43 protein-coding genes (2 of these 43 cut by a window edge) are annotated in these 57671 nt (G+C 58.6%); 21 read left to right on the top strand and 22 right to left on the bottom strand.

Annotated elements, in window-relative coordinates; genetic code table 11:
• On the top strand, window positions 1–984 hold the 3' portion of the coding sequence (locus KP703_RS08030) for an acetate/propionate family kinase (protein WP_215754435.1). 207 nt of this gene lie to the left of the window's left edge; 984 of the gene's 1191 nt are visible here — the last part of the coding sequence; the start codon falls outside the window, past its left edge; it ends in the stop codon at window positions 982–984.
• 32 nt (window positions 985–1016) lie between these two features.
• Here KP703_RS08030 and KP703_RS08035 read toward each other — a convergent pair whose 3' ends face one another.
• From KP703_RS08035 to KP703_RS08050, 4 genes are all read right to left on the bottom strand, one after another.
• Entirely contained in the window at window positions 1017–3431 is a 2415-nt protein-coding gene (locus KP703_RS08035; RefSeq protein WP_215754436.1) for a TonB-dependent receptor domain-containing protein, read from the bottom strand.
• 266 nt (window positions 3432–3697) lie between these two features.
• Window positions 3698–4933: an MFS transporter gene (locus KP703_RS08040; RefSeq protein WP_215754437.1), complete on the bottom strand. Its 1236-nt coding sequence runs from the start codon at window positions 4931–4933 to the stop codon at window positions 3698–3700.
• A gap of 27 nt (window positions 4934–4960) precedes the next feature.
• The gene (locus tag KP703_RS08045; protein WP_215754438.1) at window positions 4961–5359 is read right to left on the bottom strand and encodes a heme-binding protein; all 399 of its coding nucleotides are present in this window, start codon (window positions 5357–5359) and stop codon (window positions 4961–4963) included.
• Between the two features lie 90 nt (window positions 5360–5449).
• Window positions 5450–6178: an IclR family transcriptional regulator gene (locus KP703_RS08050; RefSeq protein WP_215754439.1), complete on the bottom strand. Its 729-nt coding sequence runs from the start codon at window positions 6176–6178 to the stop codon at window positions 5450–5452.
• A 189-nt stretch (window positions 6179–6367) separates the two neighbouring features.
• Here KP703_RS08050 and KP703_RS08055 point away from each other — a divergent pair, with 189 nt between their 5' ends.
• Window positions 6368–7132 (top strand): SDR family NAD(P)-dependent oxidoreductase, encoded by a 765-nt coding sequence (locus KP703_RS08055; protein WP_215754440.1) that lies wholly within the window; start codon window positions 6368–6370, stop codon window positions 7130–7132.
• A 78-nt stretch (window positions 7133–7210) separates the two neighbouring features.
• Here KP703_RS08055 and KP703_RS08060 read toward each other — a convergent pair whose 3' ends face one another.
• Window positions 7211–8383: a S9 family peptidase gene (locus KP703_RS08060; protein ID WP_215754441.1), complete on the bottom strand. Its 1173-nt coding sequence runs from the start codon at window positions 8381–8383 to the stop codon at window positions 7211–7213.
• Window positions 8384–8503: 120 nt separating this feature from the next.
• On the opposite strand from KP703_RS08060, the gene KP703_RS08065 reads away from it, so the two are divergent.
• Window positions 8504–9484 carry an AraC family transcriptional regulator ligand-binding domain-containing protein gene (locus tag KP703_RS08065; RefSeq protein ID WP_215754442.1) on the top strand — a complete coding sequence of 327 codons (981 nt, stop codon included), beginning with the start codon at window positions 8504–8506 and terminating at the stop codon, window positions 9482–9484.
• Here the strand turns inward: KP703_RS08065 and KP703_RS08070 are convergent.
• Entirely contained in the window at window positions 9430–10941 is a 1512-nt protein-coding gene (locus tag KP703_RS08070; protein ID WP_215754443.1) for an oligopeptide:H+ symporter, read from the bottom strand. The genes KP703_RS08065 and KP703_RS08070 overlap by 55 nt on opposite strands.
• A 271-nt stretch (window positions 10942–11212) precedes the next feature.
• On the opposite strand from KP703_RS08070, the gene KP703_RS08075 reads away from it, so the two are divergent.
• The 3 genes from KP703_RS08075 (at window position 11213) to KP703_RS08085 (ending at window position 17279) form a co-directional block, all read left to right on the top strand.
• Complete coding sequence (locus tag KP703_RS08075; protein WP_373687455.1) at window positions 11213–14041, top strand: DUF5695 domain-containing protein; 2829 nt, start codon at window positions 11213–11215, stop codon at window positions 14039–14041.
• Between the two features lie 71 nt (window positions 14042–14112).
• Window positions 14113–16512, top strand: a complete 2400-nt coding sequence (locus tag KP703_RS08080; RefSeq protein WP_215754444.1) for a glycoside hydrolase family 127 protein — start codon at window positions 14113–14115, stop codon at window positions 16510–16512.
• Window positions 16513–16619: 107 nt separating this feature from the next.
• A complete protein-coding gene (locus KP703_RS08085) occupies window positions 16620–17279 on the top strand; it encodes a GntR family transcriptional regulator (RefSeq protein ID WP_006558919.1) in 660 nt (219 codons plus the stop codon).
• Window positions 17280–17308: 29 nt separating this feature from the next.
• On the opposite strand, the gene KP703_RS08090 is transcribed toward KP703_RS08085, so the two are convergent.
• The 5 genes from KP703_RS08090 to KP703_RS08110 are packed head-to-tail and all read right to left on the bottom strand — an operon-like array spanning window position 17309 to window position 24686.
• Complete coding sequence (locus KP703_RS08090) at window positions 17309–18868, bottom strand: APC family permease (protein ID WP_215754445.1); 1560 nt, start codon at window positions 18866–18868, stop codon at window positions 17309–17311.
• Window positions 18869–18912: 44 nt separating this feature from the next.
• Entirely contained in the window at window positions 18913–20472 is a 1560-nt protein-coding gene (locus KP703_RS08095) for an aldehyde dehydrogenase (NADP(+)) (RefSeq protein WP_215754446.1), read from the bottom strand.
• Window positions 20473–20481: 9 nt separating this feature from the next.
• Window positions 20482–21735, bottom strand: coding sequence for an NAD(P)/FAD-dependent oxidoreductase (locus tag KP703_RS08100; protein ID WP_373687456.1), 1254 nt, complete (start codon window positions 21733–21735; stop codon window positions 20482–20484).
• Entirely contained in the window at window positions 21732–23498 is a 1767-nt protein-coding gene (locus KP703_RS08105; RefSeq protein ID WP_215754447.1) for an aminopeptidase P family protein, read from the bottom strand. Before KP703_RS08105 ends, KP703_RS08100 begins: the two co-directional genes overlap by 4 nt.
• 30 nt (window positions 23499–23528) lie before the next feature.
• Window positions 23529–24686 (bottom strand): Xaa-Pro peptidase family protein, encoded by a 1158-nt coding sequence (locus tag KP703_RS08110; protein ID WP_252353930.1) that lies wholly within the window; start codon window positions 24684–24686, stop codon window positions 23529–23531.
• Window positions 24687–24932: 246 nt separating this feature from the next.
• Between KP703_RS08110 and KP703_RS08115 the strand changes: the two genes are divergently transcribed.
• Both KP703_RS08115 and KP703_RS08120 read left to right on the top strand, forming a co-directional pair.
• Entirely contained in the window at window positions 24933–25838 is a 906-nt protein-coding gene (locus tag KP703_RS08115) for a dihydrodipicolinate synthase family protein (protein WP_215754449.1), read from the top strand.
• 118 nt (window positions 25839–25956) lie between these two features.
• Window positions 25957–27744, top strand: coding sequence for a DUF885 family protein (locus KP703_RS08120; protein WP_215754450.1), 1788 nt, complete (start codon window positions 25957–25959; stop codon window positions 27742–27744).
• Between the two features lie 114 nt (window positions 27745–27858).
• On the opposite strand, the gene KP703_RS08125 is transcribed toward KP703_RS08120, so the two are convergent.
• Window positions 27859–29991: a beta-galactosidase gene (locus KP703_RS08125; RefSeq protein WP_252353931.1), complete on the bottom strand. Its 2133-nt coding sequence runs from the start codon at window positions 29989–29991 to the stop codon at window positions 27859–27861.
• 95 nt (window positions 29992–30086) lie between these two features.
• Between KP703_RS08125 and KP703_RS08130 the strand changes: the two genes are divergently transcribed.
• From KP703_RS08130 to KP703_RS08140, 3 genes are all read left to right on the top strand, one after another.
• On the top strand, window positions 30087–31082 hold the full coding sequence (locus tag KP703_RS08130; RefSeq protein WP_215754451.1) for a 4-hydroxyproline epimerase: 996 nt from the start codon (window positions 30087–30089) through the stop codon (window positions 31080–31082).
• Window positions 31083–31617: 535 nt separating this feature from the next.
• Window positions 31618–34368 (top strand): TonB-dependent receptor domain-containing protein, encoded by a 2751-nt coding sequence (locus KP703_RS08135; protein ID WP_373687457.1) that lies wholly within the window; start codon window positions 31618–31620, stop codon window positions 34366–34368.
• Window positions 34369–34448: 80 nt separating this feature from the next.
• Window positions 34449–36272, top strand: coding sequence for a DUF885 family protein (locus tag KP703_RS08140; RefSeq protein WP_252353932.1), 1824 nt, complete (start codon window positions 34449–34451; stop codon window positions 36270–36272).
• Between the two features lie 120 nt (window positions 36273–36392).
• Here KP703_RS08140 and KP703_RS08145 read toward each other — a convergent pair whose 3' ends face one another.
• On the bottom strand, window positions 36393–37700 hold the full coding sequence (locus KP703_RS08145; RefSeq protein ID WP_215754453.1) for an alpha/beta hydrolase: 1308 nt from the start codon (window positions 37698–37700) through the stop codon (window positions 36393–36395).
• Between the two features lie 17 nt (window positions 37701–37717).
• Window positions 37718–39463, bottom strand: a complete 1746-nt coding sequence (gene ggt / locus KP703_RS08150) for a gamma-glutamyltransferase (protein ID WP_215754454.1) — start codon at window positions 39461–39463, stop codon at window positions 37718–37720.
• A 117-nt stretch (window positions 39464–39580) separates the two neighbouring features.
• Here ggt and KP703_RS08155 point away from each other — a divergent pair, with 117 nt between their 5' ends.
• The 5 genes from KP703_RS08155 (at window position 39581) to KP703_RS08175 (ending at window position 46304) form a co-directional block, all read left to right on the top strand.
• Complete coding sequence (locus KP703_RS08155; protein WP_062142126.1) at window positions 39581–40504, top strand: LysR family transcriptional regulator; 924 nt, start codon at window positions 39581–39583, stop codon at window positions 40502–40504.
• On the top strand, window positions 40501–41769 hold the full coding sequence (locus KP703_RS08160) for an MFS transporter (protein WP_215754455.1): 1269 nt from the start codon (window positions 40501–40503) through the stop codon (window positions 41767–41769). The genes KP703_RS08155 and KP703_RS08160 overlap by 4 nt, the downstream gene beginning before the upstream one ends.
• Before the next feature lie 151 nt (window positions 41770–41920).
• The gene (locus tag KP703_RS08165; protein ID WP_252353933.1) at window positions 41921–44446 is read left to right on the top strand and encodes a TonB-dependent receptor; all 2526 of its coding nucleotides are present in this window, start codon (window positions 41921–41923) and stop codon (window positions 44444–44446) included.
• A gap of 87 nt (window positions 44447–44533) precedes the next feature.
• Entirely contained in the window at window positions 44534–45415 is an 882-nt protein-coding gene (locus KP703_RS08170) for a 3'-5' exonuclease (RefSeq protein ID WP_215754456.1), read from the top strand.
• A 46-nt stretch (window positions 45416–45461) separates the two neighbouring features.
• Window positions 45462–46304 (top strand): DNA/RNA non-specific endonuclease, encoded by an 843-nt coding sequence (locus tag KP703_RS08175; protein WP_252353934.1) that lies wholly within the window; start codon window positions 45462–45464, stop codon window positions 46302–46304.
• Between the two features lie 24 nt (window positions 46305–46328).
• On the opposite strand, the gene KP703_RS08180 is transcribed toward KP703_RS08175, so the two are convergent.
• The 3 genes from KP703_RS08180 to KP703_RS08190 form a co-directional block, all read right to left on the bottom strand.
• Complete coding sequence (locus KP703_RS08180; protein WP_215754457.1) at window positions 46329–47219, bottom strand: delta(1)-pyrroline-2-carboxylate reductase family protein; 891 nt, start codon at window positions 47217–47219, stop codon at window positions 46329–46331.
• Between the two features lie 50 nt (window positions 47220–47269).
• A complete protein-coding gene (locus tag KP703_RS08185) occupies window positions 47270–47551 on the bottom strand; it encodes a SelT/SelW/SelH family protein (protein ID WP_215754458.1) in 282 nt (93 codons plus the stop codon).
• A gap of 130 nt (window positions 47552–47681) precedes the next feature.
• Window positions 47682–48323, bottom strand: coding sequence for a PadR family transcriptional regulator (locus tag KP703_RS08190; RefSeq protein ID WP_252353935.1), 642 nt, complete (start codon window positions 48321–48323; stop codon window positions 47682–47684).
• 177 nt (window positions 48324–48500) lie between these two features.
• On the opposite strand from KP703_RS08190, the gene KP703_RS08195 reads away from it, so the two are divergent.
• The 5 genes from KP703_RS08195 to KP703_RS08215 all read left to right on the top strand — a co-directional run bounded on the left by KP703_RS08195 (window position 48501) and on the right by KP703_RS08215 (window position 53827).
• On the top strand, window positions 48501–49415 hold the full coding sequence (locus KP703_RS08195; RefSeq protein WP_215754459.1) for a DUF4232 domain-containing protein: 915 nt from the start codon (window positions 48501–48503) through the stop codon (window positions 49413–49415).
• A gap of 33 nt (window positions 49416–49448) precedes the next feature.
• Complete coding sequence (locus KP703_RS08200; protein ID WP_062142111.1) at window positions 49449–50351, top strand: LysR family transcriptional regulator; 903 nt, start codon at window positions 49449–49451, stop codon at window positions 50349–50351.
• A 90-nt stretch (window positions 50352–50441) separates the two neighbouring features.
• Window positions 50442–52376 carry an FUSC family protein gene (locus KP703_RS08205; protein WP_252353936.1) on the top strand — a complete coding sequence of 645 codons (1935 nt, stop codon included), beginning with the start codon at window positions 50442–50444 and terminating at the stop codon, window positions 52374–52376.
• A gap of 153 nt (window positions 52377–52529) precedes the next feature.
• On the top strand, window positions 52530–52997 hold the full coding sequence (locus KP703_RS08210; RefSeq protein ID WP_373687458.1) for an MliC family protein: 468 nt from the start codon (window positions 52530–52532) through the stop codon (window positions 52995–52997).
• Between the two features lie 65 nt (window positions 52998–53062).
• The gene (locus tag KP703_RS08215; RefSeq protein ID WP_062142108.1) at window positions 53063–53827 is read left to right on the top strand and encodes a YoaK family protein; all 765 of its coding nucleotides are present in this window, start codon (window positions 53063–53065) and stop codon (window positions 53825–53827) included.
• A 69-nt stretch (window positions 53828–53896) separates the two neighbouring features.
• On the opposite strand, the gene trpS is transcribed toward KP703_RS08215, so the two are convergent.
• The 5 genes from trpS to rlmN form a co-directional block, all read right to left on the bottom strand.
• On the bottom strand, window positions 53897–54892 hold the full coding sequence (gene trpS / locus KP703_RS08220) for a tryptophan--tRNA ligase (RefSeq protein WP_215754460.1): 996 nt from the start codon (window positions 54890–54892) through the stop codon (window positions 53897–53899).
• A gap of 35 nt (window positions 54893–54927) precedes the next feature.
• Window positions 54928–55398: a cytochrome c gene (locus KP703_RS08225; protein WP_062249023.1), complete on the bottom strand. Its 471-nt coding sequence runs from the start codon at window positions 55396–55398 to the stop codon at window positions 54928–54930.
• A gap of 60 nt (window positions 55399–55458) precedes the next feature.
• A complete protein-coding gene (locus tag KP703_RS08230) occupies window positions 55459–55950 on the bottom strand; it encodes an FKBP-type peptidyl-prolyl cis-trans isomerase (RefSeq protein ID WP_062142105.1) in 492 nt (163 codons plus the stop codon).
• A 43-nt stretch (window positions 55951–55993) separates the two neighbouring features.
• The gene (locus tag KP703_RS08235; protein ID WP_043550972.1) at window positions 55994–57235 is read right to left on the bottom strand and encodes an argininosuccinate synthase; all 1242 of its coding nucleotides are present in this window, start codon (window positions 57233–57235) and stop codon (window positions 55994–55996) included.
• Between the two features lie 114 nt (window positions 57236–57349).
• Window positions 57350–57671, bottom strand: partial view of a 23S rRNA (adenine(2503)-C(2))-methyltransferase RlmN gene (gene rlmN, locus KP703_RS08240; protein WP_061505831.1) — the final stretch only. It continues 893 nt past the right edge of the window; only the last 322 of its 1215 coding nucleotides appear in the window; the start codon falls outside the window, past its right edge; the stop codon is at window positions 57350–57352.

Here is a 57671-nt window from a genome sequence, read left to right on the forward strand (position 1 = left end):
CATCTGTTCCACTGGCTGGAGCAGTTTGCTCAGAAGGGCCGGGTGGTTGCGGCCGGGCACCGGGTTGTGCATGGTGGGGCCGATTTTCTGGAACCAGTGAAAATCACGCCGGAAATTCTGAACAAGCTGGACCAGCTCACCCCGTTTGACCCGCTGCATCAGCAGGCCACGCTGGCCCCGGCTAAAGCCATTGCGCAACGGCGGCCAGACCTTTTGCAGGTGGCCTGTTTTGATACGACCTTCCACAGCACCATTCCCAAAGTGGCGCGGCTTCTGCCGTTGCCGCGCCGGTATGAGGAACGGGGCGTGGTGCGCTATGGCTTCCACGGCATTTCCTACAGCTATATTGCCCAGCGCCTTGCGCAGATTGACCCTGAGCTTGCAACGGGGCGGACCATTATTGCCCATCTGGGGAGCGGGGCCAGCCTGTGTGCCTTGAAGGATGGCAAAAGCCTTGAAACCACCATGGGCTTTTCTGCGCTGGATGGCCTGATGATGGGCACGCGCTGCGGCGCGATTGATCCGGGCGTGTTGCTTTACATGGTGCAGGAAGAAAAGGCCGACTGGCGGACGCTGGTGCAGACGCTGTACCATGAGTCCGGTTTGCTCGGCGTCTCCGGTATTTCACCCGATATGCGGGTGCTGCGTGAGATGCTGGCGAAGGACGCGAGCTCTGCCCAAAGCGTGCAGATTGCCGAAGCGTTGAGCCTGTTTGTGTATCGTATCCGTCAGGAAATCGGTGCGCTGACGGCGGTGATGGGTGGTCTGGACGGACTGGTCTTTACCGCGGGCATTGGCGAGCATGATGCTGCATTGCGGCACGAGGTCTGTCAGGCGTTCAGCTGGGCTGGTGTGACGCTGGATGAGGCTGCCAACCAGCGTCATGATGCCATTATCAGCACGCCGGACAGTCGGGTGCGGGTGCGCGTGGAACCGACTGACGAGGAGCGCGAGATCTATATGAGCGTTCTTAAATTTCTCTAAGCGGCGGGGGAGGCGTGCTCCCCTTAGAGTGTTTAGAAAGACGTGCTGACGGTGCCGAAAAATTCGCGCACAGCGCCACGTTCCATGGACTGATAATCCCCCACGGCGGGGTTATCGTTCTGGCCCATCATGGAAATGTATTTGTTGTTAAACAGGTTATAGACATTGAAGCTGGCCGTGACGTTTTTCAGAACGCTCATGTCCCCAAAGCGGTATTCAAGACCCGCATTGGCCACCCAGTAGCCGGGCACGGAGGTGTCGTTCATAAAGCTGTAGTAACGGCGGCCAAAATAGTTGGCGTCAAAATGCGCGGTCGCGCCTTTCCATGTGTAGGCCAGGGACGTTTTATACATCCACGCCGGATAGTTGACGATGTTCTTGCCTGAAAGAGGGTAATACCCGCCGACGGTGTCCACGTTCCTATCATACGTGCCCTTGTTGTAGCTCAGGGTATTCGTAAAGCTCAGACCTCGGATGGGTGTAAGGGTAATCGCCCCGTTCGCACCCGTCATGGAAATGTGGCCGAAGTCGATCACCTGAGAGACCGGGTTGGTCAGAGAACCAACAGCTGCCGCCAGCAGCGGGTGGATCAGGCTGGCGTGATAGATGGTCGCATTCGCCTGCAGGTAGCGGGAGGTATAGCGATAGCCTCCCAGATAAACCCAGGCTTTGGACGGCTCTGCCGCCCTTTTCTGCGCCTGAAAGGTGGCCTGATCCTGCACGGAGTAAAGGGAGTTGCCCACGCCAAAGGCCGAGACTTCATAAGCCCGCATGTTCTCGGCGACGTCCACGTAGAACTCGTGGTGGTCGTTGAGGTGCCAGTCCAGATTGATGTGGGGCAGGAAGGCCTGAGAAGCCGTCAGGGAACCGTTGGGCAGCGTATCAGCACCCGTCCAGTCGGCATTGTTGTAGTTCGCACCGCCAGCAGTCGTCGCCACCATGGATTTAAACCCGGCATGCAGCGTAAGGCCCGGTGTCAGTTGCACACTGTCCTGCAAATGGAACTGCATGACATTGGTGGTCCACTGGAAGTTGTAACCCTGCATAAAGGCGCGGCCATACACATTATACGGTCCGACCGCCTTAAGTGGCGCGCCCTGCCCAAGCAGAGGCTCCTGATAATTGAACAGGCCCGCCAGCTGATTGTTGTTTTCATACCAGACGCCACCTTCAATGGTGTGGCGGCCCCATTTATAGCGCAGGCTGGTATCAATCCCGTAGCGTTCCTGCCGGTTCTGCCAGACTTCTTCCGAGAACGGCGCGCCGTTGGGGGAGGGATCTTCTGAATCCGTGTAGCTGTAATAGCCGGTCTGGCTGTGGCCGTAGAGAGTGGTGTTCCACGTCAGGCGGTCTGTCAGGGCGAGGTCAAAATGCAGGCCACCCATGAAGTTTGTTTCAGACTGGCCGCCGTCGTACATGGCGATGTCAGAGCCATCAATGCCCGGCACATTATTGTATCCCGGCGGCACAGGGCGGGTGCCATTGGCAATGCCGTAAGCCAGCCCATAATTGGGATACAGATGCGGCGTGCGCCAGCCGAGGTTTTTCAGGATGCCGATGGACGTATCCGGGTAGTTCCACTGCGCCAGAGTGGACCAGTTGAAGAAGGCTGACATGCGGCTGCGGTGGCCAATGGGCTGCACCAGCTTGGCATCGACCTGCTGCATGAACTGGTCACCCTTGCCCATCCACATGCCTTCATCCGTGCGGGCGTAGGAAGTGTAAAAGCGGGTACCGGTGTCATTCAGCTTGCCGGAATCCAGCCGCACGTAGGTGCGGTAGGAATTATAGCTGCCGAAAGACTGGCTGACCTTGCCGCCGCGTTTTTCGGACGGGTCGGACGAGCCGATCTGAATGGTGCCGCCCAGTGTGTTGGTGGAGGGCAGCTCAACCGATCCGGCCCCCTGCGACATGCGCATGGACTGGATATCATCCGGGATAATGGAGGAGGCAAGGCTCATGCCGCTGATGGACTGATAGGTCTGGTCGTTCAGGGGCACGCCATCCACCGTCACGCCAAGCTGGTTCATGAAGAACCCGCGCACGTAGAGGTTGGCGCCGAAGCTGTCGATGCCGAACGGGTCTGTGGAGGAGAAGCTTACACCCGGCATCCGGTCCAGCATCTTGTATGGGCTGGTGCCCGGCACGAACTGGCGCATGACGGCCTTTGTGACGGCCTGTTCTGCATCACGCCCGGTCAGCTGACGGCCTGTGACGGACACACTTTCCGTGCCGTGCGATTCCAGATCTGCAGGTTTGCTGTGGTGGCTGGCGGACGCTTTGGTTGCGGCCTTCGGAGCGGGCTGTGCGGCTGCGGGCTTGTGCGCGGAAACCGGCTGCGCATGGCGGGCTGCATGCTTGTGCTGCGCGGTGGTTTCAGCGGCCAGAGCAGGGCGTTCTATGGCAAACAGTGCAATAGAGGACAAAAGCAGATGTTTGGTGCGCACTTGCGGTCAGCACTCCGGAGGGTGATGCGGGTCAAAGAGAAGCGGTCTCTTAGCCGTTGAACCTCCAGATATGCAAAGGCTTCACAGAGGGGTGTGATGTTTTTGTGACATTTTTAGGCAGTTTTTGCTCATATCTGTTGCATAAACAACGCGGTTTATGAGGATGAGGCCTCCTAAGGCTTTGCGAGAACACCGGAAAAGTAAAAACCCCTTCCGCGGCGCAAAACCGGGGAAGGGGCTGTTTTCAGCGTATCAGGAAAGGGGCTTCAGGTAAGGGAGCCACGTTCTTCCGGGTGGCCGCCTTTCTTGAGCAGAAGAAGGGCAAACAGATACACCAGCAGGCCACCGATGGAGAGCAGTGCTCCGCCAATGCCAAGCGAGCCATACCCGAACTGGTGCGCCAGCAGCACACTGCCCAGAGAGGCCCCCAGTGCGTTGGCAATGTTGAAGGCTGAATGGTTGAGGGAGGCGGCAAGCGTCTGAGCATCGCCCGCAAAATCCATCAGTCGTGTCTGAAGCGCCGGGCCAAGTCCATTCACAAAGGTAGGGATCAGGAAGACAATCAGCATCAGGGCGAGATTGCTGTGCAGCACAGTGGAAAACGCGAACATGATGACCGCGCTGCCTGCAAGGGCGATGATGGCAGCCAGATTGATATTGCGGTCCACCAGCCAGGCTCCGGCGTTTGCGCCGACGAGCATGCCGGCACCCCAGATCACCATATAGATCATGGTCTGCCATTCCGGCACGTGGGTCACGTTTTGCAGAACACTGGTGAGGTAGGTGTAGACGCCAAACATCCCGCCAAAACCCACAGCAGCAGTCAGCAGGGTGAGCATAACCTGCATGTTGCCCAGCGCCGTGATTTCCTTAAGCGGGGAGTTCTTGCGGTTGGGTTTATCGGCCGGAATATAGCGCAGGACGCCCAGAAAGGTCAGAACGCCAAACAGGCCGATAATCAGATAGGCAATGCGCCAGCCAAAATGGTCTGCCGCAAAGGTGGAAAACGGCGCGCCGATCAGCGTGGAAATGGCGATGCCGGACAGCACGCGCCCGACCGCCCACCCGCGGCGGGAGCGTTCCACCATGGAAGCCGCCACAAGGGCGGAAATTCCGAAGAGCGCGCCATGCGGCAGCCCTGTCAGAAAGCGGGCGACCTCAACCAGCCCCGGTGTGGGCATGACAATGCTTAGGAAATTGCCAAGGCAGAACATGATCAGCAGAACAAGCAGAAGCTCGCGCCGGGACAGCCGCGCGCCTAGAATGGTAATCAGCGGTGCGCCAATCACCACCCCCAGCGCGTAAGCGGTAATGGCATACCCGGCATCGGCCAGAGACAGGTTGAGCGACTGCGCAAATTCCGGGAGCATGCCCATGATGGCAAACTCCCCGGTGCCGACAACAAACGTGCCGAATGTGAGAGTAAGGAGGGCTGCGGTTCTGCCATGAGGCGGCGGAACCACGGTAAGACCGCTCTCAGGCGGCACGGTTTCTGATGTCATGCAGGGTCTCGGCTTAAAAAAGTCGGCTCAGGCGATCAGAACGCGAGAGGCGACGGTGGCAATGGCAATATCATCCGCAGTGCTGGCGCCGGACACGCCAATAGCTCCCACAACCCTGCCTTCGGCATCTTTCAGCACAAGGCCGCCGCCAAAGCTGATGAGCCCGCCATTGGTATTTTCCAGCGTGTAGGCATGGGCGTTGGGGTGGGCAATTTCTGCAAAGTCGGCACTGTTCATCTGGAACAGCACAGCGGTGCGGGCTTTTTTGTTAGCGATATCAATGGCGCCCAGAATGGTGCCTTCCATACGCATAAAGGCAACCGGCCAGGCTGCGGCATCCACAATGGAAATGCAGACAGAAACATTCATGCGGTCTGCTTCGGCCAGAGCAGCAGTGATCATGGCGGTCGCGGTAGAAGACGTCATGGCAGAGAAAATCGCTTTCCTGAGAAAAAGGCGCAGAGTAGCTGCGCTGCTCAATAAGGGAATGAGGGACGCAAGGGAAAGACTATTTGTTCAGCAGCTCTGGATATCCGTGCGTTCGACATGCTTCATCATCATCCAGGCCAGACGGCTGAGCCGGTGCGGCGGGAGCTTGCTGGCGGGGCCGGTCAGGCAGACACTGGCGCGCACTTCACCATTGTCCCGCCAGGGAATGGCAACGCCGTTTATGCCCGGATGGTAGCCTTGCAGATCCAGCGCAAAGCCCTTGATGCGCACGGTTTCAATCTGGGCGAGGATGTCACTGTTCAGAGCATTGGCCCGGGTGGTCAGCACCCGTTTGCCAAGGCCGGGCACAAAGGCCAGAAAAACCAGCCCCACGGCGGACCCTTCCAGCTTTTCCCGGCTTGGGATGCTGCGCATCAGGTCCGGGTCGGGCAGGTTGACGATATCCAGATAGGCGGCTTCATCCCCGCTGGGAACGGCCAGCCAGACGGTCGCGCCACTTTCTTCCGCAATGGCATTCAGGGCAGGGCGCAGACGGGCGCGCAGGGCATTATCATCCCCCGTAATGCGGGCCAGATTGAGGATGCGCCCACCCAGATGATAGCGCATATCCCCCGTGCGACGCTGCACATAGCCCAGATGGTCGAGTGTCTGGAGAATATTGTGGACGGTCGTTTTTCCAATGCCGGAGATCCCGGCAATTTGTTGCAGGCGTGCGCTGCCACCCTCCTGAGCGATGATTTCCAGAATGGCGGCGGAACGTTCAATTGACTGAATAAGTTTCGGGGTTTTGCCCATGGGACAGGTCTCCTGATGATCAGGATTTATCGTGACGAACCCGTCTTTGGGAACTGGAGTAAGTTCATCATGGGTGAACTTTTGCAGATTTTGCGGGCAATGTCCCTGTCATGAAAGAACGACCTCTGCCGCATTCGGTTTGAGAGCCTGAGTGCAGAAAGACTGCACGGCAGACATAAGGAGATCTTCATGCAGCGTTTTTCAGGCAAGACCGTCATTGTGACAGGGGCTGCTTCCGGATTTGGGGAAGCGACTGCGCGGAGCTTTCATGCTGAAGGGGCTAATGTAGTTCTGCTGGATGCCGACGAAGACAATTTGAACAAGGTTGCGGAGCAGTTTTCCAAAGAGCGGAGTCTGGCGATTGCGTGCGATATTGCAGACTCAGCCGCAGTCAACCGGGCCATAAAAGACGCCGCAGAGCATTTCGGTCAGATTGATGTGCTGGTGAACAACGCAGGGATTGCGCGCCCCGGGCAACCGGAAGACATCAGTGATGAGACATGGGCGAGCGTGATCAATATTGATCTGAGCGGCACCTTTTATTGTGCACGCGCTGCTATCCCGCATCTGAAAAAGACCAAAGGCAACATTATCAATGTCGCTTCCATTTCCGGCATGGGTGGGGACTGGAATTTCCCGGCTTATAACGCAGCCAAGGGCGGGGTTGTAAACCTTACGCGCTCTCTGGCGCTGGACCTTGGTAAGCACGGTATTCGCGTCAATTCCGTCAATCCGGGCCTCAGCCGTACAGCAATGGGCAAGGGGCTGGTGGAAGATGAGGCAAAAGCGAAGAAGTTCATAGAGCGTACCGCCCTTGGTCGCCTTGGTGAGCCGGAAGATATTGCCAGTGTGATTGTCTTTCTGGCGAGCGATGCGGCTGGGTATGTCACGGGGGCGACCATCCCGGTGGATGGCGGAACGTCTGCCTCTAACGGCCAGCCGCCGATGGAATAAACCGCAGGGTGGGGCTGGAGCTTGAGGCACAATGACAGGAAAAAGGGGAGGGGCACTCTGCTCCCTCCGCCCTTCGTTTTAGGAAAATTTGCGAACCATCCAGCTGAAAACATCTGCGTGCCAAAGGGTTTGAGCTCCAAGCTGGCAATGTTCCGCCCCGCCTGACGGCACATCATAGACAACGGTTTCAACCGATTTGGCCCGGATGCAGGCTTTGCTGAAATCTTCCGCCTGCGTGGTCGGGATGAAGTGATCACGCTCACCCACCAGAGTCAGCACATCCGCCGTGATATTTCCGGCGACGCCCACCAGAGAATAGGCCGAGAGCGTTTTAACGGCCTCTTCCATGGAGGAGACGCCCAGCGTCCAAAGGGCATTGTTGATGGCCCATTTGATGTCCGGGTTGTTCAGAGCTTCAGGGTTTCCTGCATGGGTGGCGTAGCGTTGTGCAATGCTGCCGGCATCAAAGAAGACATCATACGCCACAACGCCGCTGATGCGCTTATCGAAGGCCGCAACACGCGGGGCAAAATAGCCACCGAGGCTCATGCCGATCAGCACGGTTTTTTCTGGTTTGAAGTAAGTTGTTTCAAAATAATCCAGAACGGCCCCGGTGGGTTTTTCCCATTCCGGTGTGAATTTCAAACCATACTGGCGCAGCACGCCGCCCTGACCGGGGCCTTCGTACGTCAGCACTGCATAACCGCGATCATACGCCGCTTTGGCGATGACGAAATACAGCTCTTCCAGTGTGGAATCATACCCGCCACACAGCACGATCAGCGGCTTTTTCTGCCAGCCTTCCGGGCCGGGGTAGAAAATGCCGCGGAGCTTCCCGCTTTCATACGGCACGGTAAAGCGCTCGTGCGCAATGCCGGCGCGTTCCAGCCCTTTATCAAAGGCGGCAATCTGCCGGTCCCATGCGAGAGTGCGGCGCGGGTCCTGCGGGGGCAGCAGGAATTCTGCCGTGCGCCAGTAATTATGCGCCCGCAGCCAGGACTGGCCGCAGCTTAGCGGGTCCGCGCAGGTGGGAATGCGGTCTTCCGTGCGCGTGGCAAGGGCGGAATAGGCCTCATACCAGCCATTGCTGTCTCCATCGGTAATCTGACTGATGGCCATCAGCACTTCATTCAGGTCAGCACCCCCGGCGGCAATGTCATTCAAGGCGCGGAGGGTCTGGAAATGGAAGGTCTGATTTTTGAAGAAATGGGACGTACCCGTATCGGTGAGAGGCTGTGCAGGCTGATCCATCGTAAAACACTTTTCCTGTGTGGCGTGTGTCAGGAAAGGTAGGGGGCTTGGAGGGTCTGGCTTGACAAAATACGCCAGTTTTTTGACATTTTACGCCAGACTGAAAGGACGGCCTGATCTATGGTGACACCGCTTGATGCCGTTCTGGGAGCTGCTGTGCAGGCCGGATGTCTGACGAGCACAGAGCAGGACCGGATGCTGGAGCAGGCTGAAGTGTCCCGGCACCAGCACAAATTCTCCATCTGGCAGACCATGGTTACGGTCTGGGGCGCTTTGCTGGCCCGGAACAATGCGGATCATGGTCTGGGTATTGCGCTGGCTTTGCACGCACGGCCGCAGGATTTTGGTCTGATGGGGGCGTTGGTCTGCCAGTGTGAGAGCCTGCTGGATGGATATGGCATGCTGGGGCGGTATAGCCTGCTGTTGCATCCGGATATTGCCATTCAGATCATCAAACATCCGCGTACTGTGGAAATCCGCTACACGCTGGCGCGGCCTGACCCGAGAGTGCCCAAGGCTATTCTTGCAGCAGGTCAGCTGTGGGCGTTAACCAATCTGGCGCGTCTTCCCAAAGAAGCTCTGGGGGCAGAGGTTACGCCCCTTTGTGTGGAGTTCGCCTGTACCATGCCGCGCCCCGGCCAATGGCAGGCGGCGGAAGCTGTGCTGGGGTGCCCGGTGCGGTTCGGGCAGAAGCATTTTCGTATTCTGTTTGACCGCACGGAAATGGAGCGTCAGCGTGAACTGAGTCCGCGTCCCGGCCGCGATTATCTGGAAGAACTGGCCCGGCGCATGGAAGCAGAAGTGTCTGTGTTCTCCAGCATGGCTGTGCAGGTTGCGCGCGTGGTGCGGGAGCGGCTCGGTACACCGTCCATGACCATGCCGCATATTGCCTCGGCCCTTGGGGTTTCCGTGCGGACTTTGCAGCGACGTCTGGCGGCAGAGGGAGAGAGTTTCCGTAGTCTTGTGGATGGTGTGCGTCGGACAGAAGCGGAGCGACTATTACAGGCCGGGCAACATACCAAAGGGCAGATTTCCTATCGGCTGGGTTATGCCGAGCAATCCGTGTTGGCCCGCACACTGAAGCGCTGGTCAGCGTCCTGATGGCGGTTTTCCATATGGCTGAGCATACGGGCCAGAAGCAGGGCGATGCTCACCAGCCCGAGGCCGCATAAGCCCAGAGTGCCAAACAGCGTTTCATAATGGTGGTTTTGCAGGGGGGCAGCATTGGCGGCAGGGGTGGCAAAACTTGCAATTTCACTACCCAGATACATGCCAGCACCCACAGTGAGGTAATAGGCTCCCACCATCAGGCCGTTCAGGCGGGCGGGGGCATAACGGGCAATAACCGCGAGCCCCAGACCACCAATCAGCAGTTCAGCTGTTGCAAGGGCAAAATAGCCCCCCAGCATAGGCCATGCGCTGGTCAGGCCGGAGCCAGCAAGGCGCGTGCCGCTCCACCAGATGAAAAACGCCAGGGCCACAAAGCCAAAGCCCACGGCGAATTTTGTGGGCAGGGAAAGGTCCCGGTTCCGGCTGGCGAGGGCATGGTAGAGCTTGGCCAGAAGGGGGCTGAGAAGAATGATGAAAATCGGGTCCAGCGCCTGAAACTGGGCTGCTGAGAGGGCAAATAGGGGGTGCCCCAGAATACGGAACGTGCCGTCTACATTGGTCAGGGCAAACAGGGTAAGAGAGGTCTGCATCTGCTGGTAGAAGCAATAGAACGCAATACTTTGCAGCAGCATGATCCCCATGGTGACCAGATTAAGCCGTTCCTGTGCGGCGGCTTTGCGGTACAGCGCGCCCCACAGAATAGCCACTAGTGCGAGGCACCCAAACACGGCCAGCCGGGCGAAGGACGCGCTGGATAACACGCCCATGACGGCAAGTGTGCAGAGGAAGATGGCGGCGGCTCCGGCGATTGCCGGGCGCGGCAGGAGCGGGGCTTTGTCCGGTGCTGAGCCGGTGTGGCGCAGGGCATGGGTACGTGCGAGCAGGATACCCAGCGCGCAGGCTGGTCCTGCCACGCAAAGACCAAAAGCCGTGAAGGAGCCGGCATAATCCCGCACCCATGGAATGCAGAGCATGGAGAGGGCTGACCCCACATTGGCGGCCATATAGTATAGGGTGAAGGCGGAATCCCGCTCCTGCGGATGCTCTTCATAAAGGCAGCGGATCAGCTGAGCTGCATTAGGTTTGAAGAGCCCGTTGCCTGTTGCGGCCAGTGCCAGAGCGGGTTCAAAAAGTGTGCGATACACCGTGGAGAGCGCAAGAAGTCCGTAACCTGCGCTCAGCAGGATGGCACCCAGCACAACGGTGCGGCGTGCGCCATAAACCCGGTCCCCCAGCCAGCCACCCAGAAGAGGCGTGGCGTAAATCATGGCGGCAAAGGCTCCCACCAGCAGGTCCGCCCCCATATCGGCCATGCCAAGCTGCTGCACCATGAACAACAGCAGAATGGCCTCCATGCCGTAAAATCCGGCGCGTTCTGCGGCTTCTGTAACCAGCAGGGTGAAAAAAGCGGAGCGTCGGGCGGCAAGGGGCGGTGTGTCAGGCTGCACAGAAAGGGTCCTTCACAATCACATGCCTGTTTGTGGCCGAGGATGGAGGCGGCATGTGGAAGAATGGGGCTGGTGTGCTATTTATTATTTCGTATACGATTATACAGACCAGATCAGTTCGGACAAGAAATTAGTCTGGAAAAATGACTGAAATTTTCGGCAACAGACTTTTTGCCTCTTTTCACGGTGGCCGCATAAAATCTATCCTTCAAATATGAAATAGTATACGATATATGCGTAGATCTTCCCTGTCATGAGAGGCTTCAGCACTGTGAGACGGCGTTTTTTTGGGAAAACTGACGGCACGGTGAAGAGTGCTGCGCAGTTTTCCTGCGTTTCGGCACTGACAGCGTTAGGCGCGGTTTTGTTGCCGCTGGAGGCTGTTGCGCAGAAAGGTGTGTCCGGGCCGGAGGTGCCGTCTATGGGGCGCTGCACTGCGGATGGAGGTATAAAGCTTTGTGCCGCAGGGTCGTTTATCCTGCGGTTTCAGGGCGTGGATGGCACGTTGCGGTCTCTCGCTGCCAGTTCGGATAAAGAGGCTGACTATCTGCCCTGGCGTCTGGAAGGACGACGGCAGGAGAATGGTTTTGCGCATCTTGGGGATATTGATTTCCGGCTGAAAACCGAAGGCGCTTCTCGCTGGAAAGACTTTTCCTCATGGCATGCAAAGCGGCCTGTGCAGGAACTGCCAGCTGGAGGAGATGTGCTGCGGCACGATGAGATCACGCCTTCTCTGGGGGCTGGGTTTCCCTTGCGTGTGCGCCGTGTATGGAAGCTTGCGGGGCAGGATCTGGTTTTAGAGTTTTCCGTAGCCAATCCCGGCAGGCAGTCCGTGCAAATCGGTGGTATGGGATTCCCGCTGGTTTTTGGGAACGATTTTACTGATGAAACACTGGATGACGCCCATAAGCGCGAGGTGTTTGTAGACCCGGCCATTGCGCGGGATGGCGGCTATATTCAGATCACCCGCATGAGTGGGGCTGGCCCGGTGCTGCTGGGTATGCCGGAAGGGCGCACGCCGCTGGAGGTTTATCGTCCTTTGGTGGAGCCGTCTGCCGGTGGCGCGGGTAAGGCCGATGTGCTGGCAGAGGCCACGCCCCGGAGCCAGACGTTTGAAGGGTTTTATGACTGGATGCCTGCCAGCGCTGCTTTTGTGCGGCAGGAATGGCAAAAAGCAGGCAGTCAATGGAATGCGCCGACGCAATTCACCCTAAAGCCTGGTGAAACGCGCACTTTTGGCTTGCGGTTTGCTTTTGCGCCGAACGTGCGCGGCATTGAGCAGACACTCGCTGCCCATGCGCGCCCGGTTGCTGTCAGCCTGCCGGGCTATGTGGTGCCGGAGGATTTGCCGGCAACGCTGTATCTCCAGTCAGCGCAGGCTGTGCGGTCGTTTTCCGTAGAGCCAAAAGGGGCGCTCAGTGTTAGCCCGGAGGGTGTGCACGGTATCTGGCAGCGGTACCGTGTGGACGGAAAAACATGGGGGCGAGCGCGACTTTCCATTACGTATGCGGATGGCAGCGTGCAAACGTTGAGCTATTTCGTCACAAAGCCAGCTCAGACGGCTGTGGCGGATATGGGCCGCTTTCTGTTTTCTGAGCAGTGGTACCAGAACCCGTCCGATCCGTTTCATCGTAGCCCGTCCATCATGACGTATGATCGCGAGGCCGGACACGTTCTCACGCAGGACCCGCGTGTCTGGATTGCTGGCCTGAGCGACGAGGGCGGTGCGGGCAGCTATGTGGCGGCGGCCATGAAGGAGCTGGATAATCCAGACCCGCAGGAAGTGGCAAAACTGGAGCAGTTTGCGAATGAAACTGTCGTCGGGCAGCTTCAGGTCGCTTCCGGCCCAACGGAAGGGGGCGTGCGGAAAAGCCTGTTTTATTATGATCCGGCACAGTTCCCGGCTTATTATAATGCGGCAGAAAACTGGAAGACATGGGCATCATGGTCTCGCCGGAAAGCGGCGGATATCGGCCGGGCGTACAACTATCCGCATGTCGCTATTGTACACTGGGTTTTGTATCGGCTGGCGCGGAACCATACGGGGCTGGTGCAGCAGCATGATGCAGAGTGGTATCTGCATAAAGTCGCCGTCACCATGACCGCCATGATGCGACAGGCCCCGTATTACACGCAGTATGGCCTGATGGAAGGCGATGTGTTTGTTGAAATCCTGAAGGATTTGAAGCGGGAAAACCTGACAGCAGAAGCACAGACGATCGAAAGCCTGATGAAAAAGCGTGAGGCCGTCTGGAAAGGTCAGCGTTACCCGTATGGCAGTGAAATGGCGTGGGATTCTACCGGCCAGCCCGAAGTCTATGCCTGGCTCCGCTATTTTGGCGATACGGCACAGGCGGAAGAAACACGAGATGCCATTCTGGCGTATGACCCTGCGTTGCCAAGCTGGGGCTATAATGGGAATGCCCGGCGCTACTGGGATTTTCTCTATGCCGGTAAAATTGCCAGAATAGAACGGCAAATCCACCATTATGGCTCTGCGTTGAATGCGGTTCCTTTGTTCTCGGCGTTTCAGGCCCAGCCCTCAGATTTTTATATGCTGCGCGTGGCGTATGGCGGGCTGATGGGGGCTATAACCAATATTGACCAGAAAGGCTTTGGGTCTGCTGCGTTCCATTCTGCGCCAGATGTTATGCGGTTTGATGCGTATTCCGGGGACTATGGGATGGGCTTCTACGGGCATGCGCTGGCCACGCAGGTTGATGTTGTCAAACATCCTGAATTTGGCTGGCAGGCTTTTGGCGGTCTGCTGCATGAAGAGGGCGATGGCAGCGTGACCATTACGCCAAAAGATAGTGCCAGAAGCCGGATTTTTGTGGCGGATGCAGGCGTGTTCCTTACGCTGGAAAGCGGGAAGTTTGAGAGTGTCCACTATAACCCGGCCTCTCAGGACATAGATGTCACACTGGCTCCGGCAGACAAATGGACGCCGACGGCGCGACTGCGTGCCGAGTATCCTGCTGGTGCACCAGCGCATAGCTATGACGTAATAAGCCCAGCGGCCCCAAAGGTGCGGGATGCGTGGGAAGTGTTTTTGCAGGCCACCACAACGCCTTTGCATCTGCGGGTGATAGCCCCCTGATCGGTATCGGGCTTGAAGACTATTATTCAGACAACAGGAAGCGTTTTTAAAACGGCGTAAGGGAAAAGACGATGGAGATCAGACTAAACAGGCGCTTCCTGCTGGCGAGTGTTGCTCTGGGTGGCGCTGCGTCCGTTTTGCCGGGGGCACGGCAGGCGCTTGCCGCACGCGGGCCGGGTGGTGTTGCGGCAGGGGAGGGTGTGACGCCTGTGCCGCTTCAGGATGTTCGCTTGTTGCCGTCTCACTGGCTGGATGCGATTGAAAGTAATCGGGTTTATCTGCTCAGCCTGAGCGCAGACCGTCTGCTCCACAACTTCCGCACGCAGGCTGGCCTCCCAGCCAAAGGGGAGGTGTATGGCGGGTGGGAGAATGACACGATTGCAGGGCATACTCTGGGTCATTACCTCTCCGCACTCGCCCTGATGTATGCGCAAACAGGAGATGCCGAATGCCGCAGCCGGGTGGCCTATATTGTGCAGGAACTGGCGACTGTTCAGGACAAATGGGGCGATGGGTATGTGGCAGGCTTCACCCGTAAGGAAAAAGACGGCACGATTACCGATGGGAAAAGAATTTTCGCCGAAATGGAAAAAGGCGATATCCGGTCAGGTGGGTTTGACCTGAACGGTGCCTGGTCTCCCCTCTATAACATCCACAAAACTTTTGCGGGTTTGTTTGATGCGCAAACTTATTGTCAGGATCCGCATGCACTTGGTGTTGCGGTAAAGCTGGGTGGCTTTTTTGAAGTTTTCTATAGCAAGCTGACAGACGCACAGCTGCAAAAAGTTCTGACCTGTGAATATGGCGGCCTGAACGAGAGCTTTGCCGAACTGGCAGCCCGCACAGGGGATGCAAAGTGGCTACGTCTGGCAAAACGTACGTATGACCGGCCTGTGCTGGACCCGTTGATGGGCCGGCATGATGATCTGGCCAACCGGCACGCCAATACGCAAATTCCCAAACTGATTGGTCTGGGGCGGATTGCGGAAGTCAGCAAGGATGCACACTGGCAGGTTGGCCCGCGCTTTTTCTGGCAGGCGGTCACGCAGCACCACAGCTATGTGATTGGCGGGAATGCGGACCGGGAATATTTCTCGGAACCGGATACCATTTCTCAGCATATTACAGAGCAGACCTGCGAGCATTGTAATACCTACAACATGCTCAAACTGACACGGCAGTTCTACACATGGCAGCCGGACAGCGCGCTTTTTGACTACTACGAGCGTGCCCATCTGAACCATGTTCTGGCTGCGCATGACCCTCAAACCGGCATGTTCACCTACATGACACCAACTATCACCGCCGGCGTGCGGGAATGGTCTACCCCGACGGACAGCTTCTGGTGCTGCGTGGGCACGGGAATGGAGAGCCATGCCAAACATGGAGAGTCCATCTGGTGGCAGGGGGCCGAGACGCTTTTTGTGAATCTCTACATTCCCTCCCGCATGCAGTGGGCGCATAAAAATGTGTCCTGGCGGATGGAGACCCGTTATCCGTATGACGGGCAGGTCACTCTGAAGGTTGAGGACGTAAAAGCGCCTGAGACGTTCGCACTGGCGCTCCGGGTGCCGGGCTGGGTCAAAGGGGATCTGAGCCTCACCGTGAATGGCCAGAGCGTCTCCGCGACCCCTTCTGGCGGTTATCTGGTGCTCAATCGAAGCTGGCATGCCGGGGATACGGTCGCCCTGACGCTCCCTCTGGCACTGCGCACAGAAGCTCCGGTCGAGGCTCCTCATCTTGTCTCCATCCTGCACGGCCCGATGGTGCTGGCGGCTGACCTTGCGAGCGCCGAAGCCCCTTATGATGCCATGGACCCGGCCCTTGTGACCTCCGATGTGGTGCGGGATCTGGCTCCCGTTGCGGGGCAGGAGGCTGTTTATCGCACTACGCAGGCAGGCAGGCCGGCACAGCTTGAGTTCAAGCCGTTTTATGCCCAATACAAACGCCGGAGTGCGCTGTATCTGCGGTGTTTTTCAGAAAGCGAATGGCATCAGGAAGAAGGTGTGTATCGTGAGGAACAGCGCCGCCAGAAAGATATTGCTGCTCGCACGATTGATGTCATCCATCTTGGGGAGATGCAGCAGGAGCATGACCACGGCCTGCGGGCGGATGGCTCCTGGCCGCTGGTGTATCGTGGTCGGAACGGGCGGGATCTGCGGTCCGGCGGGTTTATGGAATTTACCCTGAAGGCCAAACCGGGGCCGCTTGTTTTGCAAACGACCTTGTGGAGCAAGGATGTTCCCCGCACACGGGGGACGCGCATTCTGATCAACGGCAAGCCTCTTTCCGGCCTGAGCTGGCCTGCGGATATGCCTGCGCGGTTTGTGGACGTGGAGGCCGCTATTCCCGAAGGCTGGACACAGGGGAAAGAGACGCTGACCGTGCGGATCCTGCCCGGTGGGTCGCGCTCCAATGGTCCGTTTTTTGGGGTGCGTCTGCTGGCTGCGGGGCAGAAAAGCTCTCAGTAGTCGCGCCGTGATTTTCTGCCATCTTGTAGCCTATCGGTTGTTTCGGGCGGGGGAATGGCCTAGCTATATAAACAAGATCTGAGCGATAGAAGTGAAGTTTACATAGTATGATCACCCCCCAGAAGACGCGGCTTGTTTCGCGGTCCATTTCTGACCAGCTTTATGACGTTCTGCGGGAGCAAATCCTGAACGGAGAGGTGGGGGAAGGTGAGCCGATCCGGCAGGACGGCATTGCTGCCGCATTTGAGATCAGCAAAATTCCGGTGCGTGAAGCGCTGGTGCGCCTGCAACAGGATGGCCTCGTTTCCCTTCACCCCAAACGAGGGTTTTTCGTCACCCCGCTGACGCGGAAGGAAGCAGAAGATGTCTTCCACCTGCGTTTGCTGATTGAGCCTGAGGCCACAGCCCTTGGTGCCCAGAGTGCGACGGAAGAGGATGCAAAGAAGGCGCAGGCCTGTCTGGAAGAGCTGGAAAGTGCGGTGGCGCGGCAGGACCCGCAACGCGGGGTTTATAACCGGCTGTTCCATCTGGCTCTTGTAGAGCCTGCTGCCGGCCCCACGACCATCCACGTGCTAACCTTGCTGAATGTGACGGCGGATCGTTACGTGCGGTTCCACATGCATATGCAGGATATTGATACCCGCGCTAATCAGGAACATCGGGACCTGATGGCCTGCTGGCTGGCGGGGAACAAGCGTGAGATCGAAAAGCTGATGCGCAAACATATCCAGACCACGCTGGATGATCTGCGTGGCGCGTTGAAATAAGGCGCGCCCGGTAAGGATTTAAGCGAGGATCAGGCTGCGTGTTCTGCCTGATCCTGAAGGCCGCAGATTGCGGCCCAGTGGTGAATGACCAGCGCAAACGCAACCACGGCCACATCGTCCCACACGTGGTTCAGTAGTCCGGTGCCCTGAAACGGGCCACACCAGGACAGACCCAGAAGCCCCACAAAATAAGCTGGCATCCAGAGGCTGCTACGCAGTTCCCGCGTCCATTCTGCATTGGACAGGCCGCGCAGGGCGACGGCCATGAAAATGGCTGTCAGCACCAGCAGGGCGGGCATCAGCCAGCAGAGGGTGGTCCAGCCGGTCCAGATGACAATCAGGGATGCAATCGCAAAAGCCAGCGGTGAGAGCAGGTTGAAGTAGGGCAGCCGGAAGGGGCGGTGCAGGTCAGGCCGGGAGCGGCGCAGGGCTGCGGCAGAGGTGGGCGCCATGGCATAGCTCAGCATGAGGGCGGAGGAGACCACGCCGATCAGCGCCTGCCATGAGGGGAACGGGAGCGTCCAGAAAAGGGCCAGACCGAAGGTGAGCAGCAGTGCTTTGTCCGGCACACCGCGCTGGGTGTTCATGCGCTGGAAAACCGGGAAGAATGTGCCGCTTTTGGACCAGGCGTAGACCACGCGGGCCGTGGCCGACATGTAGATGTTGCCGGTGCCGGTGGGGGACAGAATGGCATCCGTCACCACCATGAGTGCCAGAAAGCTCAGGCCGAGCTGCACCGCAATGTCGTGGAACGGCAGGGCAAGGCGGGTTGCAATGCCATTCCAGCCATCCGTCAGCAGGTTAGCGGGCAGCGCGCCGATAAAAGCTGTTTGCAGCAGCAGGTAAACCAGCATGGCGAGCGTGATGGAGGCCACCAGCGCAATGGGGATGGTGCGCTGTGGGTTTCGGACTTCACTGGCGACGGACAGGATGGGCGTCAGGCCGAGATAGGCAAAAATGACGCCCCCGGCGGAAATGGCTGTCTCCACGCCCTGAAAGCCGTGCGGTGCAAAGCCATGCAGGCTGAAATTGCCGGGGTGCATATAGGCCAGCAGCAGCACGATAACCAGTGTCGGCACCAGAAACTTAAAGACGGTGACGATGTTATTGACGAGTGCAAAACTACCAATGCCACGGCGGTTGATGGCATACAGCACACCCATAATTGCAAACTGCACCAGCCATCCAGCCAGCGTGGGGTCACCACTGGCATTGCGGGACAGGCCGCCTATCCACGCATCGGCATATTGGCGGGCGGCGACAATCTCGATGGAAATCAGGCTGGAAAAAGCGATGGTGGTCATCGCTCCGGTCAGGAAGGCGGCGGTGGAGCCGTGGGCCTGTTCCGGGTAGCGCACCACGCTGCCTGCCAGCGGCAGGGCAGCGCCCAGTTCGCAATAGACCAGCCCGATCAGCAAAACGGCAACACCGCCGATGAGCCATGAGACGATGCTGGCCGGGCCAGCCATATCCGCCACATGGGCGGCGGCAAACAGCCAGCCTGAGCCGAAGATGGACCCAAAGCCGATCATGGTCAGGTCAAACAGACCCAGACGTTGCTTGAAGTGGCCTGACTCATCATGCGCCATGAACGGCTCCTGTCATCAGTCGAAGGGCTGGCTGTTAGAGGGCTTTATTGGTCGGTCTGGCGCGGCAGGCCGAGGGGGTTGGTGCTGCGCAGGCCGGCGGGGAGAAGGGCATCAGGCAGGTCCTGATAGCACACCGGGCGCAGGAAGCGCTCAATGGCCGCAGTGCCGACGGATGTGCTGCGCGGGTCCGTTGTGGCCGGGAAGGGACCGCCATGCACCATGGCGGCACAGACTTCCACACCGGTCGGCCAGGCGTTGGCCAGAATGCGGCCAACCTTGCGTTCCAGAACCGGCATCAGCGTCTGGGCGACGGCAATGTCGCCATCTTCCAGATGCAGGGTGCCAGTCAGCTGGCCTTCAAGGCTGCGGGTTAGGGCGAGCACGGTGTCCAGATCCGGGCAGGCAACAATCAAGGAGCAGGAGCCAAAAATCTCATGCTGCATGATCGGGTCCTGCATGAAGCTTTCGGCGTTCGTGGTGAACACGGCGGCCTGACAGCTGGAGGCATCGCCCTTCGGCCCACGGCCCAGCAGAGACACACCCGGACGCCCGGCCAGTTTTTCCACGCCTGCATCGTAAGACGCATGGATGGACTGGGTGAGCATTGTGGGGGCCGGAGCGGTTTTAAGAGCTTCCTGCGCGCTCTGGCAGAAACGCTCCAGATCCGGGCCGCTCAGGGCCAGAATGAGGCCCGGATTGGTGCAGAACTGCCCGGCACCCATGGTCAGAGAGGCGATGAAGGCCGCGCCAAGGCTCTCGGCGCTGCCCTTAAGCGCCTCCGGCAGCAGATAGACGGGGTTGATACTGCTCATTTCCGCATAAACCGGCACCGGCACCGGGCGGGCCGCTGCAATCTGGCTGAGAGCAAGGCCGCCAGCGCGGGAGCCAGTATAACCGACCGCCATAATGGCCGGGTGTTTAACCAGTTCGGCTCCCAACGCATAATCCGGGCCGCCGACGAGAGAGAACGTGCCTTCCGGCAGGCCACATTTTTTTACAGCGGACTGAATGGCACGGCCAACCAGTTCACTGGTGCCGGGGTGGGCCGGATGCGCCTTGACGACTACCGGGCAGCCAGCCGCAAACGCGGACGCGGTATCGCCCCCCGCGACGGAGAAGGCCAGCGGGAAGTTACTGGCTCCGAATACAGCAACCGGGCCAACACCAATACGGATCTGGCGCAGATCTGCGCGGGGCATGGGTTTGCGGTCAGGCAGGGCTTCGTCAATACGGGCATCAAGGCAACGCCCAGCCCGCAGTTCCCGTGCAAACATGCGGAGCTGGCCCATGGTGCGGCCCCGCTCACCTGTCAGGCGCGGCAGGGGCAGGCCTGTTTCCGCGTGGGCGCGGTCCAGAAGCGCCGGGCCGACGGCTTCAATTTCATCCGCAATGCAGTCCAGAAACTGCGCGCGGGCTTCCGGAGTGGTGGCGCGGAAGGTGTCAAAGGCTTCGTCAGCCAGAGTGCAGGCCGTGCGGACATCGTCGGCTGTTGCGCAGGAGAACGCTGTGTCCAGTGTCTCACCCGTGGTCGCATTGAGGGCCTGGAAGGTTTCGGGGCGAGTGACCGTGTTCTGTCCGATCAGAAGAGCGCCTGTCAAAGTCATGAAGTTTCCTTATTTCGAAAAGCCGGAGCGCAGGCCGAACCTGTCCGGGCTGAAAGCTGTGGGGAGGGGGGCACCACGCAGGATATGCGCGCTCAGCACGTCCGCGGTGACAGGCCCGAGGGTCAGGCCCAGATGGTTGTGCCCATAGGCCGCAATAACGCGCGGCGCATGGCGGAACGTGCCCAGAGCAGGCAGGTAATCCGGCAGGGTGGGGCGGGAGCCATGCCAACGGGCAAAGGGGGAAGCCACCGGTAAACCCAGCGCGCGCACATGGGCTTCCAGCCGTTCCCACTTGCGCGGGTCTGGCGCGGAGGCATCCCGCGTGAACTCAACAAAGGATGTGGCACGCAGGCGGCTGCCAAAGCGGGTAACGACCACGGCGCGGTCTTCAAAAACCGCATTCGGCAGCGTCCATTGGCCGCCGTGGTTCCACTCCACATGGTAGCCGCGTTCCGCCACCAGCGGCACGGGGACGTCTGGCAATAAAGTCCCGGAACGCACGCCACAGGCCACGACAACGCGGTCTGCGGTGAGGTCTCCTTGCGTGGTGCTCACCCGGACGGCCTCTGCCTCAGGGGAGATCTTCACCGCACGGGCAGCAAGATGCGTGCCACCGGCTGCGACAAACCGCGCCAGTAGCGTATCCAGAACGTCACGCGGGTTGGTGATGTGGGCGGTACCTGCAAAATGCACGCCGGCTTTGAACGGGGTGGCGAGGGCCTGATTGAACGCAGCAATCTGTGCGGCACCCATCGGCGTGGTGGTTGCAGGGCCATGGTCGGCTTGTAGCGTACCTGTGGCCTTCTGGTCCGCGTCTGCGCTTTCCCACAGTTTGACCACACCGCGCAGGTCCAGAAGGTCTGGTCTGTCTAGTGTCTTGGCGAGTTTTTCCCATGCAGGCAGCGCGTTGAGCATCAGGCCACGCAAGGCGGCATCGCCCCGGCGCACAGAGCCTGGCAGACAGGCGCGTAGAAAGCGGAAAGACCAGGGGAGCCACGTGGGAGCAGAGCCCCAGTCCAGCGCCACGGGGCCGCGCGGGAAGTGGTCGGACAGCACACGGGTGGCCGTGGCAAAGCGCGCCAGAACCTGTACCTGCTCCGTCGCAATATGTCCGGCGTTGCCCCATGATGGCGGGGCTGTGTCGGGCTCAGCGACCAGCGTGACGGCACACCCCTGTTCCTGAAGGCGCAGGGCGCAGGTGCGTGCAATAATGCCGCCACCCAGCACAAGGACGGACCGAGGAGGTGGGAGCGGGGCTGTCACAGCGGCGCACAGGCGCGTTGCAGCCAGTCGCGCTCCTCCGGGGCCAGATGGGGGCCAATCTGCTCCAGCACGCGGGCATGGTAGCTGTTCAGCCAGTCGCGCTCCGTCTCTGTCAGACGGTCCGGAATGATGCCGCGCGTATCAATGGGGGCCAGCGTGAGTGTTTTAAAGCGGAGGTAGTCGCCTGTTTCGGTTTTGTAGGCCAGACAGGTTTCCATCTGGTTTTCCAGACGCATGCCGTGAGAGCCGGGGGCGTAGAAGCCCGGTTCGTTCGTCATCACCATATGCTCATGGAGCGGGTCCAGCACGGGGCGGCGGGTGAAGCCAAGCGGCCATTCATGCACGGACAGGCAACTGCCGACGCCGTGCCCTGCGCCGTGGTCAAAATCCAGTCCTTCTTTCCACAAAGCCAGCCGGGCCAGAGGGTCCAGCCGGTAACCATGCGTGCCTGCGGGGAAGACGGCCTGATCCAGCGCGATCAGCCCCTGAAGCACGCAGGTATACTGCTTTTTCCAGTCATTGGGTGGAGAGCCTGCACCCAGCCAGACAGTCCGGGTTACGTCGGTTGTGGCGCAGGTATACTGCCCGCCGCTGTCAACCAGCAGAAAGGCATCGGGCTGCACTATGCTGCACTGCTCCGCCGTGGGGGCGTAGTGCATGATGGCTGCGTTCGGGCCAGAGCCTGCAATGGTGTGAAAACTTGGGCCGATACAGGTTTCCGCCTCGCGGCGCAGCGCCAGCAGATGGTCCGCGACGGCGGCCTCGGTTTTGCCGACGCCATGCGTTTCCACCCAGTAAAGGAAACGGGTCAGGGCAATGCCGTCCAGCAGGTGGGCGCGGCGCATGCCGTCCAGCTCCGCCGGGGTTTTACAGGCGCGGGGCATGAGGCACGGGTCTGTGCCTTCCGCCAGTATGGCTTTTACGTCTTTAAGGGTGTTTGCAAACCAGATCGGGCAGCGGGCCGGGTCCAGCCGCACGGTTTTTCCGTGCATGGTTTGCAAAATCTGCTCCATGTCCGCAGGCATATGGACACGGACGGAGGTGCCGAGGTGGCTGCGCACCGCATCATCAATGCGGTCGATATTAATAAACAGATCAACCGTGGCATCGGCATGCAGGATGGCAAAACAGAGGGCGACCGGCAAAAAGGGCAGGTCTCGCCCACGAATATTCAAAAGCCATGCAATGCTGGTCGGGTCAGGCAGAATGACGGCATCCTGTCCAGCTTGACGCAGGGTGTCCGCAATATCCTGAATTTTTGCGCTATTTTCACGTCCAGTGAGCGCCAGAGGCTGAATGCAGACCGGTGTGGCTGGCGCTTTGGGACGATCAGCCCAGATGCCATCGACGGGATTGCAAGGGAGGGCGACCATATGGCATCCGGCCTGTTCCAGCGCCTCAATATCCCGAACGCTCACGCTGCGCGGGTCATACCCAATGGCTTTCCCGCGCGCATGTTTGGCCAGCCACAGAGGCGGGGGCGTTTCATACATATGCTCAACAGACCAGAGGGACGTGTCCACCTGCTGGCGCATCTGCACCTGATAGCGCCCATCAGAAAATACGGCGGCTGTGTCCGGCAGAACCAGCGCGAGGCCGGCGCTGCCGGTAAAGCCGGTCAGCCAGGCCAGTCGTTCAGCGCAGGCAGGCACGTATTCGCCAAGATGTTCATCGCCTCGGGGCAGGAAGAACCCGTCTACACCAAGGCCGGACAGAGCAGATCGAAGGGCCGTCAGGCGCTCTGAGGGGGAGGGAGAGGGCATGAGAGATGTCCGTCTTTCTTGATCAGATGTTCAGTTGAACGGGGCGGTAAAGCTGTGGGCCGGTTCGGTAAACCAGCGCGGGCCGTCGTCCGTCATGTAGAAATGGTCTTCCAGACGGATGCCAAATGTATCGGGGATGACGATCATCGGCTCGTTGGACATGCAATGCCCGGCTTTGAGCGGTGTGGTGTTGCCGCGCACCAGATACGGGGCCTCGTGAATGGACAGGCCGATACCATGCCCTGTGCGGTGAGGCAGGCCGGGCAGCTTGTAATCCGGGCCAAGGTTGTGGCGTTCCAGCACGGCACGGGCGGCATCATCCACCACATGGCAGGGCGCGCCAATTTGGGCGGCATTGAAGGCCGCATACTGGGCTTCTTTTTCAATGGCCCAGATCCGCGCCTGCTCCGGGTCAGGCTGGCCGAAGGCATAGGTGCGCGTGATATCGGAATGATATCCATCCAGACGACAGCCGGTATCAATCAGAACGAGGTCGTTTTCCGTCAGAAGCTGATCCCCGGGAATGCCATGCGGGTAGGCGGTTGCATGCCCAAACTGCACGGCACAGAAATAGGAACCATTATCTGCACCCAGTGCACGGTGGCGCATATCAATAAAACGGCGAATCTCACTGGCCAGAAGGCCCGGTTTCAGGAACGCATAAGCCTCTTTATGAACCTGTAGCGTGATGGCCATGGCGTGCGTGATGAGTGCAATTTCTTCGGGAGATTTGCAGGCCCGCATGTTGGAAATCAGGCTGGCGTCATCTTCCAGAACAAGGTCAGGCCGCGCTTTGCGCATGGCCGTGACAAACCCAAAGCTGAAGTCCGGGTCCAGAGCAATGCGTGCTCCTGCGGCATAGGGTGCCAGAGCACAAAGGGCGGGGTTTTCATCTTCCTGCCAGGTTGCAATTTCCACGTCCGTGCGCAGGCAGGCTTTAAGGGAGCCTGTTTCAAAATGCGGGCAGACCACAACGGGTGTGCCAGTGCGCGGGATGACGAGTGTTACCAGCCGTTCCGTCGCATCCCATGGTACGCCGGTGAAATAGCGCAGGCTGTTGCCAGCATTCACGGCGAGCGCGTCCAGCCCGGCTTTTTCCAGCTGTGCCTGCACCGAGCGGATACGCTGTGTGAAGGCGGCGCTGCTGATGGGCGCAGGCGGTGCAGGCAGAGGGGCTACGGTGCTCATGGAAGGCGGCTCCAGACTCAAAAGGCAGGCATTACGTATACGATAAACGAATTGTGGATCGTGAGCAAGCAGCGCATTCTGCCTGCGTCGTAAGGCGTTTGTTGTAGTTTATAACAGCAAAAGAATGAAGCGTGAGGGGCGGGCGATGCTTTTTTGCAAAGAGCGTGCGGAGGATGCTTTACGGGTCACTACGATGGTGTTACGTATACGATAAACGAAACGAGAGCAGAGCAAGGAGGCTCACGCATGGCACTGGAAATGACGTGGAAAGGTGTTTTTCCCGCAGTTACTACTCAGTTTAACGAAGGCCTGTCCGTTGACCTGAAAGGCACGCAGAAGGTTATTGACGCGCTGATTAATGACGGTGTGCATGGTCTGGTGATGATGGGGACGTGTGGCGAAAACAATTCGCTCGAACCCGCAGAAAAAGTGCAGATTCTGGAAGCCGCGCGGGAAGTGGCCGGAACGCGCGCGCCGCTGTTTGTTGGTGTCTCTGAAATGACAACCCCGCGCGCTGTGGCGTTTGCCAAACAGGCTGCAAAAAGCGGCGCTGATGCGCTGATGGTTCTGCCGGCAATGGTCTATGTGCCCAAGCCGCATGAACTGGTTGCGCATTTCCGCGAAATTTCCAAAGCGACCGACCTGCCAATCATCATCTACAACAACCCGACTTCTTACCGCGTGAATGTGGAACTGGATGTTCTGGCTGAGCTGGAAGATTGCAAAACGATTGTTGGTCTGAAGGAAAGTTCTTCCGACACACGCCGTTATACGGATGTACCGAACCGCTTTGGCGACCGCTTCCTGATGATGGCGGGTCTGGATGACGTGGCGTTTGAAGGTCTGACACTGGGGGCAAAAGGCTGGATTTCTGGTCTGACCAGTGCCTTCCCGCAGGAATCTGTGGCTTTGGTTGAAGCCCTGCAGCGTGGCGACATTGAAACGGCTCTGCGCATTTACCGTTGGTTCATGCCGCTGCTGCATCTGGATGCCGCGCATGATCTGGTGCAGTCCATCAAACTGGCTGAGCAGGTGATGGGCCGTGGCAGTGAACTGGTTCGCTCTCCGCGTCTGCCGCTGGAAGGCGAGCGCCGCAAGCAGGTGATTGGCATGGTGGAAGCCGCTGCCGCCAGCCGCCCGAAACTCGGCTGATCCGGCTTCCCTCTTAAACGGCTCCCTGCAAAGGGGGCCGTTTTTTTTGCCCTGTCTGCTTTTCGGGGTGCTGATTGCGCGCTTAGATTACTACAATTGAAGAGAAGGGTTTTGCATCATGCAGGTTCATCCCACGCGCTGTGTTTCTGTTGTCAGACGTCTGGCTCTTATGGGGACGGCGGCCTTACTGAGTTGTGGCCCGCTTGCCCACGCGCAGGCGGCGGTCGATCCGTCTGCAACCAAAGCGTTTCAGGATCTTTATCAGCGTGAGTGGGCATGGCGCATGGACCTTCAGGGCAGTTTGCCTGATGGAAAGCCTTCAGCCCATCTCCCAAAAGTGGACCCGGCAACACAGCAGGCCCGGCAGGAAACATGGCGTAAAGCTCTGGTGGACCTGAATGCCATTCCCGTGCAGAGCCTTTCTACGCAGGATCAGGTGAATTACGCCGTTTACAAACAGCAGCTTACGGTTTTGCTGGATGACCAGAAGATGCAGGTCTGGCAAATTCCGTTTGATGCTGATTCCGGTTTCTGGAGTGATCTGCCTCCGTCCGATACGCCGTTCCTCAAGGAACAGGATTACCGCAATTACATTAGCCGCCTGAATGAGACGGGGCGATATTTTGCAGACGAAATTGCCGCCATGAAAGCCGGGATAGCGCGTGGCTTCGTGCAGCCGAAGCTGATTGTGGAGCAGCGGTTGCAGGATCTGGAAAAAATGGCGTCTGTTACGCCGGAAGACAGCGCATTTGCACCGCCGTTCAAGCATTTCCCTGATGATATCCCCACCAAAACACAGGCAAGCTTGCGGCAGGATGGCCTGAACGCCATTCGGGAGACGGTGATCCCGGCTTATAAAACACTTTATGCCTTCATGAAGGATGAGTATCTGCCGCACGCCCGTGCCTCACTGGCGGCGGAAGATCAGCCGGATGGAAAGGCGTATTATCGCTCTCAAATTCGGGAATACACCACGCTGGATATGAGCCCGGATGAAATCCACAAAATTGGGATCAAAGAAGTTGCGGGCCTGCACAAGCAGATGCTGGGTGTGATGGCTGAGACGCACTTCAAAGGGGATTTTCCCGCCTTTCTGAAGTTCCTGCGCACGGACCCGCAATTCTACCCCAAAACGGGCGATGAATTGTTGAAAGATGCCGCATGGCTGGCCAAGCGGGTTGATGGCAAGGTGGGGGATATCATTGGTCGCCTGCCGCGTGGGCGCTTTACCATTGAGCCTGTTCCTGCAGACGTGGCCCCGGTTTACACAGCAGGCCGCGGTGGCCCGCACATCTATCTGGTGAATACGTACGACCTGCCATCCCGCCCGCTCTATGCGTTGCCTGCTTTGACGCTGCATGAATCCTCGCCCGGACATTCCCTGCAGTTGTCTCTGGCGGAAGAGCAGCCAGCAGTGCCGCCTTATCGCCGGTTCAACTATATTTCAGCCTATGGGGAAGGCTGGGCGCTCTATTGTGAATATCTTGGCAATGAAATGGGGATTTACGAAACGGCGTATGACCGGTTCGGCTATCTCTCTTATCAGGCCTGGCGTGCGGCGCGTCTGGTGGTCGATACCGGGCTGCACCACCTCCACTGGAGCCGCGAGCAGGCACGGGCTTATCTGCGTGAAAATACGGCATTGTCCGAGCATGAGATTGATACCGAGGTTGATCGGTATATTGCATGGCCGGGTCAGGCGCTTTCTTATTACCTTGGTGAATCCGATATTCGCCGCAACCGTGCGCGGGCGGAAAAGGCGCTGGGGAAAGCGTTTGATCTGCGTGCGTTCCATGATGCCGTTCTGGCAACAGGCTCTGTCCCGCTGCCGGTGCTTGATGGTGCGATTGATCACTTTATTCAGACAGGAGGCCGTTCTCCGTATGCTGCTGAGGGTGCGCAGTAACGCATGACGTTTTCGGGCTGAGTTTTTTCCCTGAGCGTTCAGGCTGTAAGAGATCATAAAAAAGGCCTTCTTCCGTAAACTGGAAGAAGGCCTTTTTTGTGGATGAGCGCTATCTCAAGCTGCCTTAGGAAGCGTTAAAACGCGAACCCCATAGCCCGGCAGGGTGATCTGGCCGGAGGCTGGCTGCTTGGGGTCGAATAGGTCCGTGGCCGCCATAGCTTGCGGGAGCGTGAACATAACCGGCGTTCTGGCATGGTTGATGAGCACCAGAACGCTATGGTCCTTGCCAGTGCGCAGGCAGGCCTCAATGTCAGCAGGCAGATCCGCCAAAGGAGAGAGAGCGCCAGCGTCCCGCACCTGCGTTGTGATGTAGGCGTCCAGCGTTGCAGCATCGGGGATTGTGCTTAGATAGGTGATTTTCCCTTTGCCGACCTGGTGGCTGACAGCCACAGGCTGCCCGTCCAGCCAGCCATTGGAGGGACCATAGGAGCCTTCCGTCTGCGTGCCCGGGTCTGTTGGCACCAGTGTTTCTGCCCAGAGGGTGCCTGTACCCTGCGTCTGCCCCAGAGAAAGGGGAACAGGCTGCACCAGCCCGTAAAACTGTGAGACATGCGCTCCCAGAAAAGGGGCGAGTGGGCCGGGCTGGAGGTGTGGGTCAAGCGCGTTTTCAGCGTCTTTCATGCCGGAACGTGGTCCCAGTAGAAGGTGGCCGCCTTGCCGCACCCATGCGAGAAGATGCTCTGCCGTTTCGTGTGGCAGCACATTCAGGCCGGGGGCGACAATGAGTTTGTAGGACGCCAGATTTTGGCGTGGCGAGACAACGTCCACCGTGCCGGCCCGATGGCGTAAGGGGCCGTAAAAAGCTGTCAGCGCTTTGACTGGATTAAAATCTTCCACCTGTTTCTGAAAGCTGATGGCCCAGCGGGAGGGCATATCATGCAGCAGCGCGACCTGTGCGTGGGGAGAGGTGCCCTGCAAAGCTTGCGCGGCTTTTTCAAACTCAGCGCCAAGTGTCTGGATTTCGCTATAAATAGGGGCGGGGTTGCCATCCGCACCCGCAATAACGCCGTGATATTGTTCCTGCCCGTTCAGGGCGGCGCGCCATTGCCAGTATTCCACGGCATCGGCGCCGTGCCCCACAGCCTGCCATGCCAGCGCGCGTACCTCGCCTTTGTCATGCGCCAGATTATTGGGCCGCCAGTTAACAAAGCCGGGATCTGTTTCCGTCACCCAGAAGTTTTTGTTTTTATAGCCGCGGGCCAGATCATGCCGGGCGGCGTTGTCTGTCCAGTCTGTTTCATAATCGTCCCACCCGACCAGATCGAGAGACTGATGCAGGGTGTAGCCATCAAACCCGTCAAACCAGCCCATGGTGTTGGTGGTGATGAACTGGGAGGGCAGGGCGTGCTGGCGGATGGGGGCCGTCTGATTACGGACGTAGCTCACCCATGTGTCGGTCACAAACTGCTTCCAGTTTAAAAGCAGGGCCGGGTTTTCTTCCGCGTCATGCACCGGGATCTGGCCAAAATCGGAATAGGTTTGGGACCAGTAGCTGGTCCACCATTTCTGGTTCAGCTTTTCAATGGTACCGTATTTGTGCTGGAGCCATGCGTGGAAGGCTTTATGGGCTTCCGGGTCAAAGGACGGCTCGGCCAGTTCATTATCAATCTGCCAGCCGACAACATGCGGGTTGTGGCCGTAGCGCACGGCCATGCGTTCCGCCAGATCATGCGTCAGGGCACGGTAGCGCGCGCTGATAAAAGAAAACTGCTGCCGGTTTCCGTGCTCATCCCGCACGCCTGCGTTAGAGACGCGCAGGGTCTCAGGATATTTTTGCGTCAGCCATGCCGGTGGGGCGGCGCTGGGGGTGCCCAGCAGGACTTTCATATGGTGTTTGGCTGCCAGTGTAATGGCGTGGTCGAGCCAGTCCCACTGCCAGTTGCCTTCACGTGGTTCCATGCGGCTCCATGCAAATTCGCCGATGCGCACCAGATGGATGTGAGCCGCTTCCATCAAAGCGAGGTCATGCTCCCAGATGTCTTCCGGCCACTGTTCCGGATACCAGGCGGCGCCCAGCAGGAGGGCTGGCGGCTCTGAGGGAGCTGGAGCCGCCAGAGCGAGGGAGGATGCACCAGCGCACAGGCCAAAGCAGAGCCCCAATTGCCAGACGGACCGCCTGACACGGCGGAGAGTCTGGCCGAAAGAGGGGGCGGGTGAGCCGGGACGGGGGATGGCTTTACGGGTCATATCGGTCATGATACGTATACGATAGACGAAAATCGCACCAAAAAGAAAGCCGGATCGTGCCCTTGCGGCACCCCGAAGTACGGACTTTAAAAGCTATGCGTCACACATTTTTCTGTATTGATGGTCATACTGCTGGCAACCCTGTCCGCCTGATTAGTGGTGGGGCTCCTCTGCTGCGGGGGAATTCCATGGGGGAGCGCCGTCAGGATTTTCTGGAACGGTTTGACTGGATCCGCACAGGTCTGTGTTTTGAACCGCGCGGGCATGATATGATGTCCGGCGGTTTTCTGTATCCGCCCACGCGGCCTGACACTGATGCGGGTATTTTGTTTATTGAAACCAGCGGATGCCTGCCTATGTGCGGGCATGGCACAATCGGGCTGGTGACGTTCGGGCTGGAACATGGTCTGTTGAACCCGCGCACCCCCGGAAAACTGAAACTTGAGGTGCCTGCGGGGATTATTGATATCACCTACACGGAAGAGAATGGCCGTGTGCGGAGTGTCGCGATCCGGAATGTGCCGGCCTATGTCGCGGCGACAGATGTGCAGATTGACGTGCCCGGTCTGGGGCCGTTGACGGTGGATGTGGCTTATGGCGGGAATTTYTACGCTATTGTTGAGCCACAGGGCGCGTATGAAGGGCTGGATCAACTCGGAGCCCGTCGTATTCTTGAATTAAGCCCGCTTGTGCGGGAACGGATGCGGGAGGCTGTTTGTCCGGTTCATCCGCTGGATAGTCGTATTCAGGGTGTTAGTCACGTCCTGTGGGTAGATAAAGGGACAACCGCTGAGCGGAGCCGTAACGCGGTCTTTTATGGAGATCATGCGATTGATCGCAGCCCGTGTGGCACCGGTACGTCCGCCCGGCTGGCGCACCTGCATCACAAAGGCGCTTTGAAGGTGGGGGATACCTTTACCCATGAAAGTTACATCCGCAGCGTGTTCAAAGGGACGGTGGCGGAAGAAACGACTGTGGGAGACTACAAGGCAATTGTGCCTGTGATTGAGGGGAGTGCGGTCTCGACGGGGTTCAACACCATCTGGATTGATGAGGAGGATCGATTCTGCCGCGGATTCCAGGTTTCCTGATCACGAAAGTTTCTGTTGATTTCTAAAGGAATTTTAACCTTATAACGGTATCAAAATAAAAAGCGGGTTGTGGATTTTGGGTTACAGGTTTGGCCTGTTGCAACATAATCCGGTTGAAGCGTGCAGAGCCAAAAACTCTGCACGTTTTTTTTGTTTAAAGAGAAATTTATAGGAATTTCAAAAAGATATTGAAGGGTGGGGCGGAGGGGTAAGGCCTCAGGCGGGCCTGCGTTGGTCTCCCCGCCATAAGTGGCGCAAAACCGGGGTTGCAACAGAATGCATTCCAAAACTAATTCCGTTTTGACAATGGTATACGATATCTGATAGCGATTTTGATGTCCTCACCACACAAGAGTTAGCGGATCACCGCTCAGGAATTAAGGAACGCTGAAGGATGTCGTATTTACCCCATCGCCTCACGCTCCTCGCTTTTTCGTCGTCATTGTCCCTGGCAATTGGGTCAAGTGCCTATGCTCAGTCTGTGGCAGCCACCGCAGAGGCGTCACCGCGCCAGGATCAATCCACTGCTGCGTCTGTGAAGAAGAAAAACGAGTCAGCCCGCGTTGTGCGTCGCACAGCGAAGAGTGCCGCAGCACAGCCGGAAGTGCTTACCGTAACCGGTTCCGCACTGTCTTCTGGTAAGCATCAGGACCCCAATCCTGTTCAGATCATCAGCGCCAAAGATATTCAGCAAACATCTGCTGTCACACTGGGTGATTATCTGCAGCGTCTGCCCTCCATGGGCTCTCAGGGCGCAGGCAACACAACCACCAATGGTGGTTTGGGTATGTCCTGCCCTGACCTGCGCAACCTTGGCCCCAGCCGTGTGCTGGTGCTGGTGGACGGCAAGCGTCAGGTTGAAACCATGGGGCAGGGCAGCTCCTGCGTGGATCTGAACTCCATCCCGGTTGACCAGATTTCCTCTGTGGAAATTCTGAAAGACGGTGGGTCCGAACTCTATGGTGCGGATGCAGTCTCGGGCGTTATCAACATCAAGCTCAAGCATAACCTGACAACCGGCAGCATTCAGGTGCGCGGCGGGATCAGCAGCTATGGTGATGGGCAGTCTGGCAAAATTTCAGGCTTCAAAGGCTTCAATTTTGACCACGACCGCGGGAATATCAGCATCTTTGGTCAGTACATGACCACCAGCCCGATCTACCAGCGTGACCGCAAATGGTCCCGCCTGCCGTGGAATGCGGACGTGGCGCCGGGTGAAGCGGTCCCGTACGGCAGTTCGGTGTCCACCGCCACACGCGTGATGGTGCCCAATGCCGATGGCAGCACAACCAACCTTGTGGCCAACAGTTCAGGCGGTGGCTTCCATACGTTTGGTAATGCGGATCGCTACAACTTTGCGCGTGATGCCTCCATGACAAACTACCTGCAAAGCGGGAACCTGTCAGGGGATATGCATTATGACATCAACAAGCATTTCCAGCTGTATGCCAACGTTCGGTACACCCACAAGGATGCCATGAACGAAATGGCGCCGAACCCGCTGACCGGTTCGTCTTATCCTTCTACGCTCAGCACGTCCTGGATACTGCCGGCGGGCAACCCTTACAACACGTGGGGGGAAGATGTATCCCTGTATAAGCGGATGGCCGATATTGGGAACCGTGAATACAAGGAAGGTGTCGATACCTATCAGGTGATGGGCGGCATGAAGGGCGAGATTGCCGGAAACTGGCAGTATGATGCGTCCATGACGTATGGTTCGTCCGTTGCGACCATGACCACCAACAACATGACGAACTATCGCAATGCGATGAATGTTCTGGGCCAGCAGCAGGTTGATCCGTCTGATCCGAACAGTGCGGTGGTTTATAACCCCTCAGTCTGTACGTCGTCCCCCGGCTGTACGCTGATCAATCCGTTTGAGCCGCTGTCCCAGCAGGCAAAGAACTATATCGGCTACACCCAGAACGACCACAGCTACTACCAGATGCGTGACTTCAACTTCCGCGTCTTTAACAACAAGGTTGTCAAACTGCCGTATGAGCACGGCGGGAATATCGGGATTGCAGGCGGCATTGAGCACCGGAGTGAGCAGGCAAGCTACAGCCCGGATGCGCTGGCTGCGAACGGTGACCTTGGTGGGGGCGCGACCTATACCGGTGGTGGCTACAACGTGACGGAAGTGTATCTGGAAGGCAAAATTCCGCTGCTCCAGAATGCTTTCCTCGCCAAGGATCTGACCATTGATGGGCAGGGCCGGTATTCGCACTACAATACGTTTGGCAGCGCCGAAAACTGGAAGGTCGGCATCAACTGGGCTCCGGTGCAGGATATCCGCTTCCGCGCCACGCTGGGCACGTCCTTCCGTGCGCCGAATATGTCTGAAATGTTCGGTGGTCAGTCCATTTCCTACAACCCGGGCACGGACCCCTGTGCACAGGCTGGAAGCTATGGTGCGGCCAGCGCGGCGGTGACGTCCAAGTGTCTTACTCAGGGTGTGAACCCCGCAAACTTTGTGAACGTCAACAGCGGGCAGATCCCGACGCTGACGGGTGGCAACCCGAACCTCCAGCCGGAAATCGGCCGGACCTATACGGTTGGCACAGTTATTACGCCGCGCTGGGTGCCGGGGCTGATGGCGTCTGTTGAATACTGGCACTACACTGTGCAGCACATGATCAGCACGCTGCCTGTGCAGTATGTGGCGGACCAGTGCTATACCGGGGCGGACCCGTCCTACTGTTCTCAGGTGCAGCAGCGCTCCACCGCCGGGCAGCTGACGCAGGTGAGTGATCTGTATGCCAACGTTGGCGGCCTGCGCACGAACGGGATCGACTTTGACCTGAGCTACCATATTCAGGTGACGCCGCAGGATTCCTTCACGCTGGAAAACAACTTCCAGCAGCTGGTGGGGTACCTGCAGCAGAACGAACCGAATGGCGAGTGGAACAACTATGCAGGCCGTCTGTTCTATCAAAGCGGTTACGGCATGCCCCGCGTGCGTGATTATGCTACGGTGACCTGGCACCATAACGACTTCAGCCTGCGTTACATGATGCACTACACTGGCGGGATGAAGTTTACCGATGGTTCGAGCGATCTGTCCTGCAAGGCTTACGTTTACTGCAAAGTGCCGGGGATCTTCTCGCATGACATCACGGCCAGCTACCGTCTGGGCCGCTGGAACTTTGAAGGTGGCGTGAACAACATTCTGGATAAGAAGCCTCCGTTTGTGCCCGATGGCGGCACCAATACGGCTCTGGCGATGTATTCTGATGAGATTATCGGCCGCTATGTCTTCCTACAGGCCGGTGTTCAGTTCTGATTTGTAATGAAGACCGTAACGACTTAAAAACACAAGACGACGTGATTATGCCTGGCCCCGTGCCAGGCATAATTGTTTGTATGATTGGCAGGGAGAGTATCAGCGTGTTTGCACCCCATCGTCTGGCAGGATTAGGGCTGGCCTGTGTGCTGGCCAGCGGCACGGCACTGGCTGTGCCAGCCCCGGAAAAAACGACGCAGGCCGCCCCGGCAGCACCGTCTGCCAGCACGGCTTTTGCAGCCCTGCTGGATGAGGAATGGCAGTATCAGCTCCGGTCTTCCCCCGAGCTTGCGACCACCATTGGTGACTATCGCTACAACAAGCAGTGGACCGATTATTCTCTGGAGCAGATTGCAAGAGATAAAGTCACTACAGCATGGTTTCTCAAACGCTTTGAAGCCGTTGATCCTGCGACCCTGACGGGGCAGGAGCAGATCAGCCGTGCGATGATGATCCGCCAGCTTCAGGACAAGCTGGACGGCTTTGCGCTTAAAACCTACGAGCTGCCGATTGATCAGGTGCAGGGCGTGCAGCTGATTCTGCCGGGCTTTGTATCCTCCATTCCGTTTGAGACAGCGGGCCAGTATCAGGATTATCTGGACCGCCTGCATGCGCTGCCTGCTGTGCTGGCGCAGTTGAAGGTTCTGGCGGAGCAGGGGATGAAGGACGGTCTGGTACCCCCGCGTTATCTGCTTGAAAAAGTTGTGACGCAGCTGGAGCAGGTTGCAGAACCCGCAGGCGTTAAAAACGTCTTTGGTCAGCCGGTTGAAAATTTCCCCAAGGGAGTTTCCTCCGCGCAGCAGGCCCGGTTGAAGCAGGCTATTCTGAAAGCGGTGGATACGGAAGTTCGTCCAGCCTTCGCCAGTTTTGCTCAGTTTGTAAAAACAGACTACGCCCCGCATGGCCGCGCGCATGAAGGGATCTGGTCTTTGCCGAATGGTGATGCCCTGTATCGCTACGCAATCCGCGTGCAGACAACCAGCCCCATGGCTCCGGAAGAAATCCATCAGCTTGGCTTGCAGCAGGTGAGCAGGATTGAGGGGCAGATGACGGAGATTGCCCACAAGCTGGGGTTTGCTGATCTCGCTGCATTGCGGGCATCCGTGGATCATGACCCGAAGCTGTATGCGAAGTCTCGGGAAGAAATTCTGGAGAAATATCGCGGTTATATTGCGCAGATGTGGCCTGCGTTGCCGCGCATTTTCAACAAGATTCCCAAGACGAAGCTGGAAGTCCGGTCTGTTGAGGCCTACCGCGAGGCGGATGCTGCGGGGGCCGAGTATCATCAGGGCACACCGGATGGCTCTCGGCCGGGGATTGTCTTCGTCAATACAGGGGATTACGACAAGCGCGACCTCTATACGGTTGAAGACACGGCGTATCATGAAGGCGTGCCGGGGCATCACTTCCAGATTTCTCTTGCGCAGGACATGCCGCTGCCCGCTTTCCGCCAGCAGGGGGCTTATAATTCCTATGTGGAAGGCTGGGCGCTGTATGCGGAAGGTCTGGGGAAGGAACTGGGCTTTTATCAGGATCTCTACAGCGATTATGGCCGCCTGAACGGGGCGCTGCTGCGGGCTGATCGTCTGGTTCTGGATACCGGTGTGCATTACAAACACTGGACGCGCCAGCAGATGAGCGACTTCTTCCACGCGCATCCGCCCACCAGTGAGCCGGACATGCAGGCGGAAACAGACCGCTATGTTGCATGGCCGGGGCAGGCGCTGGGCTATATGCTGGGCCAGCAGACCATTCTGAAACTGCGTGAAAAAGCCAAAACCGAACTGGGTGACAAGTTCGATATCAAGGCGTTCCATGATGTCATTCTGGGGAACGGTGCGATGCCGCTGGATCTGATGTCTGATCTCGTTGATCAGTGGATTGCAAAAACCAAAGCCGGTTAACGCTTCAAACGCTTTGAGAAGACAGCAAAAACGGCACAGGATCGTCTCCTGTGCCGTTTTTTGTGGGACTTGCTATGGCCTCTGCGGGAAAGGTGTTTTCCCAAAAGAAAATTTCGCGCCTTAGTTATTCCACTTGATGCCCGGTGTCGGCTCTTCTTCATGCCCGAGGGGCTTGAGCGTGCTGCACGTGCTTTTCGGTGCTTTGCCTTTCAGGAGGCCCAGAGCGAACGGCACAGAGTCATTGGCAGACGGGTTAACCGCCCCGTTATGGGTCAGCCCGTGATACTGCACCCATGTCACATGCGTTCCGGCGTCACACATGGCGGCGACGGCATTATACTGCTGGCTGATACCGGCTTCTCCGTCGGCCAGACCGGTGCCGACCAGAACCGGCACAGAGAAATGGGCGTTTGGAATGGTGAAGGCCTGAATATAAGCGGGATCTTCCGGTGCTGCGCCCGCAGTAAACATGTTGGCTGTGGTGATGTCGTGGCTGTCTGTGTAGCGGAACAGATCCCCCAGGCAGGACTGGCGCGCCTGACGAGAAAGGTCATGGCCTTTTTCCGTCATGCCCGCATCCATGTCCTGACCGGGGTGCAGGCTTTGTTTGGAGCCTTCATCCGTCAGGATTTCAAACCCTGCGGCCATGTGCGGAGATTCCGTATTGCTGCGGGTCATGGGAGGATGCTTGGGGTGGGCCGTGGGTGCAAAGTCCGTCACAACGCCGGTGGCGACAACACCCAGAATATGCAGGTCAGGCGCATAGCGCGGGGCCATCCAGCCGGTGCCCAGAGCCGCACCGCCGCCCTGAGACTGCCCGACCAGAACAATGCGGTTGCGCAGTTCGTCCGGATAGTGTTTGAGCGCGGCACGCAGCGCATTCAGCACGCTATACGCTTCTGGCTTGTACATCAGGTAAGGGTGCGGTCCCGGTGTACCCAGTCCCTGATAATCACTGGCGACAATGGCAAAGCCGGCACTCAGCCAGTGGTCCAGAAAGGCGCGATCCCGCGAGAAATAGCCCCGCCATGAGGGCGCGCAGACATCCGCAATGCCCGTGGTGCCATGTTCCCACGCAATCACCGGCCAGCCGCCTTTAGGCGGGGTGCCTTTGGGGAAAATGATCTGACCGGACACGGAAACAGGTTCTTCGTTCCCCACACCGCTGATGGAGGTGTAGAGGATGCGCTCGGCATGATCCGCATTGTCAGGGAGCTTGAGACCCTGAATGGTTTCTGTGCGGATCATCTGGCCAGCTTCCGCGGGTACCGCGGCCGGCGGCTGGTAGAACGGGCTCACGCCACCATCACCCAAGGGGCGATCAGGCACTGGCGGTGGGGCAGGCGGCGTTGCGGGGGAAGGGGCCGCGCAGGCTGCCAGCGAGGCGAGAGTGGAGGCGCACAGGAAGGTACGGAATGAGCGGGTCATGACAGTCTCCGGTAAAATCAGTGGCCGACAGCAACGCCATCGCGGTGCGGATCGCCCCAGCCTTCAAGGCCGGACGGACCGCGCGTAATGCCCTGCACGGCAGCATTCATGACAGCGCTTTTGGGGTTATGCCCCATTTTGCGCAGGGCCGGGGCAAGGGCTGCGGCGGCGGTGCCGTGTTCCAGTTCTTCCGCACGGTTCTGTGCGCCAATGCGGGGCTGCTCAATGGCGGTCCGAATGTTCTGACCCCATGCCAGATAGCCCACCAGTGACTGCACGACGGAATCAATAATCCGGGCGCCCCCGCCTGCACCGATAATGACTTCCGGCGTGTTATCCGCACCAAACACAATGGTCGGGGCCATCGTGGTAATGGGCCGCTTGCCCGGCGCAATGGCGTTGGCGACGCGCTGACCATCGACAATCGGATGCGTGGCGAAGTTGGTAATGGCGTCGTTCAGCACCATGCCATCCACCACAATATCCGCACCGAAGTTCAGGTTGATGGTGGTGGTGAAGGACAGCGCATTGCCAAAGCTGTCATGGATGGACAGATGCGTGGTGGCCGGAACCGTCATGGCATCGGAGGCCGGAAGAGAGGCCTGATCAGCCGGGATGACGCCGGGGGAGACTTTGGGCGCGGCAGTGGTCTCATCAATCTGGCGGGCGCGGCTTTCCAGATAGTCCGGGCTCAGGAGATAAGACGTGGCGACCGGCACAAAATCGGGGTCCGCCGCATATTTCCGGCGGTCGGCTTCGGCCAGACGGGAGGCCTCAAGCAGCAGATGCGCGGCCTGAACACTGCCGGGCGCGTAACGGCCAATCTGCATCCGGTCGAGCAGGGCCAGCTGTTGCAGCACAGCGAGGCCGCCGGCCACTGGCGGTGCGGCTGTGCAGATGCGGCGGCCAAAGGCGTGAATGCAGAGCGGGGCGCGTTCCCGCACTTTATAGGCTGCGAAATCTGCTGGTGTGATGTGGCCCGGGTATGGGCCCTGCGCGACAGCCTGCCCAATGCGCTTGGCATTTTCTGGTGCGTAAAAGGTTTCTGCCCCGTTTTGGGCAATGCGGGTGAGGGTGTCTGCTAAAGCCGCATTATGCAGAAGGGTGCCCTGTGGCAGCGGGCTCTGGCTGGCATCAAAGTAGGAGGCAAAATCCGGCAGCTTTGCGAGGTCCGGGCGTTCCGTCAGCACCAGATGCAGGTAGCCCGGCATGGGGAAGCCGTTGCGGGCCGTAGCAATGGCCTGCGTAAACAGGTCGGCCCAGGGGAGTTTACCATAGCGTTTATGGAGCAGTGCCAGGGTGCGCAGCGTGCCCGGCACGGCCACAACGCGCCCGGTGCGTTCCAGCACAGTATGGGGGATCTGCTTGCCCTGCGCATCTTTGGTGTAATCATCCGGGACAGAGGCCGGGGCGCTGGCCAGACCGTCATAAAAGCTGAGCTGGCCGGTCTGCTTTTCCCAGAAGAGCACGGCGGAGCCGCCGCCCAGACCGGAGGCCTGTGGTTCCACCACCGCCAGCATCATCTGCCCGGCAATGGCGGCGTCCACGGCATTGCCGCCGCGTGCGAGAATGTCGGACGCAACAGTGGAGGCCATGGGGTTGGCCGTGGCGGCCATATAACTTTGAGCCATGACGGGTGCTTTTTGTGGTGGCTGGGTCGCGCAGGCGGAGAGCAGCAGGGCCGAAGCGCCAAGCATGGCCTTGAGGCCAGCGCGCTTGCGAGGAGACAGGGGAAGGGCTCGGTGATCTGTTTTAATGCTCATCCTGAAACAAGAACCTTTGCTGCACCGCACGAAAATATCTCTGGGGAAAAGGTTACGGTCTTTAATCAAAACAATAAACGTGCTGATTATGGGAAGATTAGAAACCCAGGGTGCGGAATGAACGTTTTTCAGGCAATGACGACCTTTGTGGCTGTCGTGGAAACCGGCAGCATGGCTGCGGCGGCTGAGCGATGCAGCATGTCTTCCACCATGGTGGGCAATTACATTCGTCTGCTGGAAGAACGGGTTGGGGCCAGCCTGCTGCGCCGCACAACGCGGCGGCAAAGCCTGACTCCGTTTGGCGCGGTCTATTTTGAGAAGTGTCGTGAAATTATTGCGATGCTGGAGGAAACCGACCGGATGGCGCAGGCCGCGCAGACGGTGCCAGGTGGCAAACTGCGCATTACAGCACCGGTGACGTATGGGACGGAAAGCCTCACGCCCCGGATGGTGGACTATCTGCAACAACACCCCACGGTGGATGTGGAAGTGGTGCTGACGGAACGCAGCGTGGACCTGACGGAAGAAAAATTTGATGCCGCTATCCGCCTCGGTCTGCCGGGGCCCTCCACGCTGATCTGTCGGCGTCTGGGCGATTACCAGATGACGCTGTGTGCTGCGCCGGATTATCTGGAGCGGCGGGGAGAACCTTTTACGCCCGCGCAACTTCAGGCGCATGACGCGTTGTCTTTCCCTTATCCGGCCAGTTCTCCCATGCACTGGGCAGGGCGGGAATGGCAGCTGGAAGGACCGAAAGGGAAGGTTGTGGTGGAAATTCTGCGCACACGGGCCGTCATGAACAACACGCAGGCGCTACGGAAAGCTGTGCTGGCCGGGATGGGCCTTGCCATGCTGCCGGCGGATCTTGTGCGGGAAGATTTGCGGGCCGGGCGGCTGAAGGCTGTTTTGCCGGAATACCGTTTGCCGTCGCGGCCGGTTTATCTTTTGTATCATAAGGACCGTTTCAGCTCGCCCACGCTGCGCTCGTTCATCAATTTTGTGGTCAGTGCTCTGGGCGGCATTGCGACGCAGGCCCGATGACAGCATCCCTGTCTGCCTCCCAGCGCAAGCGGTATATTCTGACGGCGATTATCGGCAATGTTGTCGAATATTATGATCTGGTCATTTATTCGTACTTTTCCGCCTTTATCGCCCGGACGTTTTTCCCGGCAGATTTGCGCTTTTCCCAGATCGCGCTGGCTCTTGCCACGTTTGGTCTTTCTCTGCTGGCGCGGCCCGTGGGGGCATATGTCCTGGGCGGCTATGCGGACAGAAAAGGTCGCCTGCCGGGGCTAACGGTCTGTATGGCATTGATGGCAACGGGCAGTGCGCTGATTGCCTTCTGCCCCGGTTATGCGGTGCTGGGTTCCTTCGCGCCGGGGCTGATCGTGCTCGGGCGCCTGATGCAGGGCTTTTCTCTGGGGGGTGAATTTGGGGTGGCGACGTCCTTCCTGATTGAACAATCCCCGCATCAGGAAGCAAAGCGGGCGAGCTGGCAGGCTATTGGCCAGATTCTGGCGTCACTATGCGCCTGTAGCGTGGTGCTGACGCTGGGTGGGCTGCTGAGTGAGCAGGCTTATGCCGCCTATGGGTTCCGCATTGCGGCTGTTCTGGGCTCATGCGGTGGACTGGTGGGGCTGGCGCTTCGGGCATCTCTTGGTCCGCGTGAAGTGGCACCGCAAGTGGTTGTGGCCCCAAAGCCTGTCAGCACGGAACGCTATACCGGTCTGCGCATCATGCTGGTGATGGGCATGGTCAGTCTTGGCAGCGGCATTACGTATCTGGGGTTTTACATGCCCCATTTTGCGCAGAGCGTTTTTCATGTCTCGCCACGCCAGACCTACTGGGCGGCATTTGCGACCTATGCCGGGCAACTTCTGCTGACCCCGGTGCGCTGGCGGCTGGCGGAGTATTTTGACAGAACAAAGCGCATTTATCCCATGCTCTGTTCCTGCGCCGGGCTGGTTCTGCTGCCAGCCCTCATGGCTGGATGGATGCCGTGGACGCCGGTTATGGTGATGCTGTGCCCGCTGCTGCTGAACGTGCTGGGGCTGTTCTATTTTGCGTCGCTGGACGGATATATGGGCCTGCTGTTTGGCAAGGCGCACCGGGGGCGTGGCCTTTCAGTCGGCTATTCTCTGGGCGTGGCGACGTTTGGGGGGCTGGCTCCCTTGGTCAATGGCGCGATTATCCAGTTTTCCGGCTATCAGAGCGCGCCACTTTATTACGTTATGTTCACAGCGTGCCTTGCCGCGCTAGCCGTCAGGCTGGGGGTCAGTTTCCTGAAAGAGCGAGAGTCTGCCTGACCCTCAGGGTGCTGAGGCGGCAGGCGAGGGTGCCTCAAAACTGTCATTATCAAGCTCAGATTTATAATGTCGCCACGATTAAGCGATTTATCTTTTGGAGAAGATTCGTAACGATTGTCAGGCGTCATGCTCTTTCAGGAAACTCCGCCTCATGTCTCGTCAGAAGATTTGCACTGTTGCCGGTCCCTCCAATGCTCTGCTGCGTTCCATGCGCCGCAAGCGGCACCTGATGGCGGCAACTGTTCTTGGCGCTTTTGTGCTGGGTGAGTCTGCCTCTGCGCAGACGGTCTCCAGCCCGTCTACAACAGGCCGGTCCAACGGTGCCGCAGCCCCAGCAAATGCCGGGAAAGGCAAGGCCGGTCCCGCGCGGAAACAGGCGCGCCCGGCCCGGTCTGCAGACCGTGAGTCCAGTGAGTCTGAAAGCCTCGATATTCGTGGCAGCAGGCGCAATGCGCCCGGCGGCGGGATGATGCGCGTGGAGCATGATGCGCGCGCCACGCAGTCCGTCACCAGCACCTATATCGGCATGCAAAGCCCGACCAGCGCGCCGCTGGATCTGATTGCCAATCTGCCGAGTGTGAATGTGTCTTCCTCAGACCCCAGTGGTATTGATGGCAGCTCCATCACCAGCCGCGGCCTGAATGACGTGGATATCGGCTTCCTGCTGAACGGCATGCCGATTGCCAATGGCTCCTCCACCTCCGGGGCCAGCTTTATTCAGAACTATATTGATTCCCAGAATATCTCGGTTGAATCCATGACGCCGGGTTCCATTTCGGTGGAAGATCCGCTGACGTCTGCCGCCGCAGGCTCGCTCTCCATTACAACCCGCAAGCCATCTGACAAATTCGGGGGTACGATTTCCGGCAGTTACGGCTCCTTCAATACGTCCAAGGAGTTTATCCGGCTGGATACGGGCCTGTTGGGGAATTCGGGCATCAAGAGCTATGCCTCGTTCTCGCACACCCGTGCGGATGCCTGGCGCGGGTCGGGCAATAGTGACCGGAAGCATATGGATTTCCGCGCCCAGAAAACATTCGGGCAGAACAGTTCGGTCGATCTGTTCGTCGGTTACAACCACTATGAGTCCTACCTGAACCGCTATCCGACGATGGCGAACTTCCTTAACGACAAACATGACCGGCCTGTTTCCCTGCCGCTGAGCTATTTGGCGACGTATAGCCAGACCTCACCCAGCACCTATTACGCGGAGCGTGGCACGAACAAGGACCAGTTCTACGCCTCTTTGCCGATCAAACTGGCGTTGAACCACGTTTTCAGTGTGAGTGTGGTGCCATATTACCAGCGGGCCGCCATTACGCTGGATAGTGCGACGCGCATGCGTGAAGGCTACACCTATGCCGGGACCACGCTTGAGCAGATTGATCTGGATGGGGACGGTAAGGTCAAGAAGGGCACGTATTATAACGCGGCCAGTGCTGCGCAATCCCTCAACCAGCAGGGGGGCGTTGTGGCGGCCCTGCACTGGAACCTGAAGGACAATTCAGGGCAGGTTGGTTACTGGCATGAAGAGAACAGCTATTCTTTGCTGACGCCCATGATGCGCATGAACCAGACCAACGGCGCGCGGCCTTCCGATACGGATAAATCGGCTTATCTGCGCACCACGGCGGGCAATATTTATTATTCCACCAACTATCTTGGGTCCTACAGCCTGAATTCCGGCTTTCTGGAAGACACGCAGTATTTCCTGAACCACAAGATGAGCCTGCGGGCTGGCATCAAGGTGACGGCCATGACCCTGCGCGGGCAGGATTATCTGCCGGGTGGGGCAGGCAAGACGTCTCAGACGTTCGTCTCGCCGACGCCGCGTGTTGCGTGGTCCTATGACATTGATAAGCGCAATCAGGTTTACATCAACGCGGAGGGGGATTTCCGTGCACCGTCTCCGGTGGGGCTGATCACGCGGTACAGCACCACAACCGGCAAAATGACGACCTCCGGGGCCGGGGCAAAGCCGCAATATTCCATCAAGGAAGAAATCGGCTATCGCTATTCCGGCAATCTGCTGGTGGCGGATATCAGCGCCTTTAACTTCAATGTGTCCAACCGTCTGCTGTCACTGAACACCTATAGTAACGATGTGCAGGTGAGCCAGACCATGAACGCGGGTGGTGAGACCATTCGGGGTGTGGATGTTATGCTGTCTACCCGGCCGTTGCTGCACCGTTTCCGCCCGTATGTGTCGTTTGAATATCTGCACGCGACCATGGACAACAACCTGCCGACAACTTCGAGCAGCGGTGTGGTGGATTACCTGCGGACCAAGGGTAAAACGCCTGTCATGACGCCAAAATACATGGCGAGCGTGGGGCTGACCTATAATGAAGGCCCGTTCTTCCTGAACGCCAGCCTGCATTTTACGGCCAAGCAGTATTCCACCTTCATGAACGATCAGGCGATGCCGTATTACTTCACCAATACGATCGCGCTGGGCTACCATTTCCCCAAGGTGTGGATTGCGCAGTCTCCCACGTTCCGCCTGAATTTCTCCAACGTGACGGGGCAGAACAAGCTGGGAAGTGTGTATTCCTTCTCCAACAACGCCAAACCCACGGTTGGGGTCTATGGGCATAAGATTGCGGCGGACTCTTCCCCCACTTATGCGCCGCTGCCGTCCTTTTCCATGATCGGGACGGTCTCCACCTCGTTCTGAGCCCTGAAGTTCTGAGGGGGAGGGGAAAAAATCTTCTGGCCTCTGCGCGCAACGCTGCATAAGTTGCGCGCAGGTTCAGGAGCTGACATGTCTTTGGAAAATCTTGCCCGAACGCTGGAGCGCTCAGGCGATTATCGTGTGTTGCGCCGCCTGCGGCCGCATTGGCTGGAGGCCATGCCGCAGGGGCGCAGAGTGCGCAAAGGTCTGTTTCTGGACCTTGAGACCACAGGGCTGGATGCAACCTTTGACGAAATTATCGAAATTGGCATGGTGCCCTTTGCCTATACGCTGGATGGCGGGCTGATTGGCGTCTTGCCGGCCTTCAGCCGCCTGCGTGAACCCTCCGTGCCCGTGCCGCCGCGTATCACGGAGTTGACCGGGCTGACGCAGGACATGCTGGCCGGGCATAGCATTGCGCCGGAGGAGGTGGCCGATTTTGCTGCCGATGCTTCTCTGGTGATTGCGCATAACGCCGCATTTGACCGTCCGTTTATTGAAGCTTTTTGCCCTGCCTTTGCGGAAAAACCGTGGGCTTGTTCCATGTCGGATGTGCCGTGGGACGAGGCCGGGTTTGAGGGCCGCAAGCTGGGCTATCTGGCCACGCAGGCCGGGTTCTTTTTTGAAGGCCATCGCGCCACGGATGACTGTCTGGCGAGCCTTGCGCTGCTGGGCTATTGCGACTTCCCGGAGGGGCGGAGTGCGCTCTCCTATCTGTTGGACCGCGCCCGCTCGGTCTGGGTAAGGATCTGGGCGACGCAGGCACCTTTTGAAAGCAAGGATGCGCTCAAGGCCCGTGGCTATCGCTGGAATGACGGCATGGACGGGCGGCCCAAGGCATGGTTTATCGACCTGCCTCCTGAAAAACGGGACGAGGAAGAGACCTTTTTGCGGGACGAGATTTACCGGCGGGATGTTGAATTGACTGTCAGCGAGATTAAAGCCACAGACCGCTTTACAAGCCGGGTTTAGGACAAACGTGCTGAAAGTTTTTTTTGGTGCAGCGGGACTGCTGTGCTTGTCTTCCGTAGCAGTGGCTCCCGTTGCCAATGCTGCAAGTTGCCCGGATCTGTTTGCCAAAGGTGTCCCGCCAGCCGTCCTGTTCGAGACGGCACGCAGCGGCACGGTCATGCTGTGTAATGACCAGTATGCCGTGTTGGCCTCGGAACAGACGCGCGGGCCGCTCTGGTCTGCGGAAGATCTGACGGAAGAAAATCTGGAAATTGCCGACAAGATGCAGCGGCATGACAATTTTCAGCCGGACACGCGTTTGCCGTCCACCATGCAGGCGCTGACGGCGGATTACACCCGCTCCCATTATGACCGTGGGCACATGACGCCAAGTGGGGATGAGGCCGGGGCGGCGGCCCAGAAGCAAAGCTTTTTGCTCTCCAACATTGTGCCGCAAACGCCGGAGCTTAATCGTGGCCCGTGGGAAGGGGTGGAAAGTGCCGTGCGCGGCTGGGCGCGGGAGGAAGGGGAGATTTTTGTGGTGACCGGACCTGGTTATGATCCGGACCAGTTCAGAACTATCGGCTCCCATCACATTCCCGTCCCGACCGTGACATGGAAAGCGGTGTATGACCCGGCAGGGAATGGCACGGGCGCGTATGTCTGCCTGAATACCGCGCGACCGTCCTGCCGGATTACCAGTGTCGCGATGCTGATCCGGCTGGTGAATATTGATCCGTTTCCGGCACTCCCTGCATCCATGAAGGATCACGTTTCAGGCATGCCGCCTATTCGGGAAAGCCCCTATGCGCTGGCCAAACAGGACCGGACCCGCAAGTTGCTGAAAGAATGGGGTAAGAAAGCCGCGCAGAAAGCCCTGCGTGCTCTGGTGAAATCTTTGGTGCCGTAACGCTGGCGGAGAGCCGGGGGCCGTTTAAGGCGCCAGCACTCTGCAAGCCGCCAGATCCCACGCGGCACAGCCGACGGATTTGAAAAAGATAGGGCGGTCCTCTGGCGACGGGATGTGCAGGGCGGAGGCCAGTGCGCGCACATCTGCCCAGTTGACGCCTGCCTGAATGAGGTCTCCTGCCTCGCTCGGGGCGCCAACCGGGTCATCCACATAGAGGGTGCTGTTCCGCACAATTTGCGGGCCAACTTCAATCATGTCGGGCTGGAAGGCCCCGACACCAACCACCAGACAGTCTGGATCAGGTGGCCCGTCATACAAAACCTCCCGGCTGCTGGTGACGGTCAGGACGACATCAAAGCGCTCTTCGTCAGGGTGTTCGGGGCGGATATGTAAAGGCAGGTCGGCCTGTTGCTGGCAGAAGGTGGTCGCGCGTTCCGGCGTGCGGGCGCGTACCACAAGCGTGGCGTCAGGATACAGGGCGGCAAAGGCTTCACAATGGGCGCGGGCCTGCGTGCCGGTGCCAATTATCAGCACGCGTCGCACGGGCCCACGCGCCAGAAGCCGAACGCCCAGCAGGCTGATGGCTGAGGTGCGGCGCATGGTCACGGTTGGACCGTCCAGTGAAAAAAGCAATTCGCCGGTATGGGCGCTGGCGCAGGTAACCTGTCCCTGAATGGTGGGGCGGTCGGTGCCGGCATTGTCCGGGCAGATTGTCAGTAGCTTGGTGACAAGAAGATCCTGACTGACCGAAGGCATGGTCATCAGGAGCGTGGAGCCGCCGGGGGCGGGGACGACGCTGCGTTCGGGGCACACAATGGAGCCCTCTGCATAGGCCTGAGCCGTCAGGGCCAGAGCGTCTACCAGAGCCGGAAAGGGGAGGGCGTCACGGGTCTGGGCGGCGGAATAGTGTTTCATGCGGGGGATTATGCCAGAAAAGGGCAGGGAAAGCGCGTTTTAAACCGCCGCTAGCGGTCGATATGGCCGAGGTCCTGCTGAGGGGAAATGATATCCCGCACTCTCTGTTTCAGCTCTTTCGGGCCGGGGAAGCCGCCATCTCGCTTGCGCTCCCAGACCAGATGATCGTCCACATGGATTTCAAACCGGCCACCGCTATCCGGCACCAGTGTCACGCCGCCCAGTGTTTCTCCAAACGTGGAAAGCAATTCCTGCGCCATCCACGCCGCGCGCAAAAGCCAGTTGCATTGCGTGCAGTAGTGGATGGTGATGCGCGGTTTACTGTGCGTCATGCGGATCTCTTTTCAGGGGTAAGGCGTCTGACACAATACTCTTCATGCCATGAGCAGAAAATCAGTGCCAGAGGCCATACTGGCCGCAGCATACGCTGCGGCCAGACCTGTCAGGAAAGAAGCCGGGATTTCACTCCGGGATTTTTGAGATTTCCTCAGCCGCCGTGGTGAGGATCTGCGTAATGCGCTTAAGAGCGTCCGGAGAGCAGCCGCGTTTGCGCATCATGGCCTGTTTGAGCGCGTGGCGCGCCTGATGCAGGGCATCAGCGGCTTCCGGATCAACAGCGTTGACCCCGGCAAAGGCTTCCCGCACTTCGCTCATACGGCTGCCAATGCGGGCGAGGGTTTCCAGAATACGGTCTGCCTGCTCGCGGTTTTCTTCCAGAAAAGCCCGGCCTTCGTCCGTCAGGCTATACAGCTTGCGGTTGCCCTGCTGGGTGACGGAGGTGTGGCCGATTTCTTCCAGATAGGTGAGAGCCGGGTAGACCATGCCGGGGCTGGGGGCATAGAAGCCGCCGGATTTTTCTTCCAGCAGGCGGATCAGTTCGTAACCATGTGCAGGCTGTTCAGCGAGCAGGGCGAGCAGAATCAGCTGGAGTTCCTCCGAGCTGAGTTTGCGGCCTTTGGGGAAGTCTCCTCTGCCGGGGCCTCGTCCGAAGCCCCCTCCAAAACCGCGGCCAAAGCCCCGGCCTCCGCCGTGGCGTTCGCCGCGCGGTCCGGCGGCGTGGTGAGGATGGCGGGAGGGACGATCGTGTTTCTGTGTTTTCATCATGTCTTACGATATAAATATCTTAAGATAGATTTCAAGACTTATTTTTCGATTTATTATGAGAAATGCATCAGGCCTCTGCGGGGATGATGGCTTGATCTGCTCCCAACTCTCCCGCATCATCTAAAAATGTGCAGCATATCAAGCTTTTACAAGGTCGGAGCCGCAGGCGTTAGCCTTATGGCGCTTCTGTTCAGTACGCCTGTTTTTGCGGCGGAGGGCCGTGAGAGCCAGCCGTCTAAAGCCGAGATGGACAGCATAAATCGTCAGATTGCGGCTATTCAGAATCCGCAGGACCGTGCTGCGGTGCAGAACCAGAGTCTGGTCTGGAAGATGACGACCTTCCTCTGTCAGAGCGCTGCACGCGCACCGCTGACGCGTCTGGGAGCAGATGATCGGTTTTTTTTGCAGGATGATCAGCCCGGTAGTCAGGTGCTGGTCAGTTCCTCTTTGTTGCAGGGGCGGGGGCAGTTCCGGCAGGCGGCAGACGGCATAAGCTGGACGCCTTTTCAGTGGTCCTGCCATCTGGACCCCGCCACCGGCAGCGTGAAGAGCTTTGAGGTAACGCCTCTTGCGGGCGTTGGTGCGGCTGGCGCGTCAGCGTCCTCTACTGTCGGGCACGCACCGGAAGCCTGTCAGGCCGCGCATCTGAACGTGACGCTGGATGACCGGAACGGCGCGTTTGATGGTATGTCCCAGTCCGGCACCGTGCTCACCGTGCGTAATACAGGGGAGGAAGCCTGCACCCTGCCGCCGGTCCCGCTTGTACAGTTTGAAGATAAAAGTGGGGCTAAGCTGTCTGTTTTCAGGCGCTCAGTCGTTCGGGCACGTCAGCCCGGTTCCCATGGGGCTAAAACCACGCAGCATGTTGAACCTGTCCTCATAGAACCCGGGGTTGTGCGTGAGGCCACGCTACACTGGGTTTCCGGTGAGGTGTTTGATGACAGCCATAATTGTGTGCAGCCCGCATGGCTTGTGTTGAAGGTCGGGCAAGGGGAGCAACGGGCCGCTTTTAAAGGCCATCTCTGCGCGCCTGCCGGGGCGCATCAGGTTTTTGACCAGAGTGCCCTACAGGCGCATACGGATGCGCAGTAAGCATTTTAAAGAGCCGATTGTGCGAGGTATGCGGTGTTTCTGCGGCAACTGACTTATCTGATTGCGCTGGACCGGTGCCGTCATTTCTCCCGTGCAGCGGAAAGCTGTGGCGTCTCTCAGCCTGCTTTGTCTGCGGGTATTCGCCAGCTTGAAAACGAGCTTGGGATTACCATCATCCAGCGGAACCGCCGTTTTTACGGCCTGACGGAAGAGGGCAAGCGCGTGCTGGTCTGGGCACGTCAGACACTGGCCGCACTGGACGGGCTGAAGCAGGAAGCTGCTTTTGCACAGGATATTGCCGGAGGCTCGCTCTCCATTGGCGTTATGCCGCCCGCCATCCAGGTTGTCCCGCTGCTGCTGGAATGTTTTCGCGCAGCTGTTCCGGCTCTGCATGTGGAAGTGAAGGTTTATTCCAGCGCAGACATTACCAGGATGCTCCGGGAGCATCATTTACAACTGGGCATTATGTATCTGGACCAGTTGCCGGGTGATGGCGTGTTTGAGGCGCGGCCTTTGTATGCGGAACAGCATGTGCTGGCTGCGGCGGCTTCGGTCCAGCTTCCTGCCGGTAAGCACTGCTCCTGGGCGGAGATTGCCTCGTTGCCGTTGTGTCTGCTCAGCCGCAATATGCGCAGCCGGCAACTGGTGGATGCCGGGTTCAGGGACGCGGATGTGACCCCAACCGTGATGCTGGAAACTGATGCGCTGGAACTGTTGCATGCGGAACTGCTCGGCGGCCGTCTGGCCAGTATCCTGCCGGTGGCGGCGTTGCCTGAGCGGGTCGGGCTTTCCGGCCTTCAGCTCCGGCGCATTAACGGATGTGCATCGCCTGACGTCGGGCTTGTGCGGCTCACCCAACCCAACACAAGCATGTTGCTGACGCGCCTGTGGGATGTGGCGCAGACCCTGAACGTGGCAGACATTTATTCAGTCTGATAAGCAGGCTTTATCACCTGATCATTACAAACATTTGGACGAAGGCCCTCGGTTTTTCGCATTGTCCCGCTTCGTGCAGGAGGGGGTGCCATGCGCCGGGATACTATCATGACAGGTCAGAGCATGGTCGGGCCTGATGGGGGCTTGCTGGGCAGGCTCTTCTTCGGTGGCCCACGCACGTCCTGGCGTAGCAAGCTGAGCTGGCTGCTTGAGCCCTCGGCCATGGACGTGATCTTTGCCGTCCGGTCCTCCCTGGCAGCTGTCCTGTCCTTACTGATTGCCATGGGCATGGAACTGGACAGCCCCCAGTGGGCTCCGCTGACAGTCTGGGTGGTGGCGCAATCCTCGCGCGGGGAAAGTCTGTCCAAGGCGCGCTGGCGTATCGCCGGCACGGTGCTGGGCTGCTGTATTGGGGTGGCGCTGATTGCCGCTTTCCCGCAGGCCTCCGCTCTGTTTTTCTGCTGCCTTGCGGTGTGGATTGGCCTGTGTTGTGGCGGAGCGACCTTTCTGGAAAGCTATCGGGCGTATGGTCTGGTGCTTACAGGCTTTACCTCAGCCATTGTCGCTACAGGAGCCATTGCGCAGCCTGATGAGGTTTTTGATATCGCCATTGCGCGCGGCACCTACATTATTCTGGGTGTGGTGTGTGAAGCCCTTCTGGCTGTCCTTTTTATGCCCACCTTGCAGACGCAGGCCCGCAAACGCCTGCTTGACCGGCTGAACGGCGCTTTTCAGACGGTGCGCCATGTGGTCTCTGATCTGGTCAGCGGGCGAGCCGATGCCCAGACGCAAGGGCAGGTTCTGACAGATCTGATGGCGGCTAACGCCCGCATTGAGTTTGATGCGCTGGAAATGGGGCCACGCACCCACGCAGCAGACCACGCCCATGCGGCGCTCGCGGCCATGATTATGGTGTTGGCCCGTGCGCGGGGTATGGCGTTGTTACTGGAGCCGCAAAATGGGGGAGCGCAGGCAGATGTCCCGCTCCCGGCCTCCCTTTACGCGGATTATGATATTGCCCGGCAGCATATTGAGGCCTGCGCGCACCCGAAACGCGGAGATCGCTTCCGTTTTAAAATGACCTCCCGTCGCCATGCGCTGGAAGCGGTTGAAAACGGTATCCGCTCCTGCGCGGGCATTCTGGCTGGCTGGCTGGTGTGGGAGGTGACGGGCTGGCCTGCGGGGGCTGGCTTCATCTCTTTTGTGGCGTTGGTTTATGGTCTGCTGGCGACGCGGGAAAATCCCATTGTGGCCTCCACCCCTTTTTTGAAAGGGGCCCTCTGGTGTGCGTTTGCTGCCGCCATTTATGCATTCTGGATCATGCCTGCGGTCACAGCCCCCGAGGTGCTGATTGTTATGCTGATGATCGTCATGACAATTGGCGGTCTGGCCGCGCGGAAGCCGGCTACTGCGGGGTATGCCTTTTCTTTTAATATGTTTTTGCCCGTTCTGATCGGGCCGGGGAACCAGAGCCGTTTTTCAGAAGAGGCCTTTTTCAACAACGCCATGGCCTTTCTGGTCGCCGTGACCTTTGTTGGCTGGACGTATCGCCTCGTCCTGCCATTCCGGGTGGACTCTCACATGCGGCGCACGGCCCGTTGGGTGGAGCGCAGACTGAAGGCTCTGGGGGCACCGGGCAGCCGGGTGACAGTGCATCAATGGCTTGCAGAAAGTGCCTCCAGCCTTGTGCGGATTTTGCGGAATGCGCAGGGCGTGCCGCAGCCTGTCCGGCTGGCCTATATGCAGACGCAGTTTCGCGCCATGACCATGGGGATGCACATTGTCTTCCTGCGGGATGTGGCGAAGGACCCGGTTCTGCCGCTCAGCGCCCGGCGCGGCATTCAGGTCTTTTTGCGTAAATGGGTGCAGACGGGTACAGACGCCACGGCATGGGCCGGGATGACGGAAGGATGGCTGTTGCGGCAGATGCACGGTAAGCCGTTTGAGGTGCAGGAAACCCTGCAGAAAGCGGCGATTAGCCTGCGTATTCTGGCAGCTGAACGGCCCGAGGATGTGCTGTCCTGAAGAGAACCGGCTTCTGTGAGGTCTTTCTTTTTGAAGAGCTGCAGAGTTTTTCCCGCTGCATGAGTGGTTTTGGATCAGGGAATTTTTGTAAAACGGCAAACCGGGTGTAGTTTTCCAGCCAGAGTATCCCGCTGGTAAGATTGGAGAGCCCTCGTGAACGTCAGAAATGCTGGCAAGAAAGGCCTGACATTAAAAGTACTGGCCGGATTGGCTGCTGCCTTTGGTGTGCTGGATGGCGCAGGCGCAAACACCTGTTTGGCAGCCAAATCCGCTGCGGCAAGCACGTTGAATATTCCGCTCACACCTGCAAGCCAGGTGCAGAAAATCAGCACAACGTATCGCTGTTCCGGTTCTCAGGAACTGCTGGATAAACTCGCAAAACCGCTCGTCTCCGTCACCTATCTCAATGCCGGGGCGGTCAGTCTGGCTGTGTTGCAGGTGGAAGGAGAAACACAGGTTTTCTCTAATGTCATTTCCGCCTCTGGCGCCCGCTATACGGCCAATCGGTTTGAATGGTGGAGCAAGGGCGACACGGCTTTTTTCTCGGAAGTGGGGGCCGACGACACGCATCCTTTAACCTGTCAGGAAACGCATAAAGCAGCTTCGCGCAAAGGGCGTTGAGTGATGCGAGCCGGGAAAAAGAGGCAGGCATACGTGCGCTGGCTCCTGTGGTCTTGAGCTGACCAATGCTTTTTCTTGAAAAAGGAAGCCGCAGCTTTCTGCATGACCGACAACTCGGCTGTTCTTTGGCTCTTGTGGCCGGGGCAGTGAACGTTGCCGGGTTTCTGAGTGTTGGGTCCTATTGCGCGAACATGACCGGCAATGTCACAGCCTTTGCCATCGGTCTGCAAAAAGGGCAGGCCGAGGAGGTGTTGACCTGCGTTGCCCTGATTGCCAGCTTTTTTCTCGGCGCGATGATGTGCACGTTTCTGGTCAATGGTGGTCGCAGGCGCGGGCAGAAGGCGATTTATGCCTATAGTATTCTGCTGGAAGGTTTGCTTCTCGCCACGATCAATCTGGCGCAGTTTTTCTGGCTTCCTCCATCCGGGCACCATATTTTGCCACCGCTGGGGCTGAGCTTTCTGATGGGGTTGCAAAACGCCACAGTCACCCGGATTTCCGGCTCAGTCGTGCGCACAACGCATGTGACCGGGATGATTACTGATCTGGGTATCGAGCTGGCAGACTGGGTCGATGCCTTCCGGCATCCTGTTGATCCGGAACACCATGCAAAAACGGTGCTACGCCTGCGGCTGCATAGCAAAATTATTGCCTGTTTTATCGCAGGCGGGGCGGTAGGAGCCTTCGGCTACACCACATGGCCGCGCTTTTTTCTGATGGGCGTGGCCTGTGTCGTCATCGCGCTGGCGCTGCCAGGTATTCTGGCGAACGCGTTTCCAGTATCGTCTGGTCAGACAGAGCGGAATACAACGCCCCCGCCGTCTCTCTGAGAAAAAGCATGCAGCAAGAAGGCAGTTTTTAGGAGCTGCCTTCTTGCTGACAGATGCCGCGGGAGCGGTTTACTTCAGAAAGCCGACAATTTTTTCAGCTTCAGAAACAATCGGTTCTGCAATCGCCTGTGCGCGCTGAGCGCCGGAGCGCAGCACGTTGGCCAGATGGGTTTCATCCTGCATCAGGCGCGTGGTTTCCTGCGCAATGGGGGCAATGGCGTTGACCACAACGTCGGTCAGCGCCTTTTTGAAGGGGCCAAAGCCTTCGCCCTGATGGCGCGCCAGAACCTCTTCCACGCTCAGGTCAGCCAGAGCCGCGTAAATGGTCACCAGATTTTTGGCTTCCGGGCGGTCTGCCAGTCCGGCAGGTTCTGCGGGCAGCACGTCGGCATCCGTTTTGGCGCGACGGAGCTTCAGAGCAATCGTATCGGCATCATCCGTCAGCTCAATACGGCTCTGGGCAGATGGGTCCGACTTGGACATCTTCTTGGTGCCGTCGCGCAGGCTCATCACACGCGCGGCTGCGGGCGGGATCAGGGCTTCGACTTCCGGGAAGAATTCAACGCCGTAGTCATGGTTGAATTTCTGGGCGATGTCATTCGTCAGTTCCAGATGCTGCTTCTGATCTTCCCCAACCGGCACGCGGGTGGCTTTGTAGGCCAGAATATCGGCGGCCATCAGGCTGGGGTAAACATAGAGACCAGCGGAATGGTTTTCCCGGTCCTTGCCGGCCTTGTCCTTGAACTGCGTCATGCGGTTCAGCCAGCCAAGACGGGTCACGCAGTTAAAAATCCAGGCCAGCCGTGCATGGGCGGACACGGCGGACTGGTTGAACAGGATGTGTTTGTCCGTATCAATCCCGGCGGCCAGCAGAATGGCGGCCTGTGTCAGCGTCTGGTTGCGCAGTTTTTCCGGGTCCTGCCACACTGTGATGGCATGCATGTCCACAAGGCAGAAAACGCACTCATGGTCGGCCTGCAGGCTGACCCAGTTGCGGATTGCACCCAGATAATTACCAAGCTGCGGAATACCGGAGGGCTGAATGCCGGAAAAAATACGTTGCATAAGGATACCAGTGCCTGCGTCAGGAAAAGGAAGGGTCAGGGAAGGGGGGCTTTATGGTCCAGCTCTTCCCGCTCCAGCGCGACCATGCCAGCCGATTTGCGGGTGGTGCGAGCGGCTGCAATGTCTGCTGTGGTAATTTGCGGTGTGGGGCTGGTCTGCCCGCGGGAAGACAGCCACGTCAGAATCTGTGCCACCTGTTCATCCTGCAGGTAGCGGAAGGGCGGCATTTCGGCCTCGTAAGGCTGCCCGTTGGCTTTGATGGGACCGCTGACGCCATTCATCAGCACATCAGCCAGATATTTCCGGCCTTCCGGTGTGCTGGCAATGCGGTCAATCCGTCCGACAAGCGGGGGGACCGCGCCGGGCATTCCGTCGCCACCATGGTGGCAGATGCCGCAATTTGTTCCATACAGGCCAGCCCCGCTTTTAGGGGTGCAGGCTGTCAGGAAAAGAGCAGCCCCGCTTGCGGCAAGAAGAGCGGGGCGAAGCCGTTTGAAAAACGTCATGAGACTAAAAAGACCTGCTGGCTCCACATGGGCGGAGCCAGCTTTGGCAACATGCCGGGGTTAGCGCGTGTGCGTCACACCCAGCAGCTGGATACGGAAGATAAGCGGGCTGTCGGACGGGATAACGCCCATGGCTTTGTGGCCATAACCCAGCTCAGGCGGCACATAGAGCATCCATGTATCGCCTACGCGCATCATCGGCAGGGCTTCCATCCAGCCTTTCACAAGGCCTTCCAGCGGCATCTGCATATAAGCGCCGTCACCATGCTGTTCTGAGCTGTCAAAAATGGATCCATCAGGCAGACGGCCTTCATAGATCAGCATCATGACGTCACCCGGACGTGGCTGGTCGGCGTCTTTCTTGCCAGACTGCAGAACCTTATAGGCCAGCCCGTCCTTCAGCACCGTCACACCAGGCTGGCTGCGCAGCTTGTCCAGCTGCTGCATGGGGGTCAGCTCGGGTTCTTCCTGCTTGTGGGAGCCACAGGCCGTAAGAGAAACGGCCATGCTGGCCGCAAGCAGATAGGGGATGATGTTGAAACGACGGGTCATGGTCCTCTCGGCAATCTAGAAAGAATGGCAGATGTCCAAAAGCTCAGAGAGCGCCGCCATTGCGGCCAATCTGTGCTCCCAGTCTCAGACGCAGCGCGTTCAGTTTGATGAAGCCCTGTGCGTCAGCCTGATTATATGCACCTTCATCATCCTCAAACGTCACGACACGGGTATCATACAGGCTATTGGGGCTTTCGCGACCAACGCAGATGACATTACCCTTATAGAGTTTAAGACGCACGCGGCCTGAAACGGAATGCTGAGACGCATCAATCAGCGCCTGCAGCATACGGCGTTCCGGGGAGAACCACAGCCCGTTATACAGGATGGCAGCGTAGCGCGGCATCAGGCTGTCTTTCAGGTGCATGGCTTCACGGTCCAGCGTAATGGACTCAATGCTGCGATGCGCCGTCAGCAGGATGGTGCCGCCCGGTGTTTCGTAAATGCCGCGGGATTTCATCCCCACAAAGCGGTTTTCCACCAGATCCAGACGGCCAATGCCGTTGGCTTTGCCCAGTTCGTTCAGGCGGGTGAGCAGGGTGGCCGGAGACATGGCTTCGCCATTGATGGCAACCGGGTCACCGCTGACGAAATCAATGGTGATTTCAGTCGCCACATCCGGGGCTGCTTCCGGAGAAATGGTGCGCTGGAAAACGATTTCTTCCGGGCCAATGGCCGGATCTTCCAGCAGCTTGCCTTCAGAAGAGGAGTGCAGAAGGTTGGCATCGACGGAGAACGGCGCTTCGCCGCGTTTGTCCTTGGCAATGGGGATCTGGTTTTCTTCAGCAAAGGACAGCAGGCGGGTGCGGGAGGTCAGATCCCACTCACGCCAGGGTGCGATAACCGTGATGTCGGGCTGCAGGGCGTAATAGGCCAGCTCGAAGCGAACCTGATCGTTCCCTTTGCCGGTTGCGCCGTGGGCAACAGCGTCGGCACCAACGGCGCGGGCAATCTCGATCTGGCGCTGAGCGATCAGCGGGCGGGCAATGGACGTGCCCAGCAGATACTGGCCTTCATACAGCGTGTTGGCCCGGAACATGGGGAACACGAAGTCTTTGACGAAGGTCTCGCGCAGATCTTCGACGAAGATTTCCTTCACGCCGAACATTTCAGCTTTCTTGCGGGCCGGTTCCAGTTCCTCACCCTGACCAAGGTCAGCCGTAAAGGTGACAACCTCACACCCGTAAGTCTTCTGCAGCCAGCGCAGGATGACGGACGTATCAAGGCCGCCGGAATAGGCCAGCACAACCTTTTTGACATCTTTTCTGGCGGCAGTAGCGGCCATGAGGCAGGTCTCCTGAATCTGATAAAATGAATAAAGTCCGATGAGTGTCCTAGCACCAGCGGGGGAAGGGAGCCAGAGCCCAACCCCCGCTGAGCGTGGTCTGATGCAGAAAAATCAGCTTTGAGAAGCGCGGATGCGCTCACTTTCGGTTTTCAGCTGCCCGCAGGCGGCCAGAATATCGCGCCCGCGCGGTGTGCGGATGGGAGAGGCAAAGCCTGCGGCCATGACGATATCCGCAAATTTGTTCTGCTGTTCCCGCGTGGAGGGGCGGTAGGCGCTGCCCGGCCAGGGGTTGAAGGGGATCAGGTTGACCTTGGCGGGAATGCCGGAAATCAGCCGGACCAGTTCCCGCGCGTCGGCCTCACTGTCATTCACGCCGCGCAGCATAATGTATTCAAACGTGATGCGGCGGGCATTGCTGGCTGCCGGGTAGCGG

This window comes from Acetobacter sp. P5B1, from assembly GCF_018811985.1.
Lineage (GTDB): Bacteria > Pseudomonadota > Alphaproteobacteria > Acetobacterales > Acetobacteraceae > Acetobacter > Acetobacter cerevisiae.

Excerpts from the sequence above, each read along its gene's own strand:
- KP703_RS08040 (WP_215754437.1), bottom strand. The coding sequence starts at position 4,933 with ATGACATCAGAAACCGTGCCGCCTGAGAGCGGTCTTACCGTGGTTCCG.
- KP703_RS08045 (WP_215754438.1), bottom strand. The coding sequence starts at position 5,359 with ATGACGTCTTCTACCGCGACCGCCATGATCACTGCTGCTCTGGCCGAA.
- KP703_RS08050 (WP_215754439.1), bottom strand. The coding sequence starts at position 6,178 with ATGGGCAAAACCCCGAAACTTATTCAGTCAATTGAACGTTCCGCCGCC.
- KP703_RS08055 (WP_215754440.1), top strand. The coding sequence starts at position 6,368 with ATGCAGCGTTTTTCAGGCAAGACCGTCATTGTGACAGGGGCTGCTTCC.
- KP703_RS08060 (WP_215754441.1), bottom strand. The coding sequence starts at position 8,383 with ATGGATCAGCCTGCACAGCCTCTCACCGATACGGGTACGTCCCATTTC.
- KP703_RS08065 (WP_215754442.1), top strand. The coding sequence starts at position 8,504 with ATGGTGACACCGCTTGATGCCGTTCTGGGAGCTGCTGTGCAGGCCGGA.
- KP703_RS08080 (WP_215754444.1), top strand. The coding sequence starts at position 14,113 with ATGGAGATCAGACTAAACAGGCGCTTCCTGCTGGCGAGTGTTGCTCTG.
- KP703_RS08085 (WP_006558919.1), top strand. The coding sequence starts at position 16,620 with ATGATCACCCCCCAGAAGACGCGGCTTGTTTCGCGGTCCATTTCTGAC.
- KP703_RS08090 (WP_215754445.1), bottom strand. The coding sequence starts at position 18,868 with ATGGCGCATGATGAGTCAGGCCACTTCAAGCAACGTCTGGGTCTGTTT.
- KP703_RS08095 (WP_215754446.1), bottom strand. The coding sequence starts at position 20,472 with ATGACTTTGACAGGCGCTCTTCTGATCGGACAGAACACGGTCACTCGC.
- KP703_RS08105 (WP_215754447.1), bottom strand. The coding sequence starts at position 23,498 with ATGCCCTCTCCCTCCCCCTCAGAGCGCCTGACGGCCCTTCGATCTGCT.
- KP703_RS08110 (WP_252353930.1), bottom strand. The coding sequence starts at position 24,686 with ATGAGCACCGTAGCCCCTCTGCCTGCACCGCCTGCGCCCATCAGCAGC.
- KP703_RS08115 (WP_215754449.1), top strand. The coding sequence starts at position 24,933 with ATGGCACTGGAAATGACGTGGAAAGGTGTTTTTCCCGCAGTTACTACT.
- KP703_RS08120 (WP_215754450.1), top strand. The coding sequence starts at position 25,957 with ATGCAGGTTCATCCCACGCGCTGTGTTTCTGTTGTCAGACGTCTGGCT.
- KP703_RS08125 (WP_252353931.1), bottom strand. The coding sequence starts at position 29,991 with ATGACCCGTAAAGCCATCCCCCGTCCCGGCTCACCCGCCCCCTCTTTC.
- KP703_RS08140 (WP_252353932.1), top strand. The coding sequence starts at position 34,449 with ATGATTGGCAGGGAGAGTATCAGCGTGTTTGCACCCCATCGTCTGGCA.
- KP703_RS08145 (WP_215754453.1), bottom strand. The coding sequence starts at position 37,700 with ATGACCCGCTCATTCCGTACCTTCCTGTGCGCCTCCACTCTCGCCTCG.
- ggt (WP_215754454.1), bottom strand. The coding sequence starts at position 39,463 with ATGAGCATTAAAACAGATCACCGAGCCCTTCCCCTGTCTCCTCGCAAG.
- KP703_RS08155 (WP_062142126.1), top strand. The coding sequence starts at position 39,581 with ATGAACGTTTTTCAGGCAATGACGACCTTTGTGGCTGTCGTGGAAACC.
- KP703_RS08160 (WP_215754455.1), top strand. The coding sequence starts at position 40,501 with ATGACAGCATCCCTGTCTGCCTCCCAGCGCAAGCGGTATATTCTGACG.
- KP703_RS08165 (WP_252353933.1), top strand. The coding sequence starts at position 41,921 with ATGTCTCGTCAGAAGATTTGCACTGTTGCCGGTCCCTCCAATGCTCTG.
- KP703_RS08170 (WP_215754456.1), top strand. The coding sequence starts at position 44,534 with ATGTCTTTGGAAAATCTTGCCCGAACGCTGGAGCGCTCAGGCGATTAT.
- KP703_RS08180 (WP_215754457.1), bottom strand. The coding sequence starts at position 47,219 with ATGAAACACTATTCCGCCGCCCAGACCCGTGACGCCCTCCCCTTTCCG.
- KP703_RS08185 (WP_215754458.1), bottom strand. The coding sequence starts at position 47,551 with ATGACGCACAGTAAACCGCGCATCACCATCCACTACTGCACGCAATGC.
- KP703_RS08190 (WP_252353935.1), bottom strand. The coding sequence starts at position 48,323 with ATGATGAAAACACAGAAACACGATCGTCCCTCCCGCCATCCTCACCAC.
- KP703_RS08195 (WP_215754459.1), top strand. The coding sequence starts at position 48,501 with ATGGCGCTTCTGTTCAGTACGCCTGTTTTTGCGGCGGAGGGCCGTGAG.
- KP703_RS08205 (WP_252353936.1), top strand. The coding sequence starts at position 50,442 with ATGCGCCGGGATACTATCATGACAGGTCAGAGCATGGTCGGGCCTGAT.
- KP703_RS08215 (WP_062142108.1), top strand. The coding sequence starts at position 53,063 with ATGCTTTTTCTTGAAAAAGGAAGCCGCAGCTTTCTGCATGACCGACAA.
- trpS (WP_215754460.1), bottom strand. The coding sequence starts at position 54,892 with ATGCAACGTATTTTTTCCGGCATTCAGCCCTCCGGTATTCCGCAGCTT.
- KP703_RS08225 (WP_062249023.1), bottom strand. The coding sequence starts at position 55,398 with ATGACGTTTTTCAAACGGCTTCGCCCCGCTCTTCTTGCCGCAAGCGGG.
- KP703_RS08230 (WP_062142105.1), bottom strand. The coding sequence starts at position 55,950 with ATGACCCGTCGTTTCAACATCATCCCCTATCTGCTTGCGGCCAGCATG.
- KP703_RS08235 (WP_043550972.1), bottom strand. The coding sequence starts at position 57,235 with ATGGCCGCTACTGCCGCCAGAAAAGATGTCAAAAAGGTTGTGCTGGCC.